Here is a 55147-nt window from a genome sequence, read left to right as displayed (position 1 = left end):
ACTCCAAGGTTAGCCATGATAGTTCTGATCCGAGGAGTGCCAAAAAGGATGTCCTGAAGTTCGGTAGCGATTAAAGATCCTCCCCATCCATCGGCAAGAGAGGCTCTTACGCCTTGAATCAACAAAGAAAGAGGATCGTGATCGACTCCCATAGTGGTGCGGTGCATACTGTCAGCCACTTCTCGGTCAATATTTCGCGGAATAACCCCCGTTTTCTTGTCGGTCTCAGAGTAAAGTTTTTTCTCTAAATCCAGCCACCGTTCTAGTCTTTTTTTCGGGGCATAAGAGGCAAGGAATTTGAGCGGTTTATCGTCCTGCTTTCCAAAATCCTTAAGAGCAATCTCAGCTACATCCTTGGCGATTTCATGAATATCTCTATCAGTATCAACTCCCAGTTTGGTGGCCACGGCTTTAAGTTTTTCGGTATCAAATATTGTGTAATCTTTGTTTTCTTGGCAGGCTACTTCTTTTAGGAGAATGGCTACCGCTCTACCGTGATCAGAATGGGCCGCCACTCCTGCGGCAATACCACGCACTATATTGCGGGCAACAATGGTGTCCGCTTCGGCCCCGCAGACCCCGGTCGTAGTTTTTGGCGTAATTCTACATGGCCCCATAATGCAGTTTTTGCAGCAGAGACCATTCAGACCGAACTTACAGTGGGGAGATTGGGAATTCAGTCTATCCCAAACCGTTTCATAGCCTTTTTCCGAGGCTAATTGTAAAATTTCCTGAACGGCTGGATCGATACTCATTTCTTCGATTTTTTTCTCTTTGACTTTTTTCATGATGAACCTCCTTATACGGGTTATTGGACTCTATATATCCGGAGATCTATGAAGTGGAGAGGTAAAAATTGATTAATAGCCTTATAAGTTCACGGAATGCAAAATAGGTGGATAAAATATCTAAAAATTTTTGCCGAAGCGGTCCCTCTCAAGGACTGAACAGGTTGTATGTAGCAACCGTAGCTGAAGTCTCTCGGTGCTACGACTTAAAGTTCAGCGATAAGTCTGAGATAATAAAGTCTAAGATTACTCTATAAGGAGGTAGTCATGGCCCTTATGGAAATTAGTGTCGTTCCCTTGGGCACAGGATCTACGAGTTTGAGTAAATACATAGCAGAAATGGAGAAATATTTAAAGGAAAAAGGTATTCCTTACACTTTAACCGATATGGGGACCATTATCGAGGGCGAGATTGCTAAGCTTTTGGATATAGCCAAAAAGCTTCACGAGGTTCCCTTTAAGGCTGGGGTCCAGCGAGTTTACACGGTTTTAAAAATAGACGATAGGCGAGATAAGGAAGTCCATCTAGGAACCAAAATAAAAAGCGTAAAAGAAAAACTTTGCTCCTGAGGTAGGTATGGCTTTGGCGGAGGGGGAGGGATTCGAACCCCCGGTGCGGGTTTTAGCCCGCACAGCCGATTTCGAGTCGGCCCCCTTCGACCACTCGGGCACCCCTCCGTTACCGCCGGATTTTGAAGAAATCTCGCAGAAGCCTCGCAGCTTCTTCCGCTAATAGCCCCGAAATAACCTCAAGCCTATGGTTTAAACGCTCATCATTTACGATGTTATATATAGTACCACAGGCCCCGGATTTTGCATCCCTGGCTCCGAAGACCAATCTTTTTACTCTAGCATAAACCAGCGCGCCTGCGCACATGGGACAGGGCTCAAGGGTGACGTAAAGCGTAGTACCGAGGAGGCGGTAATTTCCCAGCCGTTTGGCTCCTTCCCTTAGGGCCAAGATCTCAGCATGAGCGGTAGGATCACAGAGGGAAATAGGTTGGTTGTGGGCACGAGCAAGAATGTCTCCTTCTTCTGAAACCAGGATCGCGCCTACGGGGACCTCTCCCTTCCGGGCTGCAGCTTCAGCCTCTCGCAGGGCCTCTCGCATGAAGTATAGGTCCCTTTCGGAAAAGACCATTTATTTTGTCGCAAGAAGGCTCAGTATTAAATACCAATAGATCAAGCCTTCTCCGAGGTATTCAAGCTTTAATCGCTGGCCAAGGGGTTTTTTTCGGAGAACAAATACCAGGAAGATCCCGTATAACCATAGAGGTAAAAGACCAAGAGCTTTGAGGCCATAGGCCTTTATAGCTCCTAAAGTGGAGGTTGCACCAATGAGGATGAGAAAGCCAAGAGTATAAATAGCTCTTTTTTCTCCCAATGAAGCCGCCAAGGATTCTTGTCCCAGAAAACCGTCTTCAAAGAGATCCATGAGGTCAATATAGAGGGCACGAAAGGCCGAAAGCGTTAAGGTGAGAACGCCAAAGATCAAGAGGTTTTGGATAGGCACAGGAAAGTTCAAAGCAAATAGGAGAGCTACGGTGGTCCAAAAGAGAGCGATGAAGATGGTTCGATTCCCGAGAAACATCCTTCTTAAAGGAGAAATGCTATAAGGAGCACATAATCCCCCTAAAATAGCGGTTAATATCAAGTAACCCGGTCCGGCACGAAAAGTACAGATCAGGGCCCCCGCAAGGGAAAGTAAAGTCAAGATCACCAAAAGGCGCTCGTGTTCTTTGAATAGCCGGGCCTTGTAAGGATTGCACAGCGAAAGGGGACCTATGGCTACCAGAGAGTTCCAGGTATGGGCAAAAAAGGCCAGAAAAAAGGCGGCCAATAAAAGGGGCACTTTAGGTCCAGACCCCAACCATAGGCTCGTTCCAGCATATAAGGCCGAGAGGCCACCGGCAAGGATCAGGTGGGAGTTGAGGAGGATCCATAATAGCTTCCGCAAAGGGTTTCCGGCCGCCGCCAGTTTTTCTACCACCCCGTTTATAAGCCAGTTCGGGGTGGAAGCGCCTGCGCTGACCCCTATTTTTTGAAATTTAGAGAGTTCCTCCAATGGAAGTTCTTCCGGGGTTTCTACTAAGTAGGCTGTTCGATTTTCCTCCCGAGCTATCTGCACTAGGCGATTGGTGTTGGCACTTCCTCGGCCTCCTACTACTACGATGGCTTCGCATTCTCGGGCTAGCTCTCGGATACTTTCTTGTCTTACGTGAGTAGCATGACAGATGGTGTTTATGACCCGACCTCCGGAATATTTTGAGAGGATCTCTTGGGAAAGGAGTTCAAAGATTTCTTCGTCCTGGGTGGTTTGAGAGAGAATGACGTATTTTTTTAGGGGCGGAAGACTTTCGAGGTCTTGGAAGTTGCTTACTACTATACCTTTTCCGGAGGTATAGCCCAGAATGCCTTTTACTTCGGCATGATCCTTGTCTCCTATGATAACGACCTGATACCCATCTTGAGTGTACTTTCGGGCCAGGGCCTGAACTTTGGCCACCCTGGGGCAGGTGCCATCAACGACCTCAAAGCCTGAATGGAGGAGTTCTTCTTTTTCTTCAGGGGGAATACCATGCGCTCTGATGATAACGATACCCCCTTCGGCCCTAGCCACTTTTTTGAGATCTCGGATGCCGAGTTTTTCCAGAAGCTCCAAGGCTTGGGGATTATGGATGAGAGGGCCATAGGTGTAAACCGGTTTCCCCGAGGTCTCGGCAGCCTTGAGGGCCAGGCGCATGGCCCGTCTTACCCCCATACAAAAACCAGCCTTCCTTGCAATTTGAACTTTCATAGTTTCACCCTAGCAAGTTCTTGCTTGATGGTGTGGATGAGTCCTTCTTCCGCGAAACTGAAATAACCCTCACGACCTATAATAACATGGTCTAGAATTTGGAGACCAAGGACCTGAGCCGCCAAAATGAGTCTGCGAGTTAGGGAGACGTCTTCGGAGGAAGGTGAGGGGTCGCCGCTGGGATGGTTATGAACCAGCACTAAGGAAGCGGCTTTGAAGTTTAAGGCTCTGGAGAATATTTCCCGCGGATAGACTGCGCTTTCATTAAGGGTTCCTCTAAAGAGTTCCTCTACCGCAAGGATCCTCCCTCGCGAATCAAGAAAAAGGACCTTGAAAATTTCTTGCGGGCGGTCGGCAAGCTCGTGTGCCAGATATTCGTAGACTTCTCTGGCACTCCGAATGTATTCCCGATTCTCTATGCGACGTCGAAGATATCTCCGGGCAACTTCGTGTACGAATTTCAAAGGCAAAACGTTTTTGGTTCCGATTCCCGGGACCTCGGTGAGTTTCTCCAAAGGGGTCTCAAGGACCTCCGGAAGGCTTCCGAAACGACGAAGCAGTTCTCGGGCCAGCCCTCGGGTGTCTTTTCGCGGAGTGCCAAAGGCCAGTAACATCTCTAGGATATCTTCATCCGTAAAGGCCGAGAGTCCGTATTCCAGGAAACGGCGCCTCAGCCTTTCCCGATGTCCGGTTACCCGTTTTCGAAATTCATCTAAACTTTTCATAAGCTTTTAAGGTCGTCGGCTGAAACCCTTTCTCAAGATGCTATATTATACGTCATGTTAGTACTTGGTATAGAGAGTTCCTGTGATGAGACCGCCGTCGCGGTGGTGGAAGTGGGGAAAAAAGGCTTATCTGTCCGTTCGAGCCTGGTGGCCTCGCAGGTGGCTTTCCACCGGCCTTTTGGAGGCATAGTGCCTGAAATTGCTTCCCGTAAGCATGTGGAGGTCATCTATGCTTTATGTCAGGAGGCTTTGCGCGAAGCCAGGGTAGAGCTTTCCGCCATAGATTTACTGGCAGTGACTAACGGTCCGGGGCTAGTAGGCTCCCTCGTCGTCGGGGTTTCCTTTGCGAAGGCCCTGGCCTATGGTCTCAACAAATCCCTTTCTCCGGTAGACCACGTGAAGGCCCACAGCCTGGCTATCTTTCTTGAGAAGCCGATAGAATTTCCCTTTATAAGTCTTGTGGTTTCCGGGGGGCACACAGCCCTTTTCCTAGTAAAATCTCCGACCGAGCATTATCTCCTGGGACAGACCCGCGATGACGCTGCGGGGGAGGCCTTCGATAAAGTGGCTAAGCTCCTCGATTTGGGGTATCCCGGAGGACCACTTATCAGTCGTTTGGCGGAAACTGGAGAAGCTTCCAAGATCGACCTTCCTCGCCCCATGCTGGACAGTCCGGATCTGGATTTCAGCTTTTCAGGACTTAAAACCGCGGTTTTGAATCTGGTTCGAAGCGGCCGAGCCTTTATGGTACACGATCTATGTGCGGCCTTTGAGACTGCGGTCTGCGAAGTCCTGATGGAAAAGTCCCGAAGGGCTCTTAAACAACTAGGCCTTAAAAGGTTAGTGGTCTCAGGAGGAGTAGCCGCCAACCGTAGACTCAGAGAAAGTTTCGCAAAGCTGGCCGAAACCGAGGGCCTTGAGGTTTACTTTCCACCTCCGGTTTACTGCACGGATAACGCCGCTATGGTGGCCATTGCCGGTTATTATGAGTTTATGGCCGGCAATACCGCGGATCTCAAACTCGATGTCTATGCCCGAAGCCAGTTTCCTAGATATCCGGGCTAAACCGCCGGGCCCGAAAGAATTACTTGCCCGTCATGGCCTTCGTCCTCGAAAGTCCCTGGGGCAACATTTTCTGGCCCGCTATGAGGTGGCTGAAAGGATAGTGGAGCTTTCGGGAGTAGACAAAGAGGCCACCGTAGTTGAGCTCGGTGCCGGATTGGGGATCCTTACCCATGCTCTCGCCCAGAGAGTTCGACGGGTCATCGCCTATGAGATTGATCCCCAACTTATGGCCATCCTTGAAAGGGAAGCCTTTTTGCCTTCAAACGTGGAGGTGCGTAGAGGAGATATCCTGAAGCTGGATTATCTGGAGCTTTCCAGAGAAGTGGGCCAAAGGCTTGTTCTTTTTGGGAATCTTCCCTATTACCTTTCGAGTCGTTTGCTTTTCGAGCTTTACGAGCGTCACGAGGCCATAGCGCTTTGCGTTTTCATGTTTCAAAAGGAGGTGGTTGACCGCCTGCTCTCGCCTCCTGGAACCAAACTCTATGGCATCCTTTCGGTACTCACCGCACTTCTTACCGAGGCCAAAAGGCTTATGAACCTCTCACCAGCTCAGTTTTATCCTCCACCGGAAGTGGCCTCGGCGGTGATAAAGTTAAGATTTAGGGACGTAGATTGCCCCTTTGATCTTTTCCGTCTTATAAAGACGGCTTTTTCTCGCAGACGAAAGAAACTTATACGCAACCTTTCTCTTCTCAAGGTTGAGCCCGGTCTTTTAGAAGTTATCTTCCGAGAGCTAGATATTCCTCTTGATATAAGGGCAGAAGCCTTGCCTCCTGAGAAGTATCTGTTGTTAGCTCGAAGGCTAGAGTCTTATAAAACGATCAAGGAGCTTGAATAAAAGCTCACGCGTCTCGTGATAGAGAGAGGGCTCGCCAAGAATTTCTTCCTGGTTCTGGACATAAGGGCCGGGTTCAAGATCTTCCTTGGAGTTTTCTAAGAGCTCGGCTGCTCCTTCAGGGGTCATTTCTAGATGGAATTGAAGCCCCAAAATACGCTCCTGATAGAGGAAGGCCTGATTGCGACAAGCTTCGGAATAGGCTAGGGGAATAGCCCCTTTTGGGATGGCAAAGGTCTCCCCATGCCAATGAAAGGCCTGAAATTCTTCGGGGAAACCCTCAAAAAGAGGATGAGCCAGGGCTTCTTTGGTTAAGCGTACCGGGAACCATCCGATTTCTTTGTAAGGGTTTTTGGTGACTTCTGCGCCTAAAAGTTCGGCTAAAAGTTGAGCTCCTAAGCAGATCCCCAGGATCTTGATCCCATTTTCAATACTTTTTTTGATATAGGCCTTTTCTTCAGGCATCCATGGATAGCGATCTTCATCGTGAACTCCCATGGGGCCGCCCATGATGATGAGAAAATCTGGCAAGGACTCGGGAAGGGATTCGTTCAAAAAAAGACGAGTCCCGGAGATCTGTAGGCCTCTATCCCTTGCCCACTCGAAGATGGCTCTAGGAGTTTCAAAAGGCACATGCTGAAGGTAGTGACAAACCATTGTGAGCCTCCCGGGATATAATTCTATGGGCATACTTTTGAGCCAAGGCCTTTCTAGCCAGATAGGCCTCACGCACTAGTCGCATATCCTCCACAAAATGAGGCAATTCCTCAAGGGTTAGGGCCTGAGGACCGTCGCAAAGGGCCTCTTCCGGGTTGGGATGAAATTCCACCAGGATGGCGTTGGCCCCGGCGATGACCCCTTGAGCAGCGATATGAAATATTTCCTGAATACCGTCGGGGGCGAAGTGTCTTCGGCCTACGGAATGGGTAGGATCCACACAAACGGGAAGACGGGTAAGACTTTTGACTACCGGTACATGGGCGAAATCCACCAGGTTGCGATGAGGGTCTCCAAGATTGGTTTTGACTCCTCTAAGACAAAATATAATGTTACGATTGCCTTCGCTGGCTATGTATTCACAGGCATTGAGTGATTCTTCTAACGTTATGCCCATGCCGCGCTTATAAAGTACAGGAAACTCCTTTTGACTGCCTACGGCTTTAAGAAGTTCGAAGTTCTGAGCGTTTCGAGTTCCGATTTGAAGCATTACCCCGGTAGGGCGTCCAGCCCGCTCCAGTTCTTCATAAATCTCTTCAATATGTATTTCCTTGGTGACTTCCATAGCTATACATTTGACGCCGTATTTCCCTGCGAGTTCAAAAAGCCAAGGTAGACATTTACGTCCATGTCCCTGGAAGGAATAAGGGTTGGTGCGGGGTTTATAGGCCCCCATACGAGAGGTGGTAATACCGACTTCTCTCAAGGCCTTAAACATTTTTTCTACATTCTGGGGAGTATCCACGGCGCATAGGCCCGCAAAAATATGAAAGGAATCCTGATCGAAATAAAGACCGTTGTATTCAAATCCTAGACTTTCTAAATCTTCCCTATGGCGTCCAATAAGGCGATACTTTTTGGAGACCCGGACCACTTTCTCTACTCCCGGTAGCCTTTCTACCTCTTCATCAGGGATACGGGAAGTGTCACCAATGACGTAGATTTCGATGACCTTCCTTTCTTTACCTGTGACCCCGGAAATGCGCGTTTGGACACCTTGATAATAATGTAGGGTGTTTAGGATCTGTTTGACCTCTGGTCCGGAGGGATCGATATCGGGCTTGAGGATGATGATCATTTGACTTCCCCTCTCTTTTGCCTATATTCAAAGACAATGATAAACCTGAACTTTCAGAGAGTCAAAAAGGGGCTTTGGTTTTGGGCGCTTTGTTTCGCTATTTTTTGGGCCTCTCTTTTGAAGGCCGAAGAGATTACAGTTGTCATCGACAAACCCACTTTCTCACCCATTCCCGTAAGATTCTCGGGTATAAAAGGACCGCGAGAGGTCTCTCACCGTCTGGTCACTGTACTTGAGCAAGATCTCAAACTCCACCTGGTCTTCGATGTTCTCAGGGAACCGCCGGTAAGAGGGGCCCATTTGAAAGAATATTTCATTTCCGGAGAGATTCTCTCCTTATCCCCTGCTTTTAAGGTATCCTTAAAACTGGAGGATCTATTTACCGAAGAGATCCTCCTCTATAAAGCCTTCCAAGGGCCCATAGAGGCCGGCCGTTATATGATCCATCGGTTTGTGGATCAAGCAGTAGAGAAGATGGCCGGTTTCCCGGGAGTGGCCTATTCTCGAGTGGCCTTTGTGAGACGAACCCCTCAAGGGGACGAACTATGCGTGATGGATTACGACCACTATGGCTTACGTGTGGTTTATAAAGCTCCCATTATTTTGACTCCGCGTCTTTCCCCTTCCGGCAGGCTTCTGGCTTTCGTTTCTTATGAAAGGGGCCGCCCGGAAGTCATGGTCCTTGAATTGTCTTCAGGTAGAATACGCAGGGTCTCGGCCTATCCGGGGTTGAATTCGTCTCCGGTCTGGCATCCGGACGAGAAACGCCTGGTGGTAACCTTGAGCAAGGACGGGGCCCCAGACCTTTATTTGATCGACCTTAAAGGAAGGATTTTGCGACGTCTGACCTATGGACAAGGAGTAAGCACCGGCGGTAGTTTCTCCCCGGATGGTAAATATCTGGCCTTTGTATCTGATCGTACTGGAAGCCCTCAGATCTACATTTATGATTTTTTAACCGGTGGGACACGACGCCTAACATTTTCAGGAAAATACAATGTTTCACCTTCTTGGTCACCTAGGGGGGATCGAATCGTCTATGCTGGAAACGTCAAGGGACGTTTTGTACTCTTTACTCTTGATCCCGAGGGAGGCTTACCGGTAGCCATAAGCGAGGAGGGCTCTTATGAGGCCCCCGTTTTTGGTCCCAACGGGAACTTTATTTTAGCTTCTGGTCGTGGGCCTGAAGGGCGGGGACTATATCTCTTTTTGGCTAACGGGGCTGTCCATAGGTTGTATCTTCCTGGAGACAATATTAGTTTCGCTTCCTGGAGTAATATTCGCTAATCAATGGATGAGTCGTCCGATCCTCCGAAAACGGATGTGAAAGTTTTTGGGATCCCAAGAGAAATAGATGATGAAGGCCTTACCCTTGACATCCCTAATGGGCACAAACCCCCAAAAGCGACTGTCGTAACTCTCATCCCGATTGTCTCCCATCACGAAAAGATGCCCAGGAGGAACTTTTACCGGGCCGAAATTATCCCGGGGACTCAATTCCGGAGGTAGGATCTTGGGATCGGTGTGCTGGACATAGGGCTCATTTAAGGGCTGGCCATTGACCCAAACCTGCTTGTTTCGGATCTCGATCACGTCGCCAGGAAGGCCGATGACTCTTTTGATGAAGTCGAGTTTTCGATTTTTGGGATAGATGAAAACGATGATCTCCTGGCGTTTCGGAAGGCGTCCCTTTATCCAGAGGTCTCTGTTAAATGGATTTCTTACCCCATAAACGAATTTGTTAACTAGGATGTGATCCCCGATAAGAAGGGTGGGTATCATGGAGCCGGATGGGATCTTGTAGGCCTGTACGAAAAAGGTCCGGATAAAAAGGGCCAGGATGAGAGCAAGGACAATACTCTTTACCCATTCCCAAACCTTGTCCCAAAAATCCTTTTTTTGTGACACTAAAGGCTCCTTTAAACTTTTTTAAATTTTTAAGACTGCCAGGAAGGCCTCCTGAGGAATTTCTACCTGCCCCAAGGCCTTCATGCGCTTCTTACCTTCTTTTTGTTTTTCAAGCAATTTTTTCTTTCGCGTGACGTCGCCACCGTAACACTTGGCAAGCACGTCTTTGCGTAGCGGTGGGATCCTTTCTCGGGCGATGATTTTGGATCCGATGGCCGCCTGAATGACGACCTCGAAGAGTTGCCGTGGGATGACTTCCTTGAGCTTGGCTACCAATTCTCGGCCGCGGTAATAAGCCTTATCCCGATGGACGATGACCGATAGAGCGTCTACCGGCTGTTTATTGATTAGAATGTCCATTTTGACTAGATCTCCGGGCCGATATTCCAAAAGCTGATAGTCCATAGAGGCGTAGCCTCGAGAGACTGATTTTAGCCGATCAAAGAAATCAAGAACTACTTCCGCAAAAGGAAGCTCGTAAATGATAAGGACCCTTTCTGGGGTAAGATAACGAATTTCTTTTTGAAGGCCACGCTTCTCCTCGCAAAGACGGAGAATGGGGCCGATATAATCCTTGGGGGTATAGATCTCCGCCCGGATATAAGGTTCTTTGACGACCTTGATTCGGGCAGGATCCGGCCACTGAGCCGGGTTTTCTATTTCCATTTCTTGTCCGTCAGTGAGCTCTACTCTATACTTCACCGAAGGGGCCGTAGTGATGAGATTTAGACCGAACTCCCTTTCGAGCCTCTCTTGCACGATTTCCATGTGCAACAACCCTTGGAATCCACACCGGAAACCATGCCCCAAAGCCGCCGAGGTTTCAGGTTCGTAAGAAAAGGCCGGATCGTTAAGCCAAAGCTTTTCGATGGCCTCCCGTAAATCTTCATAGTCATCGCTTACTACCGGAAAGATCCCGGCAAAGACCATGGGTTTTACTTCCCTGAATCCGGGAAGCGGTTCTACTTCGGCTTCGGCTTCTGTTACCGTGTCTCCAATGCGGGTTTCCCGGACTTCTTTGATACTGGCGGCGAAGAAACCTACTTCTCCGGCATAAAGGGCGTCCACACTGGAGGGGTTGGGGGCGAAAACGCCTACCTTAGTCACTTCGTAAACCTTTCCGGTGGAAACCAACCGAATTCTTTGGCCAGGATAGATCTTGCCCTCCACCACTCGAATAAGGACCACTACCCCCAAATAGGGATCATACCAAGAGTCAAAAATAAGGGCCCTTAAAGGTTTTTTTCGATCTCCTTGGGGAGGAGGAATCTTTTTGACGATGGCTTCAAGTATTTCTTTGGTTCCGATGCCGTGTTTGGCACTGGCTAGGATGGCCTCATCCGTTGGAAGTCCTATAATTTCTTCGATTTCACGTTTTACCCGTTCGGGGTCCGCTTGAGGAAGATCAATCTTGTTTAAGACCGGAATGATCTCAAGATCGTTTTCCAGAGCCAAGTAGACATTAGCTAGGGTCTGGGCCTCGACCCCCTGGGAGGCGTCCACCACCAGAAGGGCTCCCTCGCAGGCCGAAAGGGCCCGCGAGACCTCATAAGAGAAATCTACGTGCCCGGGGGTATCAATGAGATTGAGTTGGTAAACCTCACCATCTTGAGCTTTGTAATAAAGACGCACCGCCTGGGCCTTTATGGTGATTCCTCTTTCTCTTTCGAGATCCAGGCGATCTAAGAACTGATCCCGCATTTCCCTTTCCGAGACTGCACCGGTAGCCTCAAGCAAACGGTCTGCCAGTGTAGATTTTCCGTGATCTACGTGAGCAATAATACTAAAATTTCTTATTCTTTCCTGGGGGAAAATTTTCATCTTAATTTAGATCCATACGAAATGTTTAGTTTTAAAGTATCTATAAATGATAAATTACTTTGGCTACTTGACAAGAGCAATTCATTTAGGCTATGAAAGGGAAAGAGGGGGCATAATGCAATTTCTTGCGAGACTGACGGGCCAAAAATCTTTTTTGGGTCTTGATATAGGAACTTATTCTTTAAAACTTGCTGAGGCTACTCTCAAAGGCTCTAAAATAGTTATTACGGGATTCGCTCAAATAAGATTGCCAAAAGGAGTTGTGGTTGATGGTCTTGTCCAAAATGAGGAAATTTTTTTAAAAAGCTTGAAAAGCTTGTTAGAAAATTTGAAAACTAAAACTCGAAATTTAAACATGGGTTTGTATGCCTATACTGCTCTCTATGATCGTATTCCGGTTTCTTTGCGAGAAGGAAGCGATCTTTCTGCCGCTGTAAAAGAAGAAATAGAAGCTTTTATTCCTTTCGATATTAATGAGGTTTATTATGATTATTTCCCTATTATAAAAGATAATGAATATGAAATTATCTTTGCAGTATCCAAGAAAGAATATGTTAATAAATTTATAGAAATTTTTTCTAAAATAGGCTTGAATGTTAATGCTATTGATATCGATGTGTTTGGTATTTCTAATCTGTTAGAGTATTTGTATGGACCTTCGGCAAGAATGATTATAGATATTGGAGCTTCTAAAACATTAGCTATTTTTGTTGATAAAAATGGACCATTATTTTCTAGAGAAATTGCCTTGGGGCTTTCTAATATTACTGAAAATATTGCTCAAGAATTAGATTTAAGTTTTGAAGAGGCTGAGAATATAAAATTTGAAATCCCCGATGACGAGAGAGGTTATGCAATAAAGGAGATATATACTGAATTTTTTCGGTCTTTGGTGGGAGAATTGGAAAATAGTTTAAATATTTTTAAGGCAAAATATTATTCTCATCCAGAGGAAGTTTTTGTTATTGGAGGGGGGGCTTTAATATCTGGAATGTCTGAATTTTTGCAAGAAAAATTCGAAATTCCTGTTAAAGATTTGAATATTTCAGATAAAATCATCTTTTGTAATGATTTTGATGAAGATTATATTTTGGAGTTGAATAAGATTGGGGTAATTGCCATTTCTCAAGCTGTTAGAGAGTTCGTGGCATGATTATTAAGTTGAACTTCATTCCTAGAGAAGAGAGAAAGAGGTTTGTTTTTCGTGTGAGTTGGCTTAATTTATATATTTCTGTTTTGTTGATTTTATTGGTAACTATATTGTTTTCATTTATTTGGATTAATAGGGAGCTTGCATTGCTGGAAAGAGAAAAAAGTTTTCTTCAACAAGAGAGAAATAGATATCGAAAAGTGATAAGAAAGATCGGGCAACTTAAAAAGGAAAATCAGGAAATTAAAAATAGGATAGAAGCGATTATAAATCTTAAAAAGAAAAAAGGACATAATATTAAAGTGTTAGACGACGTCTTATTGGCTGTGCCTTTGGGAAAAATATATTTAACCCGTTTGGAATTGAGTAATTCAATGGTAACTATAGTTGGTTTTGCTGTTGATTACGAGAATGTGGCTATTTTTCTTAAAAAGCTGGAAAGTACCGGAGATTTGTTTAAAGAAGTTAATCTACAATATACCAAACAAAAAAACGTTAAGGGTTATAATCTTGTAGAATTTAGGATATGGATTAAGTATTGAAATGTTGATGTTGAAGGAAAAAGTCTTAGTTCTCAAGATGTGGTTTGGTAAGCAATTAGAATCCCTCAGTTTTCAACAGAAATGTTTGTTAGCTATTCTTTCTTTATTACTGCCGAGTTTCTTGTACGGTTATTGGTATTTTGTCCCAAAGTATAAAAATATCAAAGGATTGCGTAGGGAAATTATCCAATTAAAGGAGGAGATTTCTAAATATAAAAAGCTGGCTCTACAAAAGACGTTGTTAGAGAAAAAGTTACAAAGAAGGAAGATATTTTTGAAAAAGATAATAGTTACCTTGCCCAGTGAAAAAGAGATTCCGGAGTTATTAAGTAATGTTTCCGAACAAGCTAAAAGATCGGGTTTGGAAGTGATTTCTTTTACTCCTAGACGAGAGATACCTCAAGATTACTATAATATTATTCCTTTTGACATCGAGGTTAAGGGGGATTTTCAACAATTGGTTTTGTTTCTAGATAAAGTTGAGCGTCTTTTACGGATAATTACACTAAATAATATTTATGTCAACATTGGTGAAGTTAAAAACAATATTAATTTATATAGTAAATGTACTTTTTATACTTATAGATATACAGGTAAGGTTGTAACTTCAAGTTCTGGGCGAAAGAAAAAATGAGAAAACAATCTGTCTTTTTGGTGTGGTTTTTGCTAATGAGCGTGATCTTTTTGGTTAGTTGTAAAAAAGAAGAAAAGATTACTATAAGTTCAACAGTTAAACCTAAGAAAGAAGTGAAAATTATAGATGAGGACCTTGAGAAATGGAAAAATATTTTAAAGGCTGAAACGTATCATACCAGACTTGTGGGATATGGGAATCCTTTTGCTCCCTTTTTTAAGGAAAAGCCTAGAGAGGAACCTCGAAAGCCTTTGTCTCCTCTTGAAAGATGGAGTTTAAAAGAACTCAAGCTTACGGGAATCGTCCAGAAAGGTAAGAGGAGATGGGCTCTTATAGAAGACCCTTCTGGCAAAGGATATATGGTTTCTGTAGGCACTAAGATAGGTCAAAATGAAGGTTATCTTGCTAAGATTGGTAATGATTATATCCTCGTTAAGGAAAAGTCTACTGATTTTCTGGGGAATGAAATTATAAGAGAAATTGTTATAAAATTGAGGCCTACGGAGGAAAATCATGAAGTGCCTTAAATATAAACTCTTTTGTATTTTTTTTCTTTTTTTGTTCTCTTCTTTCGCTTTAGCCGAATATAATCTTCTTGAAGATGTCAGAATTTTTTCGATAGATAAAGGCTCTGTTGTAATTTTTAAATTCAAAGATATTTTACCTATATATACGTTACAGCTTAAAAAAGACGGAAAAGGTTTGATTATAGAATTTAATAATACTCGAATTGATAGTACAGATTGGATTAGAAAAATTCAAAAAACCATAATTAAAAGTATAGATGTTGGAGTTGAAGGATCAAACATTAAAATGGATTTTGTTACCGAGGAGCCTATACAATATAAAGAAAAAAAGAAAAAAAAAGAATTATACTTAACTCTTGTGGTTTCGAAAAAGAATGCTGTCCAAAAAACTCCATTTAAGAAAAAAGAAGGCAATGTTTGGTATAAAAATATTAAACTTCCCTCTTTAGAGAATCAAATCGAAGTGCCTTTGACTCGAGGACAATATAATGGAACCCCTATTTCAGTGGATTTTCAAAACGCAGATATTCATGCGGTTCTTAGGCTTTTGGCCAAAATTGGTGGTTTTAATGTCGTAGTAAGTGATAGTGTCAAAGGCACTATCACTTTGAAGCTCGAGAATGTGCCCTGGGATCAGGTGTTGGATATGGTGTTATCTACCAAAGGCTTGGGGATGATAAGGATGGGCAATATTGTAAGAGTAGCCCCTTTAGATGAGCTTTATAGTCAGGCCCAAAAAATTGCAGATATTTTGCGCGAACAAGCTAGAGAAGAGGAACAAGGCCCTCTTGAGACGGTTTATCTGCAGGTGAACTATTCCAAAGCTGAAAACATATCCAAACAGATTGAAAAAATTCTTTCTCCCCGTGGTGAAGTTACTTACGAAGAGAGGACTAACCAGATTATTCTTAAAGATGTGCACAAGGTCATTAAAGAAGCCAAAGAATTAATACGGAAACTTGATCAGCCTACTAAACAGGTCTTGATAGAGGCCAGGATTATAGAAGTCCAAGATAGCTATGAGCATAAGTTAGGTATTCGCTGGTCTGGGGCCGGTTGGCGTTTAAGTCAACATACCTTTACCGGGATCACGCCTAGCTCTGATTTTTCTATAAAGGACGGTTCGGGCACTAATCCGGGAGATATTGTTATTGGTATCGATCCAGGGGCTATTGTAGATCTAGGGGTGGCCGGTACTTCTCGCTTGGGCTTTACTTTTGGACATGTGAGCAAAGATTCGGTCCTTCTGCTGGATGCCCAGCTTTCGGCCTTGGAAAGCGAAGGGGTTGCCCGTATCATTTCGGCCCCTAGGGTTATTACGGAAGATCATCAGGAGGCTGAAATTAAACAGGGTTTTCGGATTCCTTATTTAAGACAGACTCAGGATGGAATTTCTACCGAGTTTGTGGATGCTGCTTTGCGGCTTAAGGTGACCCCCCACGTAACTCCTGATAATCGTATAAACCTAGAACTCGAAATAGAGAAGAATGCTCCGGATTTCGGACGGCAGGTGAATGGAGTGCCTTCTATTGTTACAAGATATGCTAAAACCAGAGTTTTTGTGCAGAATGGGGAGACTGTGGTCATAGGAGGTATCATCGAGCGCGATTTTTCTCGTAGCAACGATAAGGTGCCAGGGCTTTCCGATATTCCAGGAGCAGGAGAACTTTTCAAGAATCGTTTGCGCTCATTTTCTAAAAATGAATTGATTGTCTTTATTACTCCTCGGATTGTGACCTCGGATGTAGTAGATCTGTTCTAAATCTTAGGTTATTTTGGGAGTACAAAGGCAAGCCTCTTTAAATCGGGAGTTTTGAGTCCATTACAATCTTTTATTCAGATTCGCTTTTTCCGTAGGGATGGTGAAGCCCATGGCTAAGGAAGTGATCGTTATCGGCGGAGGACTTGCGGGCTCGGAGGCCGCTTGGCAACTTGCCCGTCGAGGCGTACGGGTGAGACTCTTTGAGATGCGTCCCCGGAAGTTGACTCCCGCTCACCGTACCGGAAAGCTCGGAGAACTGGTTTGTTCAAATTCCCTGCGTTCAAAGGAGATTACTAGTGCGGTGGGATTACTCAAGGAAGAGATGCGCCGACTAAATTCCCTTATCATGGAGGCGGCTCTAGCCAGTGAGGTTAAGGCCGGAAAAGCGCTTGCGGTTGATCGGGAACTTTTTGCAGACCACATCACTCGGAAACTCGAGGGACATCCCCTGATTACCATTGAACGCCGGGAAATAACTGAGATACCAAGAGAAGGTCTTGTAATTGTGGCCACCGGTCCGCTTACCTCTGAGGCCCTGGCCGAGGATCTCAAGCGCTTTACCGGAGAGGATTATTTTCATTTCTACGATGCCATTGCTCCTATCGTCTACGCCGAGTCTATAAATTGGGACAAGGTCTTCAAGGCCGACCGTTACGGTAAAGGGGAAGGGAGTTATGTGAACTGCCCTCTGTCCGAGGAGGAATACCGGAGATTTGTCAAGGAACTTCTTGCTGCGGAAAAGGTGCCGCTTAAAGAATTTGAAAAACCCAGATATTTTGAAGGTTGTCTTCCCATAGAGGTCATGGCCGAGCGAGGGGAAGATACCCTACGTTTCGGCCCCATGAAGCCGGTGGGGCTTATTGACCCCCGCACCGGTAAAGAGCCTTACGCCGTGGTTCAACTCCGTCCGGAGAACCGGGATGGCACCCTATACAACCTGGTGGGCTTTCAGACCAAGCTCAAGTATCCGGAGCAAGAGCGAGTCTTCCGGATGATTCCCGGTCTTGAGAAGGCGGAATTCGCCCGCTACGGCTCCATTCATCGGAATACCTTCGTCTGCGCTCCGAAGGTGCTAAAGCCGACGCTGCAGCTTCGGGCCGAGGCCCGTATCTTTCTCGCCGGCCAGATTACCGGGGTTGAAGGCTACGTTGAATCTACGGCTATGGGCCTTATCGCTGGCATCAACGCCGCCCGTATCATTCACGGTAAGGCCCTGGTGGTTCCCCCGCCGGAAACCGGTCACGGGGCTCTTATTCGTTATCTCATGGAGGCCGACCCTCATCACTTCCAGCCCATGAACATAAACTGGGGACTCTTCCCTCCTCTCGACCTTCCACGCCGAGAACGGAAACGCTTTCCCAAACGGGAACGCTACCGTCTTATGGCTGAAAGGGCCCTTACAAGGTTTTACGAATGGCTTGGCGAGATTGGTGAGGCCTAGGCCGGACCGGCGATATAATTTTTAAGAACCCGAACTTTTACATCTTTTCCGACCTCAAGCAGGACCTCGTCGCCCTCCACCTTAACTACATGACCGATGAGTCCGCCGGCAGTAACTACCTTATCTCCGTGTTTGAGACGGTTTAAGAAATTCTGGTGTTCGCGGGCCCTTTTCTGTTGAGGGCGAATGAGAAGGAAATAGAAGACCAAAAAGATGAGGATCAACGGCAGAAACGTTACCAGAAGACTTGCCGGCCCCCCCTGAGCGCCTTCCTGAGCTGGAGGAGCTCCCATAGCATGGACGGTGCTGACAAAATCTAGCCACATAAAATTTCCTCCTTTCGTTGGTAAAAATCGGCTTTGAATTCCATAAACCGACCTTCTGCTATAGCTTTTCGTATTTTGGCCATCAATTTTAGATAAAAATAAAGATTGTGGACTGTAAGAAGATAATATACCAGAAGTTCACCGGATATAAAGAGGTGTCTTAAATAGGCCCGGGTGTAATTTCTACAGGTGTAACACTGGCAATTAGGGTCCAGGGGCCGAAAGTCATTCTTGAAGGGAGCATTTCGTATAGAAAGTTTACCTTCGGAAGTGAAAATGGTTCCTCGACGGGCGTTTCGAGTAGGCAGCACACAGTCAAACATATCTACTCCCATAGCTACGGCCTCAAGGATGTCTTCTGGTGTACCTACGCCCATGAGATAACGAGGGCGATCTTCAGGGAAGGCGGAAAGGGTGGCGGATAACATTTCTAACATGAGATCTCGGGGTTCACCTACAGAAAGGCCACCTACGGCATAGCCGTCGAAATCCATCTCCACTATGACGCGGGCGCTTTCCCGTCTCAGATCTTCAAACATGCCTCCCTGGGCGATACCGAAAAGCAGGGCCCCCTTATTTTCCCGCTTTTCCCAGAAGTTTTTTGATCTTTCGGCCCAGCGATGGGTGAGGGCCGTTAACTCCTTGGCTTTTTTTCGATCACAGGGATAGGGGATACAGACATCGAGTACCATGCGGATATCCGAGTTTAGTACTTCCTGAATTTCGAGCGCTAGCTCCGGAGTGAGCAGGTGTTCTGAGCCATCAATATGGGATTTGAAATGGACCCCTTCCTCTTGAATCTTTCGGAACTGAGCCAAACTGTATACCTGAAAGCCTCCGCTATCAGTAAGAATGACCCGTTGCCAGTTCATGAAACTATGGAGGCCGCCGCTTTGGCGTATGATTTCGAGCCCAGGCCGGAGGTATAAGTGATAGGTGTTAGCCAGAATTACCCTGGTTCCAAGACCAGTCACTACCTCCGGGGGCACGGCCTTGATGGAGCCAGCCGTAGCCACCGGCATGAAGACCGGAGTTTCGATGATCCCACGCCTGGTAACGAGCCGTCCCAGCCGGGCCTTCGTATGAGTATCTCTCTCAAGGATATGGAAATATCCCCACATGATTTGCGACCAAGAGGCCACCTCAATATAACAGATTTAGACGATTGCTTAAACGGAAACCTTTTAAGGGTGGCTTAGAAAGTGGACGGCCCCTTACCTGAATGAGGACCCAGTGGCTGGTTCCCAGGCCCTCTGGAAGTAGTAGGAGCTTTAAGGCTTCTCGATCCCGGAAGCCTCCTTCAGAGACTTCGGAAAGCAAAGTCTCTATTCCTAACGAGACGAGGAAAGGGGCCTGTTGGGTGAATCCCAGGTTTAGGAGCCCATATTTTTCGCCGAGTTCTCGTAAGTAGGTGAAATCTACATGGGCGGTGAGATCTTGGTGCCCTGGCCGAAGGTAGGGATTTTCCAATGCACGGTGCCGGTAATAGGCCAATAGAGTTCCTCGGGTGCGCTCGGGATGATAGTAGTCCTGGCGGGGGAAACCATAATCTATGGTAATTACAGCTCCAGAGATGAGCTTTTTGGCTATTTCTTTAAAAAAGGGGTCGATACTCGTACAGACTTCGGTGCGGTAGCCCTCGGGCCAGGCCAGGGCATGGGGTAGCACCCTTTTTAGGATCTCTGGACGGGTGAGTTCCCCTAAGGTTTCTCGAATTTGTGCGTTCTCGACCTCCACGTAGACCTCCTTTAGATCCTCCTCCGTTTTTTCAACGAGATGTACCGGAAAGCTATCGAAAAGCTCATTTGATAGGAAAACTCCCCAAAAAGGGGGGATTTCATGGATATCCGAAAGCCAGTGGACCTTATCCAGGTAAGGTTTCAGGGTTTCTTCCTGGAGGGCCTTGAGGCTAGGGAAGGGCTCTATGATAAGATAAGGTAGCTTTAGACCCTTTAGGGAAAGGTAGGATAAGATATCAAAAGCAAGGTACCCTTCGCCGGCTCCGGCCTCAACCAAGAGGAAGTTTTCCGGTCTTCCTAGACGTTCGTAGATCTCAAGAATCTGGACTGCAAGGGCGGCTCCGAAGACCGGATGTACGGTTGGAGAGGTGAAATAGTCCCCTTGACGTCCTAGGCGTGGCCCTCGGGCGTAATAGCCGTAGCGTTCATGATAGAGACAAAGCTCCATGTAACGAGCAAAGGGCATGGGGGATTCAGATTCGAGGATGTCGAGTAACATAATGTCCATGTTAAAGAGGTTTTGACGGTTGTCAAAGAAGTAGGCCAAAGTTAAGCTTTGGGGCTATGAAGTTTATAGATCTTTCCCGAGGTTACGCCCGCTACGGATCAGAAATTGAGGCCGCGGTCTTAAGGGTTCTCCAGAGCACACGGTATATTTTGGGGCCGGAGGTTTCAGCTCTTGAGAAAGAACTTACCGAATTCGTGGGGGTGTCGGAGGCCGTGGGGGTTTCTTCCGGGACAGATGCCTTGCTCTTGATCCTCAAGGCCTTTGAATTTCCTCCGGGCTCCTTGGTTTTGACTCCGGCCTTCACTTTTGTGGCTACTGCGGAGGCCATTCGTCGGGTAGGGCTTATTCCCTATTTCGTGGACATTGACCCTCTCACTTACAATCTTTCTCCCGAAGAGGTAGAGGAAGCCTTAAAGAAGCTTTCCGGAAAGGTTTCAGCGGTCATGGCTGTTAGCCTTTTTGGACTGCCGGCAGATTTTGAGCGTCTAGAGCCCCTCTGCCGGGAATACGGGGTGGTACTTATTGAGGACGCCTGCCAGTCCTTGGGAGCAGAGCTTCACGGTCGGCGTTCGGGAAGTTTTGGAAAGGCCGCAGCCACGTCCTTCTTTCCGGCCAAACCACTAGGAGGAGCCGGAGACGGAGGCATGGTTTTTATCCATGATCGAAAACTGGCCGAAAAGATTCGGGCTCTGAGAATTCATGGACAAACCGAGACCTACTATTATGAGTACTCGGGTATCAACGGCCGGCTTGACGAACTCCAGGCCGCCATCTTGCGGGTGAAATTACGTTATTTCGAAGAAGAACTTTCCTTGAGAGAGGAGGTGGCCGAGAGATACCGGCAATTACTCTCTGAGATACCCGAGATCAGGGTCCCCATTGTTCCAGAGGGCTATCGTTCCTCCTGGGCCCAGTTTACCATAAGGGCTGAGGCCAGAGATGAACTTCGAGCCCATTTAGCCGGAAAAGGGATCCCCACAGCTATTTATTATCCCATTCCCCTGCATCTTCAGCCCGTCTTTCGGGATCTTGGATTTTCTGAGGGCAGTCTTCCTCAGACCGAGAAAGCGGCCAAGGAGGTCCTTAGCCTTCCCATGCATCCCTACCTTGAGGCCGAGGAGCAAATCTTTATTGTGGAAGCCATAAAGGAGTTTTACGGAAGATGAAGGCTTGGAAGATCTTCGTCTCTGTGCCTTTTGGGCTTCTGGTTGAAAAGTATCTGTCCTTGGTTAAAGAGCGCCGGCTCGCGGTTGAAATCTCTTTGGATCGAGAGGCCTTGGATAGATTCGGCTTCAGAGATTTTAAGAAAGTGGCGGAGGAACTAAAGGAAGCTGGAGTTTCCTGTAACGTGCACGCCCCTTTTTGTGATCTCTCGCCCGGAGCTATGGATTCCTTGGTCAGGGAAGCTAGCCTGAGACGTCTCCGGGAGGCTTTCCGGGTAGCGGTCCTTTTTGATCCTGTGACCGTGGTGATCCATAGCGGCTACCATCCCGGTTATCATCGGGAGATTGTGGAAAAGTGGCAGGACAAGGCCATAGAGGGCTTCAAGGGCTTGCTTCAGGAAGCCGGAGAACTGGGGCTCAAGCTGGCCCTTGAGAACGTCTTTGAACCCAGGCCGGAGGTTCTGCGTCCCTTTTTTGAGGCCCTTCCGGGACTCACCTGGTGCTTCGATCCCGGACACGCCTCCGCCTTTGCCAAAACCGATTGGCGAACTTGGCTTCCAGAGCTTTATCCTTATCTCTCGGAAATCCATCTCCACGACAATCGTGGAGAGTGGGACGAACACCTGGCCCTAGGCGAAGGTCAGATTCCTTTCCCTGAGATTTTTGGGTTTCTATTTGAAAAGGACCTGCGGCCGATCCTTACTATTGAGGCTCACCAGGAGGAGGCCGTGGAGCCAAGCTTGAAGTACCTTGCAGGACTTATTTCCGGCAGGTCCCCTGCCGGCGAGGGGGTCAGCCCCCGGTCGTCTGAATGAAAAGGATCTTTTCTTCGATCAATCTTTTCCTGGAATCAAGGGGTGGGGGAAGGGAAAAATCCTTAAGTTTTTCATAAGGAGGGACGATTTCCGGACCGCCGAAAGCGATTTCCTTCCCTGAGGCTACTTCTAAAAGGGCAAATTCCCTGCCATTGGTTTGTAAGGCCAGAGCCGGAGGTTTTTGGGGATAGGCCAGACGGGCATAGGCTAGAAGTCCACGCTCCCGGGATCTTACGGCTCCCGGAGCGTAATTGGCTATGAGCAGGGGTCTATCATCAGAAAGGATTACGAGGTTTCCTTCCACCCGTTCTGTCACAAGGCCAAAGTTGAGGATGACCGTCGGAGGTTTAGCCAAGACCTCCTCGGCATAACCTCGCTCCCGGAAAAATCTTTTAAGATCCATGAAGAAAACGCTGGCGGGCTTGTTGGTAAAGTCTTTCCACTTCTTCTGGACTTAGACCTGCTCCGAGCCCTACTCGAAAGGCGAACTCCCGACTCATGAAATCTCCAGGGGCATGGGCATCGGAGTTTATAATCAGGGGTGCTCCGTATTTTCGGGCCAGGCGTACTACATGGCCGTTTGCCAAACAGTGCCCTTTCCGGCCAGAAATTTCCAAGAAAATACCTTTTTCAGCCGCAAGCTTTACTTCTTCCTCGGTGATGAGTCCCGGATGGGCCAAAATATCGGCTTCGGCGGAAATGGCCGCCCGGTTGGTCCCCGGAGCTACCGGTTCGGCTAGCGTTTCTCCGTGTACTACCACGATCTCGGCCCCGAGGTCCCGAGCACGTGTGATCATCTCCGGGATAAGTGGCGGGGGCACATGTGTGATTTCTATTCCGGGAATGAGTTTGCAGGAAGAATAACGATTGAGTTCCTCGGCTGCCCGGCGAAGACGAGGGACGATAAGATCCAGGTTGGAACCATCAGCATGGTCCGTAATAGCCACGGCCTCATACCCCAGCACCGAGACCCGCCGCAAAAGTTCGGCCGGGATGAGCTCGCCATCACTGAAAATGGAATGACAATGGAGATCGAACATAATTTACATCTTGTATTTAAAGGCTTGAGGATCTAGACGCTCCAGAAGGTCCTTAAGTTTTTCTTTATCCTTTTCTCCGGCGGCAGTGGCCGCAGCCTCTTCGCCTTTCTTCTGGGCTTCTTCCGCTAAGGCCTGGCTTTTAGCAAGTACTTCCTCGTGCACATAGATTTCCGCCCCGGTACGCAGGGCCAGGGCCACGGCGTCGCTCGGCCGGGCGTCAACTTGAATCTCTCGTCCGTCAATATCAAGGGTAATCAAGGCGTAGTAGGTGTTGTCCCGGAGATCACAGATTTCGATTCGAGAGATCTTTATGCCCAGCTGATCCAGAATGTTTTTCATGAGATCATGGGTCATGGGACGGGGGAACTGAATGTTTTCTAGCTTGCTGGCGATGGCCGTAGCTTCCAGCAGTCCAATCCAGATGGGAAGCCCTCGTTCGCCCTCTTCCTCTTTTAATATCATTACCGGGCTATTGGTGACGGGATCCATAGCCACGGCCTGAATTTTCATCTTGATCTTCATAGCGGCCTCCTTACGGGCCCTTGATAGTGTCCAGATACTCTCCGCGAAGAGAATGTTTCCCTGCATCTTTAATCAAAACATAAACCAGGGCCCCTTTCAAATCCAGTCCTTCCGGAGCCAAGAAATTGACCACGTGGTTGCTGCGAGTGCGGCCGGTAAATAATTCGGGCCGGGTCTCGCTGGGTCCTTCCACCAGGACTTCTACTTTCTGGCCAATGTAGGAGCGATTGATCTCCTCCGTGATACGAGCCTGAAGCTCGTGAACACGGGTCAGTCTTTCGGCTTTTACTTCCTCTGGAACCTTGTCCGAAAACTCACGGGCCCTGGCATAAGGCCGATCCGAATATTTGAAGGAAAAAATCTCGTCAAACCGGACTTCCTCAAGAAGAGAAAGGGTGGCCTTGAAATCTTCCTCCGTTTCTCCCGGAAAGCCCACAATAATATCGGTGGTGAGGGCGATTTCGGGGCAAATTTCCCGCAATTTTTTCACTTTTTCTAGATATTCCTCCCGGGTATAGCCCCGGTTCATAAGTTTTAAGATGCGACTTGATCCTGATTGGACCGGAAGATGCAAGTGTTCACACAATTTTTCCACCTCTGAAAAGGCCCGCATGAGGTCTTCTTCCAGATCCTTGGGATGACTAGTGGTAAAACGTATGCGCCAGAGCTCTGGGATTTCGGCTATCAGCCGGATGAGTTCTGCAAAGGTAGGATATCCCCTTTCTTTTTTTCCGTAAGAATTTACGTTTTGGCCCAGAAGGGTAACTTCCCGTACCCCTTGAGAGACTAGACATTCTATTTCTCGCAGAATGTCCTCCGGGGGGCGGCTTACCTCCCTCCCCCTCACGTAAGGCACCACACAGTAAGAACAGAAATTGTCGCAGCCCTGCATAATGGTGACCTGGGCCTTAACCGGCCGGCTCCCATCCGGTCCGGCAAGCACCAGCGGGGGTTTGAAGTCTTTCCGCATCTCCGTAAGAACTACCGGTCCCTGCCCTTGAAGGATCTTCTCTAGGGCCTCGGGGAGTCGATAGATATTCTGGGGGCCAAGCACCAGGTCCACATGAGGAAGGCGTTTGACGATCCTTTCGCCTTCCTGCTGAGCCACACAGCCGGTGACCCCGATCACCAGGTCAGACTTTTTTTTCTTGAGGTGTTTAAAACGACCCACGAAACTATAGACCTTGGCCTCGGCTTTGGCCCTTACCGAACAGGTATTGACCAGGATCAGATCGGCTTCCTCCGGCGTCTCGCAGGGCTTATACTTCTCCCCTACGAGCGCCAACATACGCTCGGAGTCGTATTCGTTCATCTGGCAACCAAAAGTCTTGATGAAAACCTTCCTCTGCCTCATGGCCTTTTAATTTTAATCCTAAAACTCGAAACTTGCAGGGTGCCCTCTCTAGGCCTAAATTAAAGGTCATGTTGATGGAAAGGCTTACCCTTCACGAAGTAGAGGCCCTGGCTCATAAAGAAATACCGGTCCTCATTCCCTTTGGCTCGGTGGAAGAGCATGGGCCGCATTTGCCTCTGGCCACCGACGTCTATACCATCTATCGAGTAGCGGAGATGGCCTCGCGAGAGATTCCCCTCCTGGTGGCTCCTCCTGTCTATTATGGCCTCTGTCGCAGCACCGCCGACCATCCAGGGACTATCTCCATTCGTGGGACCGTCCTGCGGGCCCTCACGCTGGATATCCTTTCGGCCTTTTACCGTCAGGGGTTCAAGAAGTTTTTGTTGCTTTCTGGCCACGCCGGTGGCACTCACATGGCCTTTATTCTGGATGCTGCTGAGGAATTTCAGGGCCTTAAAGACGATGTGGTTATGGTAGTGGCCTCCATTATCGATCTTATCAAAGATTGCGCCCTTGATCTCATTGAAACTCCTGATGACTCGCATGCTGGTGAGTGGGAGACCTCCATGATACAATATTTTTATCCCGAACTGGTAAAAGGTAAGGGCAAAGCTGAATATCCGAAGTTTCCTAAATTTCAGGTGGTGAGGAATAAGAAAAGATATTGGCCTGGAGGGGTATGGGGTGATCCTGGTAAGGCTTCTCCTGAAAAGGGCCAGATTTTAGCTGAAAGATTAGCTGAAAAGATTATACTTTTGGCCAAAGAGCTTGAAGAGGAGGTCTAGGTGATGAGGAAGAAATTTCTTTCCATGGTGTTACTCGTACTGTCTATGCTTAGTATGGCCTTTTCCTCTCCAGCCAAGGCTCCAGAAGTCTCCTTTTCTACTCTGGATGGTAAAACCTATTATTTTTCGGATTTCAAAGGCAAGGTGGTGCTGGTGAACTTTTTTGCCAGTTATTGTCCTCCCTGTATGGTGGAGCTCAAGGAACTAGCCAAACTTTACAAAAAATATCAGGACGATGGCTTGGTAGTGGTGAGTCTTATGGTGGACGAGGAGGGTCAAGCCCTTCTTCCTCAAATTGTGGAGGCTAAAGGTATAACCTATCCTGTGGGTGTGGCCACCGAAAAGGTGCTCAAGGCCTTTGGGGATCCTCCCATTACCCCCACCACTTTTATCATCAATAAAGAAGGAGTGGTGGTAAAGCGTCTTTTGGGTTACACGGGGAGAAAGTATCTGGAAAAGAAAATCAGGGAGTATCTGGAAGAATAACACGTTTTAAGGCCACACTTCAATCCGGGGAGGTCCCTCCTTAACCTCTCCCACAAAGGCGGCCTCCACTACACCCTTTTCTAGGAGGCGCTCATAAAGGGTTGCGGCCTTGTCTTGGGATACCGCAATGAGGAGCCCTCCCGAGGTCTGGGCATCATAAAGGACCGAAAGTTTCAGGGAATCTACTCCCGAGTGGATTTTGAGCTTTTTTTCGCAGAAGATCTGGTTGGCGAGATCTCCCTCCGGAGCCATACCTAGCTTCAGAAATTCTATGGTTTTGGGTAGTAGCGGTACCCGCGAAGAATGAATGATTATGGTGACCTTGCTGGCTTCAGCCATTTCCAGGGCGTGTCCCAAAAGTCCAAATCCGGTTATATCGGTGGCCGCATGTACCCCGATTTCCATCATGGCTTCCGAGGCGGAACGGTTGAGCTTTAGCATGGTTTCTAGCATCTTCTGATAGGCGGGATCTTCAGTACTCAGCAATCCGCCTTTTAAGGCCGTAGAAAGGATGCCGGTACCCAGGGGTTTTGTGAGTATCAGGCGATCGCCAGGTTTTGCTCCGGCGTTGGTCACGAATTTTTTGGGATGGCTTATGCCTACCACACAAAGGCCATACTTTACCTCCGGATCATCAACACTATGGCCTCCTCCGATGGCCGCTCCGGCCTCGGCTACCTTGTCTGCGCCGCCCTGAAGTATCTTCTGGAGTATCTTTCGGTCGACCCCTTTTTTAGGAAACCCCACAATGTTTAAGGCTAGAATGGGGCGAGCGCCCAAGGCATAAAGGTCGGAGAGGGCGTTAGTGGCTGCGATTTGTCCAAAAAGATAGGGATCATCCACGATGGGGGTGAAGAAGTCTACGCTTACCACCAGGGCCAGTTCGTCCGTTAAACGGTAAACAGCCGCGTCTGAGCCGTGTTCAATTCCGAGAAGAAGACCTGGAACTTGTGGAAGTTTAAGACCTGAGAGGATTTCAGCCAGCTCCGCCGGCGGAAGCTTGGCCGCTCAGCCCGCGGCCTTGACCATCCGGGTGAGCTTAACTTCGGGCACATTCCGCCTCCGAACCTTTGACCTTCTCTATAGCATGTTTCAGGATCGGTGCAATTATCTCCCAGGCCTCTTCCACCGCTTTGGGGCTTCCAGGCAGATTTATGATCAAAGTTTCCTTCCGCACACCCGCAAGGCCTCGTGAGAGCATGGCATGGGGAGTATATTTTAAACCGCCAATCCTTATGGCCTCGGCTATCCCCGGGACTTCACGTTCTATGGCCGCCCGGGTAGCCTCAGGGGTGACGTCCCGTGGAGAGAGTCCGGTACCCCCGGTGGTAAGGATTAAATCCAACCCCTCCCGATCCGCCCAGTCAATGAGAGTTACTAGGATATCTTCGTATTCATCCGGAACTATCCGGTAACGAGACACCTCAAATCCTGCAGATGAAAGCATTTCGATCAGGAGTTTTCCCGAAAGGTCCTCCCGCTCGCCACGTGAACCCTTATCGCTTATGGTAAGGACTCCGGCCTTCATGACTCTCTCGCACTCCTAGCTTTTTCAATTACTTTCTGAGCGATTGGAGGAGGCACCTCTTCATAGTGGGAAAACCGCACCCGAAAGGTACCCCGTCCACCCGTAAGCGAATTGAGGTCTAGGGCATAGCGCAGGAGTTCGCCCATAGGGGCCTGGGCTTTTATGAGTTGCCTTTTCCCTTTAGCCTCCATTCCCAGGACCCGTCCCCGACGGGCATTGATATCTCCAATGACGTCTCCCATAACCTCCTCCGGGACCTCGATCTCAAGCTCCATCACAGGCTCAAGAAGCACGGGCTGACACTGCTCCAGGGCCTTTTTGAAGCAGTGAAAAGCTGCAATCTTAAAGGCCATATCCGAAGAATCCACCTCATGGGATTTGCCATCATAGAACTGTATTTTTACATCCACCACCGGGTATCCCGCAAGGGGGCCCTTTTCCATGGCCTCCCGTACGCCCTTTTCCACCGCGGGCACAAAATTTCGAGGCACATTCATCCCCGTGAGAGTCTCCATAAATTCGAAACCCTCACCCCGGGGAAGCGGAAAGACATGGAAATGGACCTCTGCAAACTGCCCCCGGCCCCCCGTCTGTTTTTTGTGCCTATAGATTACCGCCTGAGCCGGTTTCTTGATAGTTTCCCGATAGGGTATTTTAGGAAGGTCAAGCTGAGCTTTAACTCCGTATCTTTCCCGTAGTTTATCCACGGATTTTTCGATGTGGATCTGCCCGAGACCCGAGATGAGGATCTCTCGGGTCTCGTCATCCCGGGAGATCCTCAGGGTGGGATCTTCCTCCTTGAGCTTGTTTAGGGCCGGGCCGATCTTATCCTCATCCGTTCGAGTCTCGGGATGAAGGGCGTACGTGATTACCGGGTGTGGAAGTTCGGGAGGAGGAATTCGGACTTTTAAGGCCTCATCGGAGAGGGTGTCTCCAGTCTGGGTTTCAGAAAGCTTGGGAAAGACTACCAGGGCTCCGGGCAGGGCCTCTCCGATTTCGGAAAGCTCTTCCCCTTGGGCCACCGAGAGATGGGCGTATTTTTCAAGAATTCCTTTTTGGGAGTTATAAAGACTCCCTTCCTTAGAAAGTTTTCCAGAGATCACACGACCGAACGAGAGTCTTCCAGCATAAGGGTCTATAAGGGTTTTATAGATGATGACCACCGGGGGAGCCTCCGAACGGGGTTCGATATCCGCGGTGCCTTCCTGGGTTTCGGCCAACCAGAGGCCGCGTTCATCCGGAGAGGGACCCAGCTCGGCAACGGCATCAAGCAACCTGGCTACCCCGATGAGCCTGGTCACTGCCCCGACACAAACCGGAGAGATTTTCCCGGAGAGCACGCCCTTCTTCAGCCCTCGCATGATCTCTTCCGGTTCAAGATGCTCCTCTTCAAGATACTTTTCCAGAAGCTCATCCTCCCCCTCAGCCGCAAACTCCACCATGTTCTTTCGCAGGCCTTCGGCGAGAGCTACCAGATCCTCCGGGAGTTTTTCCACGCGAACCTTTTTGTCTTTGGGGATGTAGGCTTTGAGTTTCAAAAGATCTATAACGCCTTTTAGATTTTTTTCTTCTCCTAGGGGATAGGCGATGGGCACCGAACAGATTTCGAGTTTTTCCTGTAGGTCACAGAGGGTATCCTCTAGGTTGGCCTTTTCCTGATCCAGTTTGTTTACGAAAATGAGGGTAGGAAGTCCTAGTTCCTTGGCGGCGGCATAGACTTTTTCCAACTGAACTTTTACCGGGGAAGTGGCGTCTGCTACCAGAATAGCTAGATCCGCCGCCCAGGTACAAAGCTTAGTGTCTCCCAAAAAATTATCGTCTCCAGGGGTATCAATAAGATAATAGGTGAGATTTTGCCATTTTAGGTGATAGGCCTTGGCTGAAATGGTAGGGCCTTCTTTCAAGCCATTGACTTCTTCTCCGGCCAAAGAAAGCATGGTTTTAACCAGTTCTGTTTTGCCTGCTCCACTTTGTCCCAAAAGGACAAAAGTACGGAGACCTTTCCCCCCCATGGTCCGCCTCCCTCTCTTTTTTAAGAGCCTAGCTTAAAGGATTTTCTTTTGTCAAGGAGAGTGCTATCTCATGAAAGACTACGGGGTTGACCCTTCGAACAAGTGGTGACGGAAGGCGTTGCTGGGTAGCCGGGTTGTGACCTGATGATCAGTCAAAATTTGCTTTGATTGGTTTTATTGACTATGATGCGAGACGAAGACCCAGGCTGCCGGGTGGTCGTGGTACTAACGAGCATGGTGGGGTGAGGATCAGAATCGCTAATTGCGGGCTGTTTCAGTCAGGGAATACTTATTGGAAAAAGTTTTTTGTGCCTTAGAGCAACTTATGTCGGACTATAAGGTAAGAGGCCGTATCTGGGTGGCTAAGGAAAATGGAGCCCCTTTTCTAGGCCCGGGGAGGATATCTCTGTTGCAAAAGATAGAAGATTTGGGATCTATAAGGGCGGCGGCCAAGGCCCTGGGGATGTCTTATCGGCGGGCCTGGAGACTTGTAGAGTCTCTAAACCGGGAATCGCCAGTCCTCCTGGTAAGTACCACCGTCGGAGGAGCAGGTGGCGGTGGGGCCCGGCTTACTCCCGCGGGAAAGGCCATTTTGGAGATGTTTGAAGACCTGGAGGCCCACTTCCAAGAATTTCTAGAACAAGAAACTGAGAAAATCCGTAAAAAATTCGAGAGTCTTAAATAATTTTTGGCATAAAGTCCTTCCAAAGGTATCGTCTAGGGCCAACAAGTCTGGTTTTTGGAGGAGACCTTCGGTAGGATTTCACGACTTAGCTGGATATTTTCTTCGGTGTTTCAGTTCCGAACTTTTTTGAGGCGTAGGTAGCGTTGTTTGGAGAGACGGGGTGACATAGTCGCTGGGCAATAAAACATCCAACATAAAGGGGATTGACAATTTATGGGTAGCGTTATATCCTTGCGGATATAACGCTACCCATAAAGATCACTGGAGACTTACTAAATGGGATGAGATGTAGGGGCGACATGAAGAAAAGGCGAAACTTTAAGATCTAAAGGGGGGTAGAAAATGGAAAATATCAAAAAGCAGCTGTTAACAGTGTTTATAGGGGTGTGTTTCTTTCTAGGGCTATGGGGAAAGGCATGGGCCATGACCGAACAGGAGGAGATCGAGGCCTTGAAGGCCCAGGTGCAGATGCTTCTCAAGCGGATAGAGGAGCTAGAGAGGAGGCAGTCCCGGGCGGAAAAAGCGGTGGAGAGCAAGGTTCCGGCGAACTGGAAGGCCTACTGGAAGAACGGTTTCCGCATCGAATACAAAGATCCGGAGAAGAATCGGGAATATCGTTTCCGCTTCCGCACCGGAATCCAGCTCCGCTACACCTATATGAGCCGGGACGAAGACTTCTCCGGTGGAAACGAGAATTACAGCAGCTTTAACATGAGGCGTCTTAGGTTTTTCGTGGACGGCACCGCCCCTAACCGCGACTGGAAGTATTACGTGCATGTGCAGCTGGAGCCCAAGAGCAAGGTCAACGTGCACGACGCCTTCGTGATCTGGAAGAGGTACGCGCCCTTTTTCAAGGTGCAGTTTGGGCGGATGAAGATCCCGGCCATGAGCATGGAGTACTGGCAGAGCGGATTTATGCAGAACGGTACGGACCGGACGATATTTACCGACGACAGCGAGGGCTACTGGCCTTATTCCGGGACCAAAAAGCTTAAAGTGGGCGGCCATCTTTTAGACAACGGTTTTCCCATTGGGGGGATGCTCCTCTACCGGTCGCAGGGGATAAACGTAAACGGGGCACTGGATTTATTTGGGAAGAAGCAGTTTCTGGCCTATTGGTTTGGGTGGTACAACGGACGCGATACCCAGGGTAACAGGAATACCGCCAGCGACGATCATCTTTATTCCTGGCGCGTGGCCTTCAATATCCTTCCGGGCTCGGACCCGCGTGGACCTCTCGGCCCTGGCACCTTTAACAACTACTTCATGCAGGGGGATTACGGCTACAACACCAGACCGGCCCTGGCCCTGGTGCTTTCGGGATTCTGGACCAAGGATAGGCGGACCACCTACTATGCATATAACGGAACGGCCATGAGCGGTGCCCATGATATTGAGAATTATGGTTTTGATGCGGCTTTGCTTTTTCGCTACAAAGGGTTTTCGGCGGATGTGGAGTGGGCCTGGGAGGAGTTCATCCAGGATCCGGACAAAGGAGGAGACGCTTATAGTCTCGCCGGGACCGGAATCCACGATGAGGAGACCTGGGATCGGTGGGGGGTAAGGGTGAATCTGGGCTACTTCCTGGTACCGCGCAAGTGGGAGATGACCTTTAAGTATGCCTACCTTGTGAGGCTAGACGATAACACTCCTCTAGATTCTCGCAAAAGTGGGCTCGGGCTGGTGAAATTTGATGACGGGGACCTGGGGGTCGAGGACTATCTCCAGCAGTTCGTTCTCGGGGTGAACTACTACCTCCATGGTTTTAATCAGTATATTACTTTTGATATTTCACTTCTTCAGCTTCACGCTGACGATGCCTCGGATTCGGAGGCTAAAGCCATTGGAAAGAGGGCCGCGGATTTTGATTCTGGAACCCAGGAAGACTGGCGTTTCCGAGTGATGTATCAGTACTTGTTCTAATCCCCCTGTTTTGTAAGAAAGGGATCGCTCAATTCGGGAAAAGATAAAACACCTTTATGAAGGGCAGGATAACCTGATAGCTGAAAGAAAAGATCAGGAAGAGGCGCTGACCTAGCTCCCATGAATATGGTCTTGTAATTGCAGGGTGTTATTTGAGAAGTGCAAATTAAATCCCAAACAATGGAGGTTGTTATGAACAAATTTTTCAAAATGAGTATTATTTGGGGTATTTTTTTGTGGCTTTTGTTATTTTTGTTACCTAGTCCATTGCAAGCTGGTGAACCCCTGAGGGTGGCGGCGGCAGCCAACCTTCTGTATCCCATGCAGGAGATTGCTCAGGCCTTCCGGGCCAAGACCGGAGAAGAGGTAAGCCTGGTATTTAATTCTTCGGGGAAGCTCCTGTCTCTTATAGAACAGGGGGCTCCTTTCGATCTTTTCTTTTCTGCAGATACTAGGCGTCCACAATACTTGGTTCGAAAGGGCGTATGTCTTTCGCCGGTGACTTATACCCGAGGCGTTCTGGTCCTTTGGAGTCGCTATCAGGATATCTGTGCTTTGGGTTGGCCTAAAGCCCTCTTGAAAGTTAACCGTTTAGCCATTGCTGATCCCAAACTGGCACCCTATGGTGAGGCAGCAATGGTGGCCCTTAAAAATAGTGGTCTTTGGGAATCAATAAGTTCTAAAGTGGTCAAGGCTTTTAACATCTCGCAGACCTTTCAATGGGCGGAAAGCGGAAACGCCGAAGCAGGCTTAGTGAGTCTTTCTCTGGCTCTCTCACCCCCCGGGCGTAAGGGATGTTATCTGAGAATAGAAACAGCTCCCCTTGTCGAACAAGCAGCCTGCGTCTTGAAGAAGAGTAAACAACCGCAGCAGGCCGAGGCCTTTCTGCGCTTTGTGCTTTCTCCCGAGGCTCAGGCCATCCTGGCCCGCTACGGTTATGCCGGTCGACCTTAGGGGGAGTCTCGTGGAGGTGCTTCAGCCTCTTGCCCTTTCCTTCAAGCTGGCCATTGTGGTGACGATTCTTTTGATTTTTATGGCTTGTCCCCTGGCTTACCTACTTTCCTTTCGGAATTTTCGTCTCAAGCCCTGGTTTGAAAGTCTGATCATGCTTCCTCTAGTACTTCCGCCCACGGTCCTCGGTTTCGCTCTGCTCATCTTTTTCGGCCCGGAGGGGCCTTTGGGACGTGTTTTTCAAAAGCTATGGGGTTATTCCCCGGCTTTTCATTTTTCGGGTTTGGTACTGGCTTGTCTGATACACGGGCTCCCCTTTGCACTACAGCCTCTTAAAGCGGCCATGAGCAAGCTTGACCGCAGGCTTCTGGAGCTTGCGGAGGTGAGCGGGCTTTCGCCGTTTCGGACCTTCAACCGAATCGTGATCCCCAATGTATGGCCGGGTATCATGGCGGCAGCGGTCATTACCTTTGCGCATACTCTGGGAGAATTCGGTGTGGTCCTCATGGTGGGTGGGGGGATTCCGGGCAAGACTCTGGTGGCTTCCATCGCCATTTATACTTATGTGGAGGCCCTTGAATATCGCAAAGCGGCTTTCCTTTCGGTGGTTCTTCTCCTAATAAGCTATGCCGTCCTTGGAATAGCCATGTTTCTGGAGCGGAGGCAGGTACGATGGAGCTGCGGGTAAAGGTACAAAAGAGGCTTCCGGCCTTTGTGCTCGAGGCCGACTTCAGTCTGCCCCTCGGCCGGACCCTAGTAATCTTTGGCCCTTCGGGATCAGGGAAGACAACCCTGTTGCGACTCCTTGCGGGTTTGGAAAAACCGGATACAGGTGTAATCCGTTTTGGGGATAAGGTCTTTGTAGATACTGAAGCCGGTCTCTTTCGTCCGGCAAGGAAACGCTATGTGTCTCTGGTCTTTCAGGAGGGGGTCCTCTTTCCTCATCTTACTCTGGAGGAGAACATTACCTTGGTGGCTAAGGACAAGGACCTGGCTGGTAGTTATCTCCGGGCCCTCGGCCTCTGGGATTTGCGGAGACGCAAGCCGTGGCAGGTTTCCGGGGGAGAGCGCCAGCGGGCAGCTCTGGCCCAAGCCCTGGCGCGCAAGCCCTCTCTTCTCCTCCTGGACGAACCTTTTAGCGCCCTCGACGAAATAACCAAGGCCCGAGTCCTGAATTTTTTGAAGGACTTTCAGCGCAAAAACGGCACCACCATGGTAGTGGTTACCCACCAACGGGAAGAAGGTGAGGAACTTTCTCCCCTGTGGCTATATGTGAAGGGAGGTCAAGCCAGACTAGCAGTCGCGGGGAAATCCACCGTTCCTCGACAAGCGGCCGTCTTCTGAAGGGGCTCATTTTAAAAACATTGATTTAGCTAATCGATAGATGTTTTCGCTTGTAAGCCCATATTTTTCTCTCAGGATAGCCGGAGCCCCGTGTTCGATGAATTTGTCAGGAAGACCGAGCCGTTTTAGGTTAGTCTTTATTCCATGATCTGACAGACATTCCGCAACCGCCGAGCCGAAGCCCCCGAAAAGGGTGTTCTCCTCAACCGTGATTACCTGACCTATCTCCGAGGCCAGATCACAGATGAGTTCTTCGTCTAAGGGTTTTGCAAAGCGGGCATTTACCACCGTAGACTCTATGCCTTCTTTGGAAAGCCTTTTGGCGGCCTCAAGGGCCGGAGACACCATGTTGCCGATGGCAAGAATCAGAAGCTCCTTTCCCTCTCTCAAGACCTCGGCCTTCCCCAGAGGAATCTCCCGAAATTCTTGATCCAGGGGAACGCCCACCCCCGTCCCTCTGGGGTATCTTACGGCTACCGGCCCCGGGAGAGAAAGAGCGGTGTAGAGCATGTGCTGGAGTTCATTTTCGTCCTTGGGAGCCATTATGGTCATGTTGGGGATCAGACGGAGATAGGAGAGATCGAACTGTCCCTGATGGGTGGGACCATCTTCACCCACGATGCCCCCTCGGTCAATGGCAAAGACTACGTGAAGATTCCCCAAGGCTACATCGTGGATTATTTGATCAAAGGACCGCTGGAGGAAGGTGGAATAGATGGCACAGACCGGAAGGAGGCCCTCAAGGGCCAGCCCTGCGGCAAAGGTTACGGCATGTTGTTCGCAGATGCCCACATCAAAGAACCTTTCCGGAAATCTTTCCGCGAAGGCCTTAAGTCCGGTTCCGGTGGTCATGGCCGCGGTAATGGCCACAAGCCGAGGCTCCAGCTCTCCGAGCCGAAGCATAGTTTTTGAAAAAACTTCGGTATAAGAGGGTGGGGCCGAGGAGGATTTAAGGACTTTTCCAGTCTCGGGATCAAAAGGGCCAACTCCATGGAAGGTCTCGGGATCAGCCTCTGCCGGGGGATAACCTCTACCTTTCTTGGTAAGGACATGAACCAGAAGGGGGCCTCTCATTTCCCGTAGGTTGCTGAAGAGTTTGATCAAACCTTCAAGGTCGTGCCCATCTACCGGCCCTATGTATTCGAAATTCAGAGCTTCAAAGAGCATCCCCGGTGTGAGAGCACATTTCAGAAGTTCTTCGCTCTTTTTGAGGGCGTGGAGAAAGTGTTCCCCTCCTGGGAGCCTTTCCATCATACGTTCTACGTCCTTTTTGATCCTTCGGGCCAGTCTTCCGGTTATCTTGCGAGATAAAAAGGAAGAAAGAGCCCCCACGTTAGGCGAGATGGACATTTCATTGTCGTTTAGGATTACGATGAGGTCTTCTTTAAGGTGTCCTGTATTGTTGAGGGCTTCAAAGGCCATTCCTGCGGTCATGGAACCATCGCCGATGACCACGATTACCCGTCCGTCTTTGCGGGTGAGCCTAATTCCGGTGGCCAGCCCCAAGCCGGCAGAGATGGAGGTGCTACTGTGGCCGGTTTCCACGATGTCGTGAGGACTTTCAGCCCTTTTCGGAAAACCGGCGATCCCTTGGTATTGTCTCAAGGTATGGAACTTTTCTCGGCGACCAGTGACAAGCTTATGAGCGTAACACTGGTGTCCTACGTCCCAGACGATCCGGTCCCGTGGAGAATCAAAGACGTAGTGGAGAGCTAGAGTGAGCTCTACCACCCCCAAGTTGGGAGCCAGATGTCCACCGTTTCTGGCCACGGTATTGATGATGACCTCCCGGATCTCCCCGGCGAGCTTTTTGAGCTCAGTAAGTTTGAGTCTTTTCAGGTCTTGAGGGGCGTTTATCCGTTCCAAGATGAGGCTCATGATTTCTAATTTTGACGGGAAAGGACGAAACGGGCAAGGGCTTTTAAGGGCTCAGCCTTGGGGCCGAAGACTTGAAGGGCTGAAACCGCAGTTTCTATCAGTTCTTTAGCCTTATTTCGGGCCTCGGAAAGCCCCAGCAACGCGGGATAAGTAGCTTTCTTCTTCCTTATATCCGCACCTACAGGTTTCCCGAGTTTTTCCTCCTCCCCCACAACATCCAAAATGTCGTCCACAATCTGAAAGGCTAGCCCCAGGGCTTCGCCATAGGTCTCAAGGGCCCGAAGGTCGTTTGCCGGGGCCCCGGCGAGCAACCCTCCGGAGACCACGGAGGCAGAAAGAAGGGCTGCCGTTTTTTTGCGATGGATGTAGCTCAGTTCTTCGGGCGAGATCTCACGCCCTTCGGCCAGAAGATCGGCCATTTGTCCGGCCACCATGCCAGAAGCACCTGCCGCCTGAGCTACCAGATGAACGGCTTGAAGTAGTCTTTCAGGGGAGGTTACTTCAAGTAGTTCCGGACTAGAAAAGAGTTCAAAGGCTAGGGTCAGGAGCCCGTCTCCGGCCAGAATGGCCGTGGCCTCATCAAAGGCCCGGTGGCAAGTAGGTTTGCCCCGGCGGAGATCGTCATCGTCCATGGCCGGGAGGTCGTCATGGATCAGGGAATAGGTATGCAAACACTCGAGCCCGCAGGCAAAGAGGAGGAAATCTTCGCCCCGTCTCCCCACAGCCTCCGCCCCTAGCATGCAGAGCACGGGCCGGAGTCGCTTACCCCCGGCCATAAGACTATAACGCATGGCCGAGATGACCCTTGCCCCGGGCTCGTCTCTTTCAGGAAGAAGCTCTTCGAGTTTTTGATCTACCAGGGCCTTTTTTTCCTTGAGGAACTCCAGGAATTCTTCCCGAGTCATGTTTAAACTTCTACCTCCTGCGTAAGTATTTCCACTCTTTCTTTGGCCCTTCGTAAAAGTTCTTCACAGGCCTTGACCAGGGAAACGCCTTCTTCATACAGCTTTAAAGCCTCCTCCAGAGGAAGATCTCTTTCCTCAAGCTGTCTTACGATTTCTTCGAGTCTTTTGAGTTTATCCTCCAGGGCGAGGGCCATAAGCTTCTTCCTCCAAGAGTTTTATGGCGTAAAGGGGGTCCACTTTGATCCCGGAGATGTATAATCCGAAGTGGAGATGCGGCCCCGTGGCTCGACCACTCGCTCCGCTAAGGCCGATTACCTGGCCTCCTTTTACCTTATCCCCTTTTGAGACCAGGATTTTCGAAAGATGGGCGTAATAGGTATATACCCCACAGCCGTGGGAAAGTATGACTACCTTTCCCGGGAGATAAAACTCTCCGGTAAGAACCACGCGTCCATCCTGGGCCGCCTTCACCGGGGTGCCTGCCGGTAGTCCGATATCAATACCTGCGTGAGGACTTCGGGGTTCACCGTTAAGAATACGTTTTAAACCGAAGGGGCTGGTAATTCTTCCTCGGGCCGGAAGCTCAAAGGGCTTATCCCAGTGGCAGAAGCTTTCCTGCTGGAAAAGGATGGTCTTTATGGTCGCAAGTTCTCTTTTTATCCGCCAGAGGATTTCCGGCGGGAACCGGACCATTTTCTCGGGAAGCTTGAGGTGTTCCACAGGATAGTTTTTAGGCCGCACCGTAACTGTCACGGTACGCTCTCCTGCGCCCTTTACCACCACTGGATAGTTTCCAGGAGGGGTCTCAAGAGGGGCCGCGATGAGAAACCCTTTTTTTCCGTGATATTCTACGGGGATGAACCTGCATCCGCGGAAAAAGGCCTCTTTATCTTCGGCCTTCGCCCGAAGGAAAGCCAGGCCCCCTGGGAAGAGTTCCACCCTTTCGGAGGCCGAAGAGGCCCATCCGATGAAAAAGTTAAAAAAGATGGTTGTCAGGATGAATCCTCTCCACCCGGGCTTCAAGTCTTCCCTCCTCAAGAAGGATTTCTACAAACTCACCCGTTCTCACCTCTCGGGCTTTGCGGATCACAATTTTTTCAGGGAGCTTACGGGTTACGCTATAGCCCCTTGAAAGCACCGCAAGCGGCGAAACGGCTTCAAGGTGTCTCACTAGATTTCGGAACCGGTTTTCCTTTAGAAAAAACTGATGGGCAAGGGCCTTTCGGAGGCGGGCCTCGAGGTCCTGGACTCTTTCTCCGGTTTCCTGAATGAGTTTTTCAGGACTTTTGAGGCGCTTTGAGAGATGATGCAGTTCCCTTTCTAATTTTCGCAGTCTTTCGGATATAAGTTCAAAAAGGCGTCTTCTACGAAAGTCTAGGTCTTCAATTAATTGTTTCCGATCCGGAAAGATTTGCTGGGCCGCGGCCGTGGGGGTGGGGGCTCTAAGGTCGGCCACGAAGTCACAAATAGTGTAGTCCACCTCGTGGCCTACCGCGGAGACCACCGGAATCCTTGAGCGAAAGACAGCTTCGGCTACTATCCTTTCATTAAAAGCCCAGAGATCTTCAAGAGATCCACCTCCTCGGGTGATCACTATAAGGTCGAGATCCTTCATGCGGTTCAAATTGTCTATGGCCCGGGCAATATCCTCCGCGGCCCCCTCGCCCTGTACCCTTACGGGATAGATTAGGATTTCGGCCTGCCATCTTTCTCGGGCCACTCGAAGGAAGTCGTGAAGGGCCGCCCCGGAAATGGAGGTCACCACCGCCACCCGTTCGGGATAGGCCGGAAGGCTCTTTTTACGAGCCTCATCGAAATATCCCCGGGCCGCAAGTTCCCTCTTGAGGGCCTCAAAGGCTAATTGCAGGCTCCCGAGCCCCCGGGGTTCGATTCGCTGCACGATCAGACGATACTCCCCCCTGGGGGGATAAACGGATATCCTTCCGAAACAGAGAACCTGGAGTCCCTCCCTAAGGGGAAAGGGAAGCTCTCGGGCCCTTTCTCGGAACATGATGACTTTAAGCAAGGCCTCCTCATCTTTGAGGGAAAAAAAGATGTGCCCGGAGTCGTGATTTTTGAGCTGGGAGATTTCGCCCTCTACCCAGACCAGAAGGAAACGGTTTTCAAGAAGATCCTTGATTTGAGACGTAAGTTCTTTGACCGTAAAGATGGTCCTTTCCGATCTTTCGAGTTCCTTGGCGAGCCGAAGGGTGGAAATTTCTTTCACGAGATTTATCTTCCAAAAGGGATTTGAAAAATTCTACCGGGGAAAGTTTCCATGGTAAAGAAGGACCTTTACGAGATTTTGGGGGTAAGCCCAGACGCCAGCGAGGAGGAAATCAAACGGGCCTATCGTCGGCTGGCCCGCAAGTATCATCCAGATCTGCATCCCGGAGACAAGAAGGCCGAAGAGCGGTTTAAGGAAATAAACGAGGCCTACGAAATACTTTCCGATCCCCAAAAGAGGGCGGAGTACGATCGCTTACGGGAAGCAGCCCGGGCCTATCGGTTTACCACCCCGGGAGGAGAATCGGCCTACGATTTTGGTCTTTTTATGGAGCAATTCGATACTTTCGGGAGATTTACTGATCTCTTCGCGGATCTCTTCGGTTACGATAGAGAGGATGGTCCCAAGGCCGGGGCGGACATTCTTTATCAGGTGGAAGTGGACCTTGCGGACTTAGTTTCTGGAAAGCCCTTACGGTTTGAGATTCCTATGGAGGAACCATGCCCGGCCTGTCACGGTCAGGGGTGGGATTTGACTTCTTACACTGAATGTCGGTCTTGCGGGGGCCGGGGCCGCCGGGAGATGCGCAAGGGGCCGGTGAGGATCATAGAGGTCTGTCCGGTCTGCGGAGGATTCGGTCGGAGCTACCGAGAACGCTGCAAGACCTGCGGGGGCCGGGGAACCGTATCTCGAACCGAAACCATAACGGTGACTTTGCCTCCGGGTACCGATGAGGGTACCCGCATCCGCATCCCCGGTAAGGGGCGGCCGGGAATAAGGGGAGGTCCTCCGGGAGATCTCTATCTTGAGATCCGGGTAAGGCCAGATTCTAGGTTTGAAAGGCGAAATTACGACCTCTATCTCAAGCAACCGGTGGACCTCTTTACAGCCGTGCTCGGGGGAGAGATAATAGTGCCCACCCTTACGGGAAGGGTAAAGTTGAAGATTCCTCCTGGAACCCAAAGCGGACAGAAGTTTAGGCTCAAGGGCCAAGGCCTCTATAAACCTGATGGTACTCGGGGAGATCTCTATGTAGAGGTCCAGATCACTGTGCCGACCGAACTTAGTCCTGAGGCCAGGAGGAAGTTTGAAGAACTTAGAAACATGATCCATCATTAAGGAGTACCCTTTTGCGCTGTCCTTCCTGTCAACATGAGGAAACCCGGGTGGTGGATTCCAGGTCTACTGGCGAGGGTTTTGTTATCAGAAGACGTAGGGAGTGCGCCCTCTGCGGTTTTCGCTTTACCACTTATGAAAGGCTTGAGTTGAGCCTCCCTCAAGTAATAAAAAAGGACGGACGGCGAGAACCTTTCTCCCGGGAGAAGGTCATCTCCGGAATCCGAAAGGCCTGCCACAAGCGTCCGGTAAGTGAGGAGGATATAGAGAATTTCGTAAGTCAGCTTGAAAGGGAACTTTTTGAAAGCGGCGATAAGGAGGTGCCATCCACCTATATAGGGGAACGGGTCATGGAAAAGCTCAGGGAGTGGGATGAGGTGGCCTACGTGCGATTTGCTTCGGTTTACCGGGAGTTTCAGGATGTCAATGAATTTATCGAGCAGGTAAAACATCTTCTCAAAGGTAAGAGCCGTGCGGGAAAAGGCCGTAAATAGATTGATATTTCCTTTGGACGTTTCGGATCTTTCAGAGGCCAGGCGCTGGGTGAAGAGACTTAAGGGCTTGGTAGGGGTCTTTAAGATCGGACTTGAACTCTTTACGGCCGCCGGGCCCTCGGCGGTGGAAATGGTAAGGGAGGAGTCCGGGGCAGACATCTTTCTGGATCTGAAATTGAACGACATTCCGGCTACCGTGGCCGGAGCTGTGAGGTCAGCCTCAAGGCTCGGGGTGGACATGCTTACGGTACACATGTTTTCCGGAAGATGGGCTGTGAGGGAAGCCGCCCGGGCTGCCGAGGGTGGTCTCAAGATTCTCGCTGTAACTATTTTGACCTCTCTCTCTCGGGCCGACCTCATGGAGGTGGGCTATTCCCCGGAACTATCAAGAGATATCCGGGAAGCAGCCTTAAGGCTTGCGAATTTGGCTTACCGTTGTGGAGTTCATGGGGTGGTCTGTTCGGCCAAGGAAGTAGCCCAAATCAAAGAGGCCTTTCCGCATCTCGTGACGGTGGTTCCAGGAGTAAGGCCGGAGTGGATGGCTTCTTCTGCCGATGACCAGAAACGGATAGCCTCTCCCAGAGAGGCCCTTCTTTCCGGGGCAGATTATCTAGTGGTTGGACGTCCTATAAGGGAAGCCACCGATCCTCGTGAGGCCGCGGAAAGAATCCTTGAAGAGATGGCTCAGGCTTTGGCAGATAAGGCATGAAGCGAACCGGAGTGGCGGATCTTCCCCTCCACGGCGGACGTGCCCCGCGTTGGCTTTTCAACCGGATGGTGCGTCTCTGCCGGGCTATATCTCTAGTAATCCTTGAAGAATACGGCCGCCGAGAGTTCCTACGTCGGCTAGCGGACCCCTTCTGGTTCCAGGCTTTGGGTTGTGTGCTGGGCTTTGATTGGCACTCTTCGGGCCTTACCACCACCGTCTGTGGGGCTTTGAAGGAAGCCCTTAGCCCTCTGGCTTCGGAGGCCGGAATCTTTATCTGTGGAGGGAAGGGTAGAGCCAGTCTCAGGACTCCGGAGGAAATCCTGACCTATGCTGAACGCTTCGGTCTTCCAGAAAGCTTCAAGGACTTTCCGGAAATATCCAGACTTTCGGCCAAGGTGGATAACACCGCCCTTCAGGACGGCTACACCCTTTATCATCATACTTTTATTTTTACGGTCGATGGTTACTGGACCGTGGTTCAGCAGGGTATGAACGAGGTTACTTCCTATGCCCGAAGGTATCACTGGCTAGGAGAAAAAGTGAAGGATATGGTGGAGGAACCTCACAGTGGCATAGCCACGGTGAAAACGGAAAACGAGGTCCTTGACCTCACAGCTACTACCAGCCGCTCGGTGAGAGAGGCCATTTGCAATCTATTAAAGCAATCGCCGGATAGGCTCTTCAAGGAAATCGAAAAGGTGAAGTACGAGCTCCCTCGTAGGCACAGCCTTTCGGAAAGAGACCTTTTACCCCGAGGACTCGATAGAGTGTTGATTTCGGCCTATGAAAATCCACCGGCGAATTTCAAGGAGGTCTTAAAGATTCGAGGTCTTGGGCCCCGGAATCTCAGGGCCTTGACCCTGGTTTCGGAGTTGATCTATGACCTCCAGGCCTCCCGTGAAGATCCGGCCCGTTTCGCCTTCGCTCATGGTGGAAAGGACGGCCATCCCTTCCCGGTCGATCGCCGGACCTATGACGAAAGCATAGCCTTTTTAGAAGAGGCTCTCTCCCGGGCTAGGGTTGGCCTTAACGATAAGCTCTCAGCCCTTAAACGCTTGGGAAGTCTTTTTAGAAATTGAAGTAAGAGGTTCAAAAGTTTTAAAAACGTAAGAATCTAGCTTATACAAAAAGCTAAAAAGCTTCTCTTCTCCTCTCTTTTTATCCTGATAACCTTGACATTTAGGGAGTTTTTAGTTTTAAAAAGGGCAGTCATGTCTATGAGAGCTAAAGAACTTTTAAAGGAAAAGAAAAGCGAGATCTTCAAGCTCTGGCGGGATAAGGTCTATAGTCTTTTTCCGGAAGAAACAGTTAGATTTTTGAAAAAAGAAACAGAACGCTTCGAAAACCCTTTGGGGTATCGTTTGGAGGAAGGACTCAAAGGGCTTCTTTCTCAATTCACAGAAGAGTTTTCATGGGAAAAAGTAGATTATTACTTAGAGAGGATCTTAAAGATTCAGGCTGTTCAAAGTTCACGTCCTTCGGAGGCCTTATCGTTTCTGTACTACTTAAAATCGGTGTTTCGTGAGGTTGTAGGTGAAAGGATTCTTGAGGAATATGGTCCCGAAGGTTTGCTTGAGGTGGAAGATCACATAGACGCCGTGATTTTGCGAGCCTTCAATCAATATATGGCCGCCCGAGAAAAGCTTAACGAGCTCAAGTTTCAGGAGTGGAAGAGTAGGTTGTTTTTGCTTCTCAAACGAGCGGGCTATATCTACGATGAGAGGGAAGGTAGCCTCCCTAGGGAGGCTCACCATAATGAAAAAACACTTTAGGGGTTGGGGTCTATGAATGTGGTAGCCGCTTTGATAGCCGTAATTGGAATGGTAATTCTGGTTTGGTTAGGGGTTGGGGTCCTGAAGTTGTATACCCTCTTCGGGGTCGTGATTCCTTACGCGGCCTTTTTGACCTTCCTCATCGGTTTGGTTTATCGCATGGTGAACTGGGCTAAGTCGCCGGTGCCGTTCAAGATCACTACTACTTGTGGGCAGCAGAAAAGTCTCCCCTGGATTCGGCATAGCCGTCTGGAAAGCCCGGCTACTAACTTCGAGGTGTTCTTGAGGATGGCCCTTGAGGTGTTGGCCTTCAGGTCCCTTTTCCGGAATTTGAGGGCTGATCTGCGGGGTCGTAAGCTCTATTATGGTTCTAGTAAGTGGCTTTGGTTGGGGGCTATTCTCTTTCACTGGTCCTTTTTTATCATTCTGGTGCGGCATCTGCGACTTTTTTCATATCCCGTGCCCGGTCCCATTGACCTCCTAGACAAGGTGGATAGCTTTTTCCATATCGGTTTGCCCCATCTTTACCTGACGGATGTGGCGATTTTGGCTGGACTTACCTTTTTACTCCTGCGGCGGTTAGTGGACGCTAAAGTAAATTACATCTCCCATGCTTCGGATTATTTCCCTCTTTTCTTGATCTTTGGTCTAGTTATTTCCGGAATGCTTATGCGTTATTTCTTCCGTGTGGATATCACGTCCGTGAAAGAGCTTACGATGGGCCTGGTTACCTTGCATCCTAAAGTACCCACGGGGATTGGGCTCATCTTCTATGTGCACGTCTTTTTTATCAGCGTATTGGTGGCTTATTTTCCTTTTAGCAAACTAGTGCATATGGTAGGGGTCTTCTTTAGCCCTACTCGTAATCTTCCCAACGACAACCGTCGGGTACGACACATTAACCCCTGGTGGGAGAATGTACCGCCTAAGTTCCTCACCTATTGTGAATGGCAGGAGAAGTTCAAGGAACAGCTTGAATCTGCCGGTCAGCCTATAGACGAGGATTGTTATAAAGAAAAGAAAGAATCCTAAAGAGGGGTAAGGATTATGGCGCTACCTAAACCGGATGAGCTTTTGAGGGACGTAAATTATGATCGGATGCCGGCTAAACATTGGATGGATACCAAGCCGGAGTTTCGGCCAGGGGCTTACTGCTATGCTGGTAAGCCCTCGGTGGTGGAGGAATTGGGGCTTCCCTTTCCTCGTGAATGGCAACCTCACGACGAGGATTGGAAGCTTCCTCCCAATTGGAAGGAGATAGTCCTTAACGCCATTAAAGATCGAGCGGAGCGGTTTCGTTCCTTTAAGCTCTTTATGGATATTTGTGTGCGGTGCGGAGCCTGCGCCGACAAGTGCCATTTCTTTTTGGGGACAGGAGATCCCAAAAATATGCCTGTGCTTCGGGCCGAGCTTTTGCGTTCGGTCGTTAAAGGTGAATTTACTCGTAGTGGTAAGCTCTTTGGCCGTCTAGCAGGGGCCCGGAAGCTTACGGAAGATGTGATAAAAGAGTGGTTTTATTATTACTATCAGTGTACGGAGTGTCGGCGCTGTTCTGTCTTTTGCCCTTATGGTATCGATACCGCCGAAATTACCATTCTGGCTCGTGAGATCTTGCACGAGATTGGCGTAAATATCAACTGGATCCTTGAGCCCGTAAGAAACTCTGCCTTTATAGGTAATCATATCGGTCTCCAGCCGCATACCATCCAGGAGAACATCGAGTTTCTCCTGATGGATATTGAAGAAATAACCGGCCTTAAAATAGAGGTACCCATCAATAAAAAAGGCGCTGAAATCCTTTTTGTAACGCCTTCGGCGGACTTCTTTGCGGAGCCGGGAATTTATACCTTTATGGGTTATGTATTACTATTCCACTATTTAGGCCTTGATTACACCATAAGCACTTACGCCTCTGAAGGTGGAAACTTTGGTTTCTTTACCACTCACGAAATGATGCGAAAACTCCATGCCAAGATCTATCACGAGGCTGAACGACTCAAGGTTAAGTGGATACTGGGTGGTGAATGCGGACACATGTGGCGGGTAGTTCACCAGTATGAGGACACTATGTGTGGTCCGGCGCCTTCCAATCTGGAAGTGCCCAAGTCTCCTATTACGGGAACCGTATTTGAACATGCTAAAAGCACTAAGATCGTCCATATTTGCGAATTTACAGCGGATCTGATAGCGCACGGGAAGCTCCAGCTTGATCCCAGCCGTAATGACAATTACGTAGTGACCTTCCACGATTCCTGTAACACCTCCAGAGGAATGGGTATCTTTGAAGAGCCTCGTTTCATTCTCAGGCACGTAGTTAATAACTTCTATGAAATGCCTGAAAATACCATCAGAGAGAAGACCTTCTGTTGTGGAAGCGGTTCCGGACTTAACACCGATGAATATATGGAAATACGTATGCGGGGAGGCTTTCCTAGAGCCAATGCCGTGGAATATGTCCACGAAAAGTATGGAGTCAATATGCTGGCATGTATCTGCGCCATCGACCGAGCCGTTTTGCCGCCTCTTATGAACTATTGGGTGCCTGAGGTCCAAGTGTGTGGAGTCCATGAACTGGTGGGTAATGCCCTGGTTATCCCCGGAGAAAAGAAGAGGACTACAGATCTCCGCTTTCAGCCTTTAAAAGGGGTAGAGGAGGAGGAAAATGTATAACAGCAATAAGGTCATTCCGGGAATCATCATTTTTGTTCTGATTGTTACCTTTCCTATTTGGTTAAATCATGGGAAGGCGGTCTCGGCCCCTAAGCCGATTCTGCCCGAGGGACGTTGCGTGGAATCCAAGGAATTTATGCGAGCCAATCATATGCAGCTTCTCAAAGAATGGCGTGTGTTGGCTATTCGAGAGGGAATGAGGATTTATACTTCCTCGGATGGCAGTCGGTTTTGGATAGGTTTGCAAAATGGATGCATGAAGTGCCATCATAATAAGCAGCAATTTTGTGATAAATGTCACGATTTCGCTTCGGTTAAACCGTATTGTTGGAACTGTCATATTCCTCCAGAGACTAAAGAGTTCGGGACTGCGAAGGCTACCCGTTTGCTCAAGCTCTTCAGGATTCCGGTGGATCTTCGTGAGGGAGCCAAGCCTAAGCATGGGGAACATGGAGGACATGGAGAAATTGATAAGGGAGGAGAGCACTAATGAAAAGGAGGAAATTTCTTAAACTGGCGGGTATTTCGGCCGCGGTTGCAGGGGGAGTTCCTAGTTTTCTCCTGCGCGAGGTAAAGGCCCGTAGCTATACACCTCCTCCAGGGGCTCTTACGGCTAGGCGCTGGGGTATGGCTATAGATATGAAAAAGTGTTGGGAGCATCCAGAATGTAACGATTGTATAAAGGCCTGCCACGCGGCCCATAATGTTCCGGAGATTCCGGAAAAGAAGAAAGAGATAAAATGGATATGGAAAGATGAATTCGAACACGTCTTTCCAGAGCAACCCAATGAATTCAATAATATTGTCTTTGAACATAAGCCTTTTATCCTGTTGTGCAATCACTGTAAGCATCCTCCGTGTGTGAGGGTTTGTCCTACCAAGGCTACCTTCAAGCGAGAGGATGGCATTGTAATGATGGACTTTCACCGTTGTATCGGTTGCCGGTTCTGTATGGCAGCCTGTCCTTTCGGAGCTCGTAGTTTTAATTGGGTGGATCCCAGACCGTACATTCAGGAATTTAATCCAGAATTTCCTACCCGGATGAAGGGTGTAGTAGAAAAGTGTCTCTTTTGTTATGAGCGGTTAGAGAAAGGGCAACTTCCAGCCTGTGTGGAGGCCTGTAAACATAAAGCTCTAATTTTTGGTGACCTTGAGGACGAAAACTCCGAGATCTCACGGATTCTGAAGGAACGCTTTTCTATTCGGAGAAAAGCGGAACTGGGTACGGAGCCCTCGATATTTTATCTCATAGGTTAAAAAAACTTTTAAGGTGAGGGGTGAGGTATGTTTGAGAAGGCCTTAAAAGGGAGTCGAAAATACTGGTTGTGGTTAGGCTTTCTAGGGACTTTGATCTTGATAGGGTTTTTGGCCTTTTTGGCGCAGCTTCAATACGGCTTGGGAATTACCGGTATGAGCCGGGACGTCTCCTGGGGCTTTTATGTAGCTCAGTTTACCTTCTTGGTGGGAGTGGCAGCCTCGGGAGTGATGGTGGTTCTTCCCTATTATCTTCATAATCATAAAGTTTTCGGTCCTTTGACAATTTTTGGAGAATTTCTGGCTATAGCCGCGGTCATTATGTGTTTGCTTTTTATTATAGTGGATATCGGACAAACTCCCCGGTTATTCAACGTTCTTCTGCATCCTACTCCTAATTCTATGCTCTTTTACGACATGATTGTTCTGAATGGCTATTTGGCTTTAAATGTGATTTGCGGCTGGGCGGCTCTACATGGGGAATATAAAGGAACCAAATATCCCAACTGGGTTAAACCCTTTATTTATCTTTCCATTCCTTGGGCCTTTAGTATTCATACGGTAACGGCCTTCCTTTACGCCGGTTTGCCTGGACGTCACTTCTGGCTTACAGCGGTGATGGCACCTCGATTTTTGGCTTCGGCCTTCTGTTCTGGGCCGGCTCTCCTTCTGCTAGCCCTTCTTATTGTGAAGAAGGTTTCTAAGTTCGATCCCGGTCAAAAGGCTATTGATACCCTGAGTAAAATTATTACCTATGCTCTGCTTGCCAATATCTTTCTCTTTGCTTGTGAGTTGTTCACCGCCTTCTATAGTAATATTCCCGGTCACATGTATCCTATTATTTATCTCTTTAAAGGGCTTCATGGCCATAACGAATGGGTCATTTTCATGTGGACGGCCTGGTTGTTCATGTTGATAGCGGCTATCCTGTTGGTTATTCCTCATACCCGTAAAAATATAAATACTCTGGCTTTTGCTTGTGTGATTCTCTTTATCGGAGCCTGGATTGACAAAGGTATAGGCCTTCTTACGGGAGGTTTTACTCCTACTCCCTTTGAGACCATTACTCCTTATAGACCCACTATCCCCGAGCTTCTCATTTCCATTGGTATCTGGGCTACGGGCTTCTTGATCATGACGGTTTTATTTAAAATCGCAATTACGGTCAAGGAAGCTAGGGCTTAGTATTCAATAAACATGAAGGAGTTTTTCCCAAAGCCCGGAGATAAGGAAACTCCGGGCTTTTTTATTTTTGCAATCTTGAAGATTTAATAATAGAGTTGGATTAACTATGTCCTACAGTTTTCAAATTCCTAGAGTAGTTATCGCAGCCCAGAAAGGAGGAGCAGGGAAGACCTTCTTTACTCTAGGGCTATTGACGGCCTTAAGGAAGCGAGGTTTTAAGGTCGTTTCCTTCAAAAAGGGGCCGGACTATATCGATGCCGGTTGGCTTTACCGGGCTTCGGGATATCCCTGTCGCAACCTTGATCCCTTCCTGATGGACGATGAGACCATTTTGGCCCTTTTTTCCCGGGGGGTTCAAGGATCCGAAGTAGCGATCATAGAGGGGAATCGTGGGCTATATGACGGGGTAGATCTTGAAGGCTCCTGTAGTACAGCTCGGCTAGCTAGGCTACTTAAGGCCCCGATTGTTTTGGTTTTGGACTGCACCAAGGTCACTCGCACGATGGCGGCGCTTCTTAAAGGTTTTCTAGAATTTGAGGAGGGGGTGGAGATTAAAGGGGTGATTTTGAATCGGGTGGCTCGGGCCCGCCATGAGAACATTATTACTCGTTCTATCGAATATTATACCGGTATCCCGGTTCTTGGAGTCTTGCCTCGAATTAAAGTACTCTTCCCGGAAAGACATCTCGGCCTGGTACCCTGGCAGGAATTCACTTTGGAAGAGTCCCTTTTCTCAAAATTGGAAGAAATCTTCAGGAAGAATGTAGATGTGTCGAGAATAATAGATTTGGCACACCAAGTGCCCCCTCTTGAAGTTTCTCCGAAAGAGATTTTTATAAGCTCTCACGAGCTAGAAGGTGTTAGAATCGGTGTCCTTCGAGACAAGGCTTTTCAGTTTTATTATCCCGAAAATCTTGAAGCTCTTTCAGCCTTGGGAGCGGAGCTTGTTTTCTTAGATGCCTTGAAAGAATCCCGCCTTCCAGATATCCAGGCCCTCTATATCGGTGGCGGTTTTCCTGAAACCCAGGCCGAAGCCCTTTCCGAAAACCGCTCTTTCATGAAAGATCTCAAAGAGGCCGTTGAGGACGGTCTACCGGTATATGCAGAATGTGGTGGTCTTATGTATCTAGGGGAAAAAATCATTTGGAAGGGTAAGACCTTTCCCATGACTGGAGTGCTTCCTATAGATTTTGAGGTCAAGGAACGTCCCCAGGGACATGGCTATACGGTGGTAAGAGTAGATGAGCAAAACCCTTTTTATCCAACGGGAACCGTTCTACAGGGACACGAGTTTCATTATTCGCTACCTATAGTGAAGGATGACAGTCGGCTGAAGTTTTGCTTTAAAGTGGAGAGAGGTTTCGGGTTTGATGGTCGGCGCGATGGGGTGCTTTACAAAAGGGCGTTGGGCACTTATACTCACGTGCATGTAGCTAGTACCCCTGCATGGCTTGCGGGTATGTGTAGGGTGCTCTCGGAGAAAGACTGGCAGGATACCAAGAGTTTGGGGAAGGACCTCTCCGCTTCGGGAGGGGTTATAAAATCAGATGTAAAAATCTAAAATAAGGAGGTCGCTATGTTCGAGATTACCATCAACTACGACACCTGTGATGCGGATCAGGAGTGCATCAACGCTTGCCCGGCCCAGGTCTATGATGAGGGTGAGGACGGGAAACCTGTGATCGCTCGCCCGGAAGATTGCTTGGGGTGTGAGACCTGTGTAGAGGTTTGCCCCACCGGTTCTATTACTGTTCAGGAGGTGTAAATACCTTCGGGGGGCTTAAAGCCCCCCGGTTGGAGTAAATTTGTATTTAGCGCGTAAACGTACTTCCTCCGGTTTTCGGTATTTTTTAAGAATTTCTCGTAAAGAAGGGCCTTTTTGGAAATCGTGGGATCTCATTGATCTTGGCCCGGACCCGTCGGTTTACATCCGCTACCCCGGAGGAAAAAGCTTTTATATAGATGAAGGTCTTGAAGAGGCCATCAAGTCTCATGGAATAGAGACCGATCAATGGGAGCTTGAGAAACTCTTTTTTAGATTTGTAAAACCCGAGATCCAGGAGGCCTTAGGGCCTTATATTGACCGAAGCCAGAGAAGACCCCCCAAATTTCCTCGAAAGGAACAGCTAAGGCTCCAGGAAAAGTACCATCCTTTCGATAAGAGACGCCTTCTCTTTCTTAAGTTCGGTTCTACCAATGTAGAGAACCTTCTCAAGAGGCCGCTTTCCTTTCTCAACCAGCTCAGGCATAAATCTCGGGATGAAATTGAACAGCTGATTTGGGATAAAGAAGATGTTTTGAGGCCCAAAGAAGTGGTAGCCTACATCTATACGGCCTTTGCCCTTTGGGAATATTTCCCAGAACGATTTACCCGTTTTATTCCTGAGGCTCGTTTGATCGAAGAGCTAGATCGGTTTTTTCTTGAAGCCATTTGCAGACTGGCTCAAGATGAAACCTATCGGATGGGGCTTTCTGAAGACGAAGTCTTGCGAGAGTACCTCTCTAGGTATGTGATATTATATTTCGATCACACCGAGGCCGAAAGGAAATTTTTTGAGGAAAGACAACACGGAAAGTGGTTGCGCAGGGAAATTTTGGTCGAAGCCGCTCGTTATTTCGGATTTTCTCCAGAAAGTTTGGAAAAACTTTCCCGTAAGGAATTACTTTCCATTTTTCGTGCCAGGGCTAAAGAACTGCACCCTGATCGTGGAGGGGACAAGGAGGCCTTTATCCGTCTCCGTAAGCTTTTTGAGGAACTCATGGCGGTTTTGGGTTACCGGAGGCGGTTTTAAAACTCTTCTATGTTAAGACCATTCTTTTTGGCAAGTTCTTCAAGGGCTTTACGGTAGGCCAAAAAGGCCGCCTCACCCCAAAGGACCATGCGCACCAGGCGTGGATATTCTCTATTTTTGAGGAAAGAGAGGATGGTATTAAGGGCTATGGGAGCAGCCCCTTCCAAGGGATAACCATAGGCTCCGGTGGAAAGTGAGGGAAAGGCTATGGAGTTGAGCTTGAGTTCTTCAGCACGCGTGAGAGCCTCGCGATAGGCGCTTGCCAGGAGTTCAGGTTCTCCGCTTTTACCGTCCCGGTAGATTGGCCCTACGGCATGGATCACATAACGGGTTTTGAGATGACCGGCTCCGGTGACTACGGCCTTTCCGGTGGGGCACAGGCCTATCTTTCGAGCTTCTTCAGCGATGGAGGGGCCTCCCTTACGGTGGATGGCTCCGTCTACTCCTCCTCCGGGGATAAGTCTCTCGTTGGCAGCGTTGACGATAGCATCGGTATCCTGTTCCGTGATGTCCCCCATTACCAATTCCAAAGTTTTACCGTTAATTTGGACCCTTACTCCCATGTTTCCCCTCCTGCCAAAAGCTTTTATAAAATTAATATGTTCACCGGTGGTTTTGTAAAGATAGGCCCTTTTAAGTTCTTCGTGCTTTTCAAGGGACCTTTTTTGGTTGCTCTAGACCTCAAAGGCCAGGGACCCTCTTTTTCGGTTCCAGAAGCGGAAAAAAGGTGGCTGGAAAAAGTACGGGCTGAACTTGAGGGCTATTTTAGTGGGGCCAAGAATTATCCGGATTTTGAAAACTTGCGTCTTGAAGTACCGAATTTTACCAGACGGTGTCTTGAACTCTTGAGAGAGATTCCTCGCGGAGAGGTTCGTACCTATGGCTGGCTTGCCGACAGAGTAGGCTCTCCCAGAGCTCTTAGGGCGGTAGGAAGAGCCCTAGCCTGCAATCCTTTGCCCCTTTTTTATCCCTGTCATCGCATTGTGGCCAAGAACGGTTTGGGAGGTTTTTCAGCTGGCCGGGAATGGAAAAGGCTTCTTCTTGCTTGGGAGGGCGTTCGATTTTGACGCTTCCTGTCATAAACCTGACGTATCTTTCCTGGGATTCTACGTAAAGACTTATCTTTTAAATGGTATGATGATTGCAAAAAGAAAAAATCGGAAGGAGGTATAAAGATGGCTGAAGAAAAAGAAAAAAAGGGCGGAGGAAAAAAATTTTTGATTTTTATTATCCTTGGAGTAGGGCTTTTGTTAGGGGCCGGAGCTGCGGCTTATTTTCTCCTTTTCTCCAAATCCAGCCCTCCACCAGAGGAAGAGCAGGTACCGGTAGAGCCGGACAAACCGGAGGTTGGCCCCTTTTTGCAACTTAATCCTTTTGTGGTCAATCTTTCTGATCCCACCGGCCGAAGGTATTTGAGGGTGAAGATTGCCCTGGAACTCAAAGACGACAAAGCTCTAAGCGAGGCCAACGATCGGATCCCCCAGATTAACGACACTATCATTTTGGTCCTCTCTTCCAAGACCGTAGAGGAGGTTCTGGCTCCGGAGGGCAAGGCCGAACTCCGGTTTGAAATCATGAATAAGCTTAACCAGCTCCTTGGTCCCGGAAAGATCCGGGGAGTTTACTTTACTCAGTTTGTGGTGCAGTAATTATGGATAAGGTCTTATCTCAAGAAGAAATAGATGCCCTTTTGGCTGGGCTTGAAGGGGGAGAGGTAGACACTACCCCCGAAGAGGTGCCCTCCGAGGGAGAGGTTGTTCCCTTTGATTTCAAAAATTACGCCATTTCTACCCGGCTTAAGATTCCGGGCCTTGAGGTCATAAACGAACACCTAGCCAGGGGACTTCGTATGGGCTTTTCTACCATGCTCCGGGAGATGGTAGATGTAAATACCCAGCCCATTCAAATGGAGCGTTTTAGGGATTTTCTCAACCGTATTCCGGTGCCCACTTCTATTCACATCTTTAGGCTCGAACCCCTTAGAGGTCAGATCCTTTTGGTAATCGATGCTCCGCTGGTGTTTGCCTTTGTAGAAAGATTCCTCGGGGGAGGGGAGCGGAAGTTCATCAAGGTCGAGGGACGGGAGTTTACTCCTATTGAACAGAGGCTTATTCGGAGAGTGGTGGATCACATCTTTCGGGAGCTCGAGCGGGCTTGGAAGGGCATTCAACCCGTTAAAGCCAAGTATGTGCGCGGAGAGGTTAATCCTCAGTTCGCGAGAGTTCTTCAGCCAGAAGAAACCGTGGTGGTTTGCAATTTCGACGTGGATGTGGAGGGGCTACAGGGGAAGGTGGCGTTGTGCTATTCCCTGGGAACCCTCCAGCCTGTAAAGACCAAGCTTTACTCACCCTACCAGGCGGAGGAGACCGTTGATCCTTACTGGCGAAAACAACTTGAGGAGGTGATTTTTTCGACCGAAGTTACTTTAAAAGTTTATCTCGGAAAGACGGATCTCAAGATAAGAGATCTCCTTTCTCTGGAGACGGGGGACATTATAACCCTAGACACCAAAGTAGAAGATCTTCTTCCCGTTACCATCGAAAATGTTCCCAAGTTTAAGGCCGAATTAGGGGTTTTTAAAGGTTTTAAGGCCTTGCGAGTGAAAGAATTTCTGAAATCCGAGGGTTAGGAGGCAGGGATATGGAAGAGCTCAAGGAAAACCAGACCGAAAGTCAGGACACACAGGCCACGGTCGAAGAAGACATTATGGCCCAATGGGAGGAGGCTCTTAAGGAAGCCGGGGCCACTGGAGAAACTGTAGAGGAAGGGACGGTCTCTGAAATTACCCAAGAATCGCCATCGGAAACATCTCCGGAACCGGAAACACCTGGTATGGTAGAGTCTCCTAAGCTTGAAGAGTTTAAAGAGGCCGCCCCCAAGGAAGGCCCACATCCGGATTTGGAATTCATTCTGGATATCCCACTTGAAGTTTCGGTCGAGATTGGACGGACCAAGATGATCATTAACGATCTCTTAAAACTTTCTCAAGGATCTATCATTGAACTTAATAAGATGGCCGGTGAACCGGTGGAGATTTTTGTGAATGGAAAACTCATGGCTCGAGGAGAAGTGGTGGTGGTAAACGAACGTTTTGGGGTGAGGCTCACGGAGATCATCAGTCCTCAGGAAAGGATCAAGAAGCTGGGGGAATAAATGGGGCTGGAAGTTTATTTC

Annotated in this window: 61 protein-coding genes and 1 tRNA gene (2 of these 62 running past the window's edge); 37 read left to right on the top strand and 25 right to left on the bottom strand. The window is 48.9% G+C overall.

The annotated features are described in order from the left end of the window. Positions 1 to 788: the start of an anaerobic carbon-monoxide dehydrogenase catalytic subunit gene (gene cooS, locus TDIS_RS02965; RefSeq protein WP_068669139.1), read on the bottom strand. 1120 nt of this gene lie to the left of the window's left edge; 788 of the gene's 1908 nt are visible here — the first part of the coding sequence; it begins with the start codon at positions 786 to 788; the stop codon falls past the left edge of the window. 267 nt (positions 789 to 1055) lie between these two features. On the opposite strand from cooS, the gene TDIS_RS02960 reads away from it, so the two are divergent. Further along, entirely contained in the window at positions 1056 to 1358 is a 303-nt protein-coding gene (locus TDIS_RS02960) for an MTH1187 family thiamine-binding protein (protein WP_068669137.1), read from the top strand. A gap of 14 nt (positions 1359 to 1372) precedes the next feature. On the opposite strand, the gene TDIS_RS02955 is transcribed toward TDIS_RS02960, so the two are convergent. The 4 genes from TDIS_RS02955 to radC all read right to left on the bottom strand — a co-directional run bounded on the left by TDIS_RS02955 (position 1373) and on the right by radC (position 4310). Next, positions 1373 to 1466 (bottom strand) — tRNA-Ser (locus TDIS_RS02955). Between the two features lies 1 nt (position 1467). Further along, entirely contained in the window at positions 1468 to 1929 is a 462-nt protein-coding gene (gene tadA / locus TDIS_RS02950) for a tRNA adenosine(34) deaminase TadA (RefSeq protein WP_068669135.1), read from the bottom strand. Beyond that, positions 1930 to 3585 (bottom strand): 4-hydroxy-3-methylbut-2-enyl diphosphate reductase, encoded by a 1656-nt coding sequence (gene ispH / locus TDIS_RS02945; RefSeq protein WP_084270923.1) that lies wholly within the window; start codon positions 3583 to 3585, stop codon positions 1930 to 1932. It lies immediately after the preceding gene. Then, on the bottom strand, positions 3582 to 4310 hold the full coding sequence (radC, locus tag TDIS_RS02940) for a RadC family protein (RefSeq protein WP_068669131.1): 729 nt from the start codon (positions 4308 to 4310) through the stop codon (positions 3582 to 3584). The genes ispH and radC overlap by 4 nt, the downstream gene beginning before the upstream one ends. Before the next feature lie 54 nt (positions 4311 to 4364). On the opposite strand from radC, the gene tsaD reads away from it, so the two are divergent. Further along, on the top strand, positions 4365 to 5375 hold the full coding sequence (gene tsaD, locus TDIS_RS02935; RefSeq protein WP_068669129.1) for a tRNA (adenosine(37)-N6)-threonylcarbamoyltransferase complex transferase subunit TsaD: 1011 nt from the start codon (positions 4365 to 4367) through the stop codon (positions 5373 to 5375). After that, positions 5341 to 6213, top strand: coding sequence for a 16S rRNA (adenine(1518)-N(6)/adenine(1519)-N(6))-dimethyltransferase RsmA (rsmA, locus tag TDIS_RS02930; protein ID WP_161939463.1), 873 nt, complete (start codon positions 5341 to 5343; stop codon positions 6211 to 6213). The genes tsaD and rsmA overlap by 35 nt, the downstream gene beginning before the upstream one ends. Here rsmA and TDIS_RS02925 read toward each other — a convergent pair. Both TDIS_RS02925 and TDIS_RS02920 read right to left on the bottom strand, forming a co-directional pair. Next, positions 6178 to 6867, bottom strand: a complete 690-nt coding sequence (locus TDIS_RS02925) for a type 1 glutamine amidotransferase (protein WP_068669127.1) — start codon at positions 6865 to 6867, stop codon at positions 6178 to 6180. The two genes, rsmA and TDIS_RS02925, sit on opposite strands and share 36 nt — an antisense overlap. Then, positions 6833 to 8005 carry a 3-deoxy-7-phosphoheptulonate synthase gene (locus tag TDIS_RS02920; RefSeq protein WP_084270921.1) on the bottom strand — a complete coding sequence of 391 codons (1173 nt, stop codon included), beginning with the start codon at positions 8003 to 8005 and terminating at the stop codon, positions 6833 to 6835. Before TDIS_RS02920 ends, TDIS_RS02925 begins: the two co-directional genes overlap by 35 nt. 117 nt (positions 8006 to 8122) lie before the next feature. Between TDIS_RS02920 and TDIS_RS02915 the strand changes: the two genes are divergently transcribed. Then, complete coding sequence (locus TDIS_RS02915) at positions 8123 to 9292, top strand: PD40 domain-containing protein (RefSeq protein WP_161939462.1); 1170 nt, start codon at positions 8123 to 8125, stop codon at positions 9290 to 9292. Here the strand turns inward: TDIS_RS02915 and lepB are convergent, their stop codons facing one another. Both lepB and lepA read right to left on the bottom strand, forming a co-directional pair. Continuing rightward, positions 9293 to 9913: a signal peptidase I gene (gene lepB / locus TDIS_RS02910; RefSeq protein ID WP_068669124.1), complete on the bottom strand. Its 621-nt coding sequence runs from the start codon at positions 9911 to 9913 to the stop codon at positions 9293 to 9295. A 21-nt stretch (positions 9914 to 9934) separates the two neighbouring features. After that, positions 9935 to 11734 (bottom strand): translation elongation factor 4, encoded by a 1800-nt coding sequence (gene lepA / locus TDIS_RS02905; protein WP_068669122.1) that lies wholly within the window; start codon positions 11732 to 11734, stop codon positions 9935 to 9937. A 115-nt stretch (positions 11735 to 11849) separates the two neighbouring features. Here lepA and pilM point away from each other — a divergent pair, with 115 nt between their 5' ends. From pilM to trmFO, 6 genes are all read left to right on the top strand, one after another. Continuing rightward, complete coding sequence (pilM, locus tag TDIS_RS02900; protein ID WP_068669120.1) at positions 11850 to 12887, top strand: pilus assembly protein PilM; 1038 nt, start codon at positions 11850 to 11852, stop codon at positions 12885 to 12887. Then, complete coding sequence (locus TDIS_RS02895; protein WP_068669118.1) at positions 12884 to 13426, top strand: PilN domain-containing protein; 543 nt, start codon at positions 12884 to 12886, stop codon at positions 13424 to 13426. The genes pilM and TDIS_RS02895 overlap by 4 nt, the downstream gene beginning before the upstream one ends. A 7-nt stretch (positions 13427 to 13433) precedes the next feature. Next, positions 13434 to 14060 carry a type IV pilus inner membrane component PilO gene (locus TDIS_RS02890; protein WP_161939461.1) on the top strand — a complete coding sequence of 209 codons (627 nt, stop codon included), beginning with the start codon at positions 13434 to 13436 and terminating at the stop codon, positions 14058 to 14060. Positions 14061 to 14101: 41 nt separating this feature from the next. Then, positions 14102 to 14587 carry a pilus assembly protein PilP gene (locus TDIS_RS02885; RefSeq protein ID WP_161939460.1) on the top strand — a complete coding sequence of 162 codons (486 nt, stop codon included), beginning with the start codon at positions 14102 to 14104 and terminating at the stop codon, positions 14585 to 14587. Beyond that, positions 14574 to 16349: a type IV pilus secretin PilQ gene (locus TDIS_RS02880; RefSeq protein WP_068669112.1), complete on the top strand. Its 1776-nt coding sequence runs from the start codon at positions 14574 to 14576 to the stop codon at positions 16347 to 16349. The genes TDIS_RS02885 and TDIS_RS02880 overlap by 14 nt, the downstream gene beginning before the upstream one ends. Before the next feature lie 109 nt (positions 16350 to 16458). Beyond that, positions 16459 to 17790: a methylenetetrahydrofolate--tRNA-(uracil(54)-C(5))-methyltransferase (FADH(2)-oxidizing) TrmFO gene (gene trmFO, locus TDIS_RS02875; RefSeq protein WP_068669110.1), complete on the top strand. Its 1332-nt coding sequence runs from the start codon at positions 16459 to 16461 to the stop codon at positions 17788 to 17790. Here the strand turns inward: trmFO and yajC are convergent. Genes yajC through TDIS_RS02860 form a run of 3 tightly spaced genes read right to left on the bottom strand, consistent with a single transcriptional unit; the run spans position 17787 to position 20402 of the window. Beyond that, a complete protein-coding gene (gene yajC, locus TDIS_RS02870) occupies positions 17787 to 18116 on the bottom strand; it encodes a preprotein translocase subunit YajC (RefSeq protein ID WP_068669107.1) in 330 nt (109 codons plus the stop codon). The two genes, trmFO and yajC, sit on opposite strands and share 4 nt — an antisense overlap. Next, a complete protein-coding gene (tgt, locus tag TDIS_RS02865; RefSeq protein WP_068669105.1) occupies positions 18107 to 19237 on the bottom strand; it encodes a tRNA guanosine(34) transglycosylase Tgt in 1131 nt (376 codons plus the stop codon). Before tgt ends, yajC begins: the two co-directional genes overlap by 10 nt. A gap of 22 nt (positions 19238 to 19259) precedes the next feature. Next, entirely contained in the window at positions 19260 to 20402 is a 1143-nt protein-coding gene (locus TDIS_RS02860; RefSeq protein WP_244147467.1) for a class I SAM-dependent methyltransferase, read from the bottom strand. 17 nt (positions 20403 to 20419) lie between these two features. Here TDIS_RS02860 and TDIS_RS02855 point away from each other — a divergent pair, with 17 nt between their 5' ends. Next, entirely contained in the window at positions 20420 to 21529 is a 1110-nt protein-coding gene (locus TDIS_RS02855; RefSeq protein ID WP_068669103.1) for a DegT/DnrJ/EryC1/StrS family aminotransferase, read from the top strand. Then, entirely contained in the window at positions 21526 to 22341 is an 816-nt protein-coding gene (locus TDIS_RS02850) for a sugar phosphate isomerase/epimerase family protein (protein ID WP_068669101.1), read from the top strand. Before TDIS_RS02855 ends, TDIS_RS02850 begins: the two co-directional genes overlap by 4 nt. Here TDIS_RS02850 and TDIS_RS02845 read toward each other — a convergent pair. From TDIS_RS02845 to miaB, 4 genes are read right to left on the bottom strand one after another with little or no spacing between them, the layout of a single operon-like run. Next, a complete protein-coding gene (locus TDIS_RS02845) occupies positions 22319 to 22744 on the bottom strand; it encodes a hypothetical protein (protein WP_068669099.1) in 426 nt (141 codons plus the stop codon). The two genes, TDIS_RS02850 and TDIS_RS02845, sit on opposite strands and share 23 nt — an antisense overlap. Continuing rightward, positions 22734 to 23381 (bottom strand): histidinol phosphate phosphatase domain-containing protein, encoded by a 648-nt coding sequence (locus TDIS_RS02840; RefSeq protein ID WP_068669097.1) that lies wholly within the window; start codon positions 23379 to 23381, stop codon positions 22734 to 22736. Before TDIS_RS02840 ends, TDIS_RS02845 begins: the two co-directional genes overlap by 11 nt. A gap of 3 nt (positions 23382 to 23384) precedes the next feature. Next, entirely contained in the window at positions 23385 to 23903 is a 519-nt protein-coding gene (locus TDIS_RS02835) for a bifunctional nuclease family protein (protein ID WP_068669095.1), read from the bottom strand. Positions 23904 to 23913: 10 nt separating this feature from the next. Continuing rightward, positions 23914 to 25257 (bottom strand): tRNA (N6-isopentenyl adenosine(37)-C2)-methylthiotransferase MiaB, encoded by a 1344-nt coding sequence (gene miaB / locus TDIS_RS02830; RefSeq protein ID WP_068669094.1) that lies wholly within the window; start codon positions 25255 to 25257, stop codon positions 23914 to 23916. A 68-nt stretch (positions 25258 to 25325) separates the two neighbouring features. On the opposite strand from miaB, the gene TDIS_RS02825 reads away from it, so the two are divergent. Together TDIS_RS02825 and TDIS_RS02820 are read left to right on the top strand one after the other, a co-directional pair. Further along, complete coding sequence (locus tag TDIS_RS02825) at positions 25326 to 26042, top strand: creatininase family protein (RefSeq protein ID WP_068669092.1); 717 nt, start codon at positions 25326 to 25328, stop codon at positions 26040 to 26042. Positions 26043 to 26045: 3 nt separating this feature from the next. After that, positions 26046 to 26528 (top strand): TlpA disulfide reductase family protein, encoded by a 483-nt coding sequence (locus TDIS_RS02820; protein ID WP_068669091.1) that lies wholly within the window; start codon positions 26046 to 26048, stop codon positions 26526 to 26528. Positions 26529 to 26534: 6 nt separating this feature from the next. Here the strand turns inward: TDIS_RS02820 and selD are convergent, their stop codons facing one another. The 3 genes from selD to TDIS_RS02805 are packed head-to-tail and all read right to left on the bottom strand — an operon-like array spanning position 26535 to position 30068. Next, positions 26535 to 27581 (bottom strand): selenide, water dikinase SelD, encoded by a 1047-nt coding sequence (gene selD, locus TDIS_RS02815; RefSeq protein ID WP_153303734.1) that lies wholly within the window; start codon positions 27579 to 27581, stop codon positions 26535 to 26537. Further along, positions 27568 to 28056 carry a MogA/MoaB family molybdenum cofactor biosynthesis protein gene (locus tag TDIS_RS02810; RefSeq protein WP_068669087.1) on the bottom strand — a complete coding sequence of 163 codons (489 nt, stop codon included), beginning with the start codon at positions 28054 to 28056 and terminating at the stop codon, positions 27568 to 27570. The genes selD and TDIS_RS02810 overlap by 14 nt, the downstream gene beginning before the upstream one ends. Continuing rightward, a complete protein-coding gene (locus TDIS_RS02805) occupies positions 28053 to 30068 on the bottom strand; it encodes an elongation factor G (RefSeq protein WP_068669085.1) in 2016 nt (671 codons plus the stop codon). Before TDIS_RS02805 ends, TDIS_RS02810 begins: the two co-directional genes overlap by 4 nt. Positions 30069 to 30393: 325 nt before the next feature. Between TDIS_RS02805 and TDIS_RS02800 the strand changes: the two genes are divergently transcribed. The 5 genes from TDIS_RS02800 to TDIS_RS02780 all read left to right on the top strand — a co-directional run bounded on the left by TDIS_RS02800 (position 30394) and on the right by TDIS_RS02780 (position 34971). Continuing rightward, on the top strand, positions 30394 to 30753 hold the full coding sequence (locus tag TDIS_RS02800) for a winged helix-turn-helix domain-containing protein (RefSeq protein ID WP_068669083.1): 360 nt from the start codon (positions 30394 to 30396) through the stop codon (positions 30751 to 30753). Between the two features lie 342 nt (positions 30754 to 31095). Next, a complete protein-coding gene (locus tag TDIS_RS02795) occupies positions 31096 to 32676 on the top strand; it encodes a DUF5320 domain-containing protein (RefSeq protein ID WP_068669081.1) in 1581 nt (526 codons plus the stop codon). 291 nt (positions 32677 to 32967) lie between these two features. Continuing rightward, positions 32968 to 33630 carry a molybdate ABC transporter substrate-binding protein gene (gene modA / locus TDIS_RS02790; RefSeq protein WP_161939459.1) on the top strand — a complete coding sequence of 221 codons (663 nt, stop codon included), beginning with the start codon at positions 32968 to 32970 and terminating at the stop codon, positions 33628 to 33630. 10 nt (positions 33631 to 33640) lie between these two features. After that, the gene (gene modB, locus TDIS_RS02785; RefSeq protein WP_208595663.1) at positions 33641 to 34315 is read left to right on the top strand and encodes a molybdate ABC transporter permease subunit; all 675 of its coding nucleotides are present in this window, start codon (positions 33641 to 33643) and stop codon (positions 34313 to 34315) included. Continuing rightward, a complete protein-coding gene (locus TDIS_RS02780) occupies positions 34300 to 34971 on the top strand; it encodes an ATP-binding cassette domain-containing protein (protein WP_068669078.1) in 672 nt (223 codons plus the stop codon). Before modB ends, TDIS_RS02780 begins: the two co-directional genes overlap by 16 nt. A 6-nt stretch (positions 34972 to 34977) precedes the next feature. Here the strand turns inward: TDIS_RS02780 and dxs are convergent, their stop codons facing one another. The 5 genes from dxs to xseA are packed head-to-tail and all read right to left on the bottom strand — an operon-like array spanning position 34978 to position 39981. Then, positions 34978 to 36849 (bottom strand): 1-deoxy-D-xylulose-5-phosphate synthase, encoded by a 1872-nt coding sequence (gene dxs, locus TDIS_RS02775; protein ID WP_068669076.1) that lies wholly within the window; start codon positions 36847 to 36849, stop codon positions 34978 to 34980. A 5-nt stretch (positions 36850 to 36854) separates the two neighbouring features. Next, complete coding sequence (locus tag TDIS_RS02770; RefSeq protein ID WP_068669074.1) at positions 36855 to 37754, bottom strand: polyprenyl synthetase family protein; 900 nt, start codon at positions 37752 to 37754, stop codon at positions 36855 to 36857. A gap of 2 nt (positions 37755 to 37756) precedes the next feature. Beyond that, positions 37757 to 37948, bottom strand: coding sequence for an exodeoxyribonuclease VII small subunit (gene xseB, locus TDIS_RS02765; protein WP_068669072.1), 192 nt, complete (start codon positions 37946 to 37948; stop codon positions 37757 to 37759). Beyond that, a complete protein-coding gene (locus TDIS_RS11455) occupies positions 37926 to 38777 on the bottom strand; it encodes a M23 family metallopeptidase (RefSeq protein WP_068669069.1) in 852 nt (283 codons plus the stop codon). Before TDIS_RS11455 ends, xseB begins: the two co-directional genes overlap by 23 nt. Continuing rightward, positions 38731 to 39981 carry an exodeoxyribonuclease VII large subunit gene (xseA, locus tag TDIS_RS02755; RefSeq protein ID WP_161939458.1) on the bottom strand — a complete coding sequence of 417 codons (1251 nt, stop codon included), beginning with the start codon at positions 39979 to 39981 and terminating at the stop codon, positions 38731 to 38733. The genes TDIS_RS11455 and xseA overlap by 47 nt, the downstream gene beginning before the upstream one ends. A gap of 51 nt (positions 39982 to 40032) precedes the next feature. Here xseA and dnaJ point away from each other — a divergent pair, with 51 nt between their 5' ends. The 13 genes from dnaJ (at position 40033) to TDIS_RS02690 (ending at position 51973) form a co-directional block, all read left to right on the top strand. Continuing rightward, positions 40033 to 41100 (top strand): molecular chaperone DnaJ, encoded by a 1068-nt coding sequence (dnaJ, locus tag TDIS_RS02750; protein WP_068669066.1) that lies wholly within the window; start codon positions 40033 to 40035, stop codon positions 41098 to 41100. Between the two features lie 11 nt (positions 41101 to 41111). Beyond that, positions 41112 to 41591 (top strand): transcriptional regulator NrdR, encoded by a 480-nt coding sequence (gene nrdR, locus TDIS_RS02745; RefSeq protein WP_068669064.1) that lies wholly within the window; start codon positions 41112 to 41114, stop codon positions 41589 to 41591. Further along, positions 41569 to 42300 (top strand): orotidine-5'-phosphate decarboxylase, encoded by a 732-nt coding sequence (gene pyrF, locus TDIS_RS02740; RefSeq protein ID WP_068669062.1) that lies wholly within the window; start codon positions 41569 to 41571, stop codon positions 42298 to 42300. Before nrdR ends, pyrF begins: the two co-directional genes overlap by 23 nt. Continuing rightward, positions 42297 to 43379 carry a DUF763 domain-containing protein gene (locus TDIS_RS02735; RefSeq protein WP_068669060.1) on the top strand — a complete coding sequence of 361 codons (1083 nt, stop codon included), beginning with the start codon at positions 42297 to 42299 and terminating at the stop codon, positions 43377 to 43379. The genes pyrF and TDIS_RS02735 overlap by 4 nt, the downstream gene beginning before the upstream one ends. Positions 43380 to 43511: 132 nt before the next feature. Then, positions 43512 to 44072: an RsbRD N-terminal domain-containing protein gene (locus TDIS_RS02730; RefSeq protein ID WP_068669058.1), complete on the top strand. Its 561-nt coding sequence runs from the start codon at positions 43512 to 43514 to the stop codon at positions 44070 to 44072. A 12-nt stretch (positions 44073 to 44084) separates the two neighbouring features. Then, complete coding sequence (gene dsrM, locus TDIS_RS02725) at positions 44085 to 45104, top strand: sulfate reduction electron transfer complex DsrMKJOP subunit DsrM (RefSeq protein WP_068669056.1); 1020 nt, start codon at positions 44085 to 44087, stop codon at positions 45102 to 45104. A 12-nt stretch (positions 45105 to 45116) separates the two neighbouring features. Continuing rightward, a complete protein-coding gene (gene dsrK / locus TDIS_RS02720; RefSeq protein WP_153303732.1) occupies positions 45117 to 46742 on the top strand; it encodes a sulfate reduction electron transfer complex DsrMKJOP subunit DsrK in 1626 nt (541 codons plus the stop codon). After that, positions 46735 to 47232, top strand: a complete 498-nt coding sequence (gene dsrJ, locus TDIS_RS02715; protein WP_068669052.1) for a sulfate reduction electron transfer complex DsrMKJOP subunit DsrJ — start codon at positions 46735 to 46737, stop codon at positions 47230 to 47232. The genes dsrK and dsrJ overlap by 8 nt, the downstream gene beginning before the upstream one ends. Then, positions 47232 to 47999, top strand: coding sequence for a sulfate reduction electron transfer complex DsrMKJOP subunit DsrO (gene dsrO / locus TDIS_RS02710; RefSeq protein ID WP_068669050.1), 768 nt, complete (start codon positions 47232 to 47234; stop codon positions 47997 to 47999). Before dsrJ ends, dsrO begins: the two co-directional genes overlap by 1 nt. 27 nt (positions 48000 to 48026) lie before the next feature. Then, complete coding sequence (dsrP, locus tag TDIS_RS02705; protein ID WP_068669048.1) at positions 48027 to 49181, top strand: sulfate reduction electron transfer complex DsrMKJOP subunit DsrP; 1155 nt, start codon at positions 48027 to 48029, stop codon at positions 49179 to 49181. A gap of 106 nt (positions 49182 to 49287) precedes the next feature. Further along, entirely contained in the window at positions 49288 to 50742 is a 1455-nt protein-coding gene (locus TDIS_RS02700) for a cobyrinic acid a,c-diamide synthase CobB (protein ID WP_068669046.1), read from the top strand. A gap of 15 nt (positions 50743 to 50757) precedes the next feature. Next, the gene (locus TDIS_RS02695; protein WP_068669044.1) at positions 50758 to 50946 is read left to right on the top strand and encodes a 4Fe-4S dicluster domain-containing protein; all 189 of its coding nucleotides are present in this window, start codon (positions 50758 to 50760) and stop codon (positions 50944 to 50946) included. Between the two features lie 40 nt (positions 50947 to 50986). After that, the gene (locus TDIS_RS02690; RefSeq protein ID WP_068669042.1) at positions 50987 to 51973 is read left to right on the top strand and encodes a hypothetical protein; all 987 of its coding nucleotides are present in this window, start codon (positions 50987 to 50989) and stop codon (positions 51971 to 51973) included. Here the strand turns inward: TDIS_RS02690 and TDIS_RS02685 are convergent. Next, positions 51970 to 52536, bottom strand: a complete 567-nt coding sequence (locus TDIS_RS02685; RefSeq protein WP_068669040.1) for a macro domain-containing protein — start codon at positions 52534 to 52536, stop codon at positions 51970 to 51972. The two genes, TDIS_RS02690 and TDIS_RS02685, sit on opposite strands and share 4 nt — an antisense overlap. A gap of 102 nt (positions 52537 to 52638) precedes the next feature. Here TDIS_RS02685 and TDIS_RS02680 point away from each other — a divergent pair, with 102 nt between their 5' ends. The 5 genes from TDIS_RS02680 to TDIS_RS02660 form a co-directional block, all read left to right on the top strand. Further along, complete coding sequence (locus tag TDIS_RS02680) at positions 52639 to 53040, top strand: methylated-DNA--[protein]-cysteine S-methyltransferase (protein ID WP_208595662.1); 402 nt, start codon at positions 52639 to 52641, stop codon at positions 53038 to 53040. Positions 53041 to 53148: 108 nt separating this feature from the next. Next, positions 53149 to 53622, top strand: coding sequence for a flagellar basal body-associated FliL family protein (locus TDIS_RS02675; RefSeq protein ID WP_068669036.1), 474 nt, complete (start codon positions 53149 to 53151; stop codon positions 53620 to 53622). 2 nt (positions 53623 to 53624) lie between these two features. Further along, on the top strand, positions 53625 to 54602 hold the full coding sequence (fliM, locus tag TDIS_RS02670; protein WP_068669034.1) for a flagellar motor switch protein FliM: 978 nt from the start codon (positions 53625 to 53627) through the stop codon (positions 54600 to 54602). An 11-nt stretch (positions 54603 to 54613) separates the two neighbouring features. Beyond that, the gene (fliN, locus tag TDIS_RS02665) at positions 54614 to 55126 is read left to right on the top strand and encodes a flagellar motor switch protein FliN (RefSeq protein WP_068669032.1); all 513 of its coding nucleotides are present in this window, start codon (positions 54614 to 54616) and stop codon (positions 55124 to 55126) included. Next, on the top strand, positions 55127 to 55147 hold the 5' end (the start) of the coding sequence (locus TDIS_RS02660) for a flagellar biosynthetic protein FliO (RefSeq protein ID WP_068669031.1). 240 nt of this gene lie beyond the right edge of the window; the window shows 21 of its 261 coding nt (coding positions 1–21); its start codon is at positions 55127 to 55129; its stop codon lies off the right edge, out of view.

Origin of the sequence: Thermosulfurimonas dismutans (genome assembly GCF_001652585.1) — a bacterium.
GTDB lineage: Bacteria > Desulfobacterota > Thermodesulfobacteria > Thermodesulfobacteriales > Thermodesulfobacteriaceae > Thermosulfurimonas > Thermosulfurimonas dismutans.
Note: the sequence above shows the minus strand (reverse complement) of the source record. Positions and strands in the feature narration are given on the sequence as shown.

What these genes read in the sequence shown, in the direction of transcription:
- tadA (WP_068669135.1), bottom strand. Translation starts at nt 1,929, where the DNA reads ATGGTCTTTTCCGAAAGGGACCTATACTTCATGCGAGAGGCCCTGCGA.
- TDIS_RS02780 (WP_068669078.1), top strand. Translation starts at nt 34,300, where the DNA reads ATGGAGCTGCGGGTAAAGGTACAAAAGAGGCTTCCGGCCTTTGTGCTC.
- dnaJ (WP_068669066.1), top strand. Translation starts at nt 40,033, where the DNA reads ATGGTAAAGAAGGACCTTTACGAGATTTTGGGGGTAAGCCCAGACGCC.
- miaB (WP_068669094.1), bottom strand. Translation starts at nt 25,257, where the DNA reads ATGAGGCAGAGGAAGGTTTTCATCAAGACTTTTGGTTGCCAGATGAAC.
- TDIS_RS02845 (WP_068669099.1), bottom strand. Translation starts at nt 22,744, where the DNA reads ATGGATCTTAAAAGATTTTTCCGGGAGCGAGGTTATGCCGAGGAGGTC.
- dsrM (WP_068669056.1), top strand. Translation starts at nt 44,085, where the DNA reads ATGAATGTGGTAGCCGCTTTGATAGCCGTAATTGGAATGGTAATTCTG.
- tsaD (WP_068669129.1), top strand. Translation starts at nt 4,365, where the DNA reads ATGTTAGTACTTGGTATAGAGAGTTCCTGTGATGAGACCGCCGTCGCG.
- pilM (WP_068669120.1), top strand. Translation starts at nt 11,850, where the DNA reads ATGCAATTTCTTGCGAGACTGACGGGCCAAAAATCTTTTTTGGGTCTT.
- TDIS_RS02810 (WP_068669087.1), bottom strand. Translation starts at nt 28,056, where the DNA reads ATGAAGGCCGGAGTCCTTACCATAAGCGATAAGGGTTCACGTGGCGAG.
- TDIS_RS02735 (WP_068669060.1), top strand. Translation starts at nt 42,297, where the DNA reads ATGAAGCGAACCGGAGTGGCGGATCTTCCCCTCCACGGCGGACGTGCC.
- fliN (WP_068669032.1), top strand. Translation starts at nt 54,614, where the DNA reads ATGGAAGAGCTCAAGGAAAACCAGACCGAAAGTCAGGACACACAGGCC.
- fliM (WP_068669034.1), top strand. Translation starts at nt 53,625, where the DNA reads ATGGATAAGGTCTTATCTCAAGAAGAAATAGATGCCCTTTTGGCTGGG.
- ispH (WP_084270923.1), bottom strand. Translation starts at nt 3,585, where the DNA reads ATGAAAGTTCAAATTGCAAGGAAGGCTGGTTTTTGTATGGGGGTAAGA.
- TDIS_RS02770 (WP_068669074.1), bottom strand. Translation starts at nt 37,754, where the DNA reads ATGACTCGGGAAGAATTCCTGGAGTTCCTCAAGGAAAAAAAGGCCCTG.
- dsrO (WP_068669050.1), top strand. Translation starts at nt 47,232, where the DNA reads ATGAAAAGGAGGAAATTTCTTAAACTGGCGGGTATTTCGGCCGCGGTT.
- TDIS_RS02855 (WP_068669103.1), top strand. Translation starts at nt 20,420, where the DNA reads ATGAAGTTTATAGATCTTTCCCGAGGTTACGCCCGCTACGGATCAGAA.
- tgt (WP_068669105.1), bottom strand. Translation starts at nt 19,237, where the DNA reads ATGTGGGGATATTTCCATATCCTTGAGAGAGATACTCATACGAAGGCC.
- TDIS_RS02960 (WP_068669137.1), top strand. Translation starts at nt 1,056, where the DNA reads ATGGCCCTTATGGAAATTAGTGTCGTTCCCTTGGGCACAGGATCTACG.
- TDIS_RS02805 (WP_068669085.1), bottom strand. Translation starts at nt 30,068, where the DNA reads ATGGGGGGGAAAGGTCTCCGTACTTTTGTCCTTTTGGGACAAAGTGGA.
- TDIS_RS02675 (WP_068669036.1), top strand. Translation starts at nt 53,149, where the DNA reads ATGGCTGAAGAAAAAGAAAAAAAGGGCGGAGGAAAAAAATTTTTGATT.
- TDIS_RS02695 (WP_068669044.1), top strand. Translation starts at nt 50,758, where the DNA reads ATGTTCGAGATTACCATCAACTACGACACCTGTGATGCGGATCAGGAG.
- TDIS_RS02920 (WP_084270921.1), bottom strand. Translation starts at nt 8,005, where the DNA reads ATGATCATCATCCTCAAGCCCGATATCGATCCCTCCGGACCAGAGGTC.
- TDIS_RS02700 (WP_068669046.1), top strand. Translation starts at nt 49,288, where the DNA reads ATGTCCTACAGTTTTCAAATTCCTAGAGTAGTTATCGCAGCCCAGAAA.
- TDIS_RS02880 (WP_068669112.1), top strand. Translation starts at nt 14,574, where the DNA reads ATGAAGTGCCTTAAATATAAACTCTTTTGTATTTTTTTTCTTTTTTTG.
- radC (WP_068669131.1), bottom strand. Translation starts at nt 4,310, where the DNA reads ATGAAAAGTTTAGATGAATTTCGAAAACGGGTAACCGGACATCGGGAA.
- TDIS_RS02925 (WP_068669127.1), bottom strand. Translation starts at nt 6,867, where the DNA reads ATGGTTTGTCACTACCTTCAGCATGTGCCTTTTGAAACTCCTAGAGCC.
- TDIS_RS02795 (WP_068669081.1), top strand. Translation starts at nt 31,096, where the DNA reads ATGGAAAATATCAAAAAGCAGCTGTTAACAGTGTTTATAGGGGTGTGT.
- TDIS_RS02890 (WP_161939461.1), top strand. Translation starts at nt 13,434, where the DNA reads ATGTTGAAGGAAAAAGTCTTAGTTCTCAAGATGTGGTTTGGTAAGCAA.
- TDIS_RS02730 (WP_068669058.1), top strand. Translation starts at nt 43,512, where the DNA reads ATGTCTATGAGAGCTAAAGAACTTTTAAAGGAAAAGAAAAGCGAGATC.
- TDIS_RS02825 (WP_068669092.1), top strand. Translation starts at nt 25,326, where the DNA reads ATGTTGATGGAAAGGCTTACCCTTCACGAAGTAGAGGCCCTGGCTCAT.
- dsrJ (WP_068669052.1), top strand. Translation starts at nt 46,735, where the DNA reads ATGTATAACAGCAATAAGGTCATTCCGGGAATCATCATTTTTGTTCTG.
- TDIS_RS02685 (WP_068669040.1), bottom strand. Translation starts at nt 52,536, where the DNA reads ATGGGAGTAAGGGTCCAAATTAACGGTAAAACTTTGGAATTGGTAATG.
- TDIS_RS02840 (WP_068669097.1), bottom strand. Translation starts at nt 23,381, where the DNA reads ATGTTCGATCTCCATTGTCATTCCATTTTCAGTGATGGCGAGCTCATC.
- yajC (WP_068669107.1), bottom strand. Translation starts at nt 18,116, where the DNA reads ATGTGGCTAGATTTTGTCAGCACCGTCCATGCTATGGGAGCTCCTCCA.
- trmFO (WP_068669110.1), top strand. Translation starts at nt 16,459, where the DNA reads ATGGCTAAGGAAGTGATCGTTATCGGCGGAGGACTTGCGGGCTCGGAG.
- TDIS_RS02800 (WP_068669083.1), top strand. Translation starts at nt 30,394, where the DNA reads ATGTCGGACTATAAGGTAAGAGGCCGTATCTGGGTGGCTAAGGAAAAT.
- dsrP (WP_068669048.1), top strand. Translation starts at nt 48,027, where the DNA reads ATGTTTGAGAAGGCCTTAAAAGGGAGTCGAAAATACTGGTTGTGGTTA.
- TDIS_RS02895 (WP_068669118.1), top strand. Translation starts at nt 12,884, where the DNA reads ATGATTATTAAGTTGAACTTCATTCCTAGAGAAGAGAGAAAGAGGTTT.
- TDIS_RS02850 (WP_068669101.1), top strand. Translation starts at nt 21,526, where the DNA reads ATGAAGGCTTGGAAGATCTTCGTCTCTGTGCCTTTTGGGCTTCTGGTT.
- dxs (WP_068669076.1), bottom strand. Translation starts at nt 36,849, where the DNA reads ATGAGCCTCATCTTGGAACGGATAAACGCCCCTCAAGACCTGAAAAGA.
- rsmA (WP_161939463.1), top strand. Translation starts at nt 5,341, where the DNA reads ATGCCCGAAGCCAGTTTCCTAGATATCCGGGCTAAACCGCCGGGCCCG.
- TDIS_RS02820 (WP_068669091.1), top strand. Translation starts at nt 26,046, where the DNA reads ATGAGGAAGAAATTTCTTTCCATGGTGTTACTCGTACTGTCTATGCTT.
- lepA (WP_068669122.1), bottom strand. Translation starts at nt 11,734, where the DNA reads ATGAAAATTTTCCCCCAGGAAAGAATAAGAAATTTTAGTATTATTGCT.
- xseB (WP_068669072.1), bottom strand. Translation starts at nt 37,948, where the DNA reads ATGGCCCTCGCCCTGGAGGATAAACTCAAAAGACTCGAAGAAATCGTA.
- TDIS_RS02835 (WP_068669095.1), bottom strand. Translation starts at nt 23,903, where the DNA reads ATGAAGATCAAGATGAAAATTCAGGCCGTGGCTATGGATCCCGTCACC.